Here is a 55,273-nt window from a genome sequence, read left to right as displayed (position 1 = left end):
CGCCACGACTACGAGCAGGCTGAGTCACCCCTGGGAGTGATGCCCAAGGACTATCCAGACGGCTTCGTCGTGGGTTGGCACGCCCATGTCCGAGGGCAGCTCATCCACGCGGTTTCCGGCTTGATGAAGGTGCGTACCGAACAGGGCTTCTGGCTCGTGCCGCCATTGCATGCGCTGTGGATGCCCCCGGGCCTGTTGCATGACATGCAGGCCTGCGGACCCGTTGCCTTGCGCACGCTCTACATCCACCCGGAGGTGCTGTCCCAACTGCCGGAGGTTCCCAAGGCGCTGGGGATCTCTCCACTGCTACGCGAGTTGCTCGTACGAGCCTCTGCCACCTTTGCGCCGCAGACCAGCTTCAGCCGACACGACGAGGCGTTCGATGCCGATGGTGTTCAACTGAGGGGCTGGCTCTACTTGCCCACCGGCAGCGGGCCGGCACGACGCACGCCGGCCGTGGTGATGGCTGGTGGTTACGGCACGACGAAGGAGATGTTCACCGACCGCTACGCTGAAGCCTTCGCGACGGCAGGGCTGGCCGTGCTGCTCTACGACCACCGCGGCTTCGGAGCCAGCGGCGGCGAGCCGCGGCAGGAGATCGATCCCTGGCGCCAGGTGGAAGACCTGCGGCACGCCATCACCTATGCCAGCAGTCTGCCGGCCGTGGATCCGGCGCGCATCGGCGTCTGGGGCAGCAGTTACAGCGGCGGTCATGCGCTGGTGGTCGCCGCCACGGACCGGCGTGTGCGCTGCGTGGCCGTGCAAGTGCCCACCACGCATGGCAGCCAGACAGCCCAGCGTCGGGCGTCAGGTGAGGCTGAGGCCGCGCTGCTATTGCGCTTTGCCGAAGAACGCTTGCGCCGCGCCCGTGGCGAAGCCCCGGCCCGGTTGCGCCTGATGGGCGATGCGAACTCCAATGCGATCTACCGCAGCCAGGAGGCCGTGGACTGGTACACCGCCGCCTATGCACGAGCCCCCGGCGCCGTGCCGGAGGTCACGTTGCGGTCGGTTGAAGCGGCACGTGGCTACAACCCGGTGGATTTCATCGACCGAGTCAGCCCGACGGCGCTGTTGATGCAGGTGGCCGAACACGACCGCGTTACGCCCACGGATCTGGCACTGAGCGCTTATGCTCGCGCCCTGGAACCCAAGGCTTTGCGTATCGTGCCGGGAGCCGGGCACTTCGACGTCTACGAACGAGACTTCGACAGCACATCCCAGGCGGCGATCAACTGGTTCCAGCGTTACCTCGGCGTACGCCGATCGGCATACACCGCCATGTGATGCCAATTCCTGACGGGCCTCTAGGCCACGTCGACTACGTTACGACCTGTCTACTTGTTTTTCCAGCACCAGTACCCGCAGGTTTTGTTTCACAGGGAAGCCCACATGCGCATTCACCGGATAGGGCTCGGAGCGTCCGGTCAACGCATAACCCCGCCGCTGGTAATAGGCCAACAATTCCGGGCGCTCTGAAAGCACGAACATGGTCAGTACCTTCGCGCCATACCTCTGCCGCGCCAGATGCTCTGCGGCAGCCAGCAGGTGCTTGCCGACGCCCAGCGACTGTCGCTGCGGATCGGTGGCGAGCATGCCGATCGTGCAACTGGGGCCCGTGCACACGACGTGGACACAGGCCACCACATGGGTGTCCTGACGCACGACCAGCACGGAGGAATCGTCGCCGAACAATGCGGCCACTTGCGCTGCCGTGATCCGGGCGCCAGAGACCAACTCCGCCTCATGTGTCCATCCTTGAGGGCCGTCACCCGGGCGGTAGGCACAATTGACGAGCTGGGCGATCTGCGCCACGTCATCGGGCTGCGCGTGTTCGGCAGCAGGTATTCCAGCGGCAAAGATCATGGCGCCGACTCCAACAAGGCCTGCTCGATGTGGCCTATGGCCCGCGTGACGTATTCGTCCTTCTCTCCGACCGGCGCGACGTAGTGGATCGCCTGCGCCGCGGCATCCAGACCCACCAGCCGAGCGATCACCCATGCAGCCAGGTAATGCGAAGCCAGGCAGCCGCCGGCGGTGGCCACGTTGCCCTTGAAGAACAAGGGCTGGTTCAGCACACGTACACCGGCGGCTTCCACCCAAGGCTTGGTGGTCAGGTCGGTACAGGCCGGAACACCATCGAGCAGTCCCAATCTGGCCAGCACCAAGGTCCCTGAGCACTGCGCGCCCAACAATTGCCGTGCTGGCGCGAGGTTCAGTTGCGCCATCAGCGCAGCGTCCTGCACCACCTCCCGCGTGCGTATGCCGCTCCCCACCAGCACGGCATCGGCCTTGCAGGCGTCTGCCAGCGAGGCCTGGGCGTCCAGGGTCACCCCGTTCATCGAAGACACCCGCGCGGATGGGCAGGCCAGAGAGACGCGCCAGCCTGGACGCTTCACCCGGTTCAAAACGCCGAGTGCGATCAAGGAGTCCAGTTCGTTGAAGCCGTCGAAAGTCAGTATTGCGATGTGCATGGTGTGTCCTTGTCCCGAACGAGCGCGTCCGGCTGTGCAGCACATCGTATGGATGCCAATAAATACAATCAAGAAATTGTCATGGATACATTCGGGAGTGCTGCATGGGGCAGGTTCGTTACAAGCAGGTTGTCGATGCGCTGGCGACAGAAATCCGTGCCGGGCGGCTGCGACCGTCGGACCGCCTGCCCACGCACCGCCAACTGGCCCGCACACGCGGCCTGGCACTGTCCACGGCCAGTCGCGTCTATGCCGAACTTGAAGCCATGGGCTTGGTGGTGGGTGAAACCGGTCGGGGCACCTTTGTGCGTGATACGTCCTATGCGCGCGGCGCGGGCATTGACCAGATCGCGCCGCATGCGAACGCCGTCGATCTGACCTTCAACGCGCCCAGCGTCCCGGGGCAGGTGGGCCTGCTGCGCGACGCGTTGCGCAGTCTGGCACTGTCGGGGGATCTGGAATCGCTGCTGCACTACCAGGCGCATGGTGGCCGTCCCCACGAACGTGCCATCGTGGCGCGGCATTTGCAGACACGCCGGCTGCGCGTGACAGCGGACCAGGTGCTGATCGTGAACGGCGCACAGCACGGCTTGGCTGTCACGGCACTGGGTCTGCTGAACCCGGGCGATGTGGTGGCGGTTGATGCACTGACCTATCCCGGCTTCCGCGTGCTGGCCGAGAAACTGCGCCTGGACCTCGCGCCGGTTCCAGTCGGGCCTGCGGGTACGGATCTCGAGGCACTTGAGCGTTTGTGCAAGACCAGGCCGGTGCGCGCCATCTACAGCATGCCGACCGTGCACAACCCCTTGGGCTGCGTGATGCATGCGCAGGCGCGCCAGCGACTGGTGTCGATCGCCCGCAAGCATGAGCTGCTGGTGATCGAGGACGCAGCCTATGCCTATCTCGTGCCCGCCGCGCCGGCCCCCCTTGCCGTGCTGGCGCCGGAGCGCACGGTCTATGTGTCGAGTCTGTCCAAAAGCGTGGCGACCGGTCTGCGCTTCGGCTTCGTCGCCGCGGCACCTTCACTGGTGCCCGCACTCGAGCGGGCGGTAAGGGCAACCTCGTGGAACACGGCAGGTGTGATCACTTCAATCGCCTGCTCCTGGATCGAGGACGGCACCGTCGCGCGGCTTGAAGCCCTGAAGCGCAAAGATGCCACGCGACGGCAGGCCATCGCCGGCAAGACCTTCGCGGGGATGCCCCTCGTCGCCCACCCCAACGCCTATTTCCTGTGGTGCCCGCTGGGTGAGGATCAACGCGCAGACCGCATCGCTGCCGCGTTGGCGCAGCGTGGGGTGGCCGTGTCCACGGCGGAAGCCTTTGCAACCACCCCGCATGTTCCGCATGCCATCCGGGTCGCGCTGGGCTCGGTCCCGGAGGACGAACTCCGGCGCGCCTTGGTCTTGGTTCGAGAGGCCGTGATGCAGGATTCATCGTGAGGCCCGCCCTCCTCGCCGGCTTCCAGTCGAGGTACCAAAGGGTATTCGAAAGGCCCGTCATCCGCCCAGCCTCTCGCTCAGGTGATCGACGAACACCCGCACCTTGGGCGATAGATGCCGGCTCGACGGCCAAATGGCATTGAACTGACCGTCGGCACCCTGGCGTTCGCCGAGCACGCTGACGAGTTCGCCACTGGCCAACGCCCGGTCGACCAGGAAATCCGGCATGCATCCGATGCCCAGGCCGCGCAGGGTTGCGCCCAGCACCGCCTCCATGTTGTTGCAGACCAGCGCAGTCCCCACCCGCAGTTCGGCGTCAGCCTCCGCAGGCGGCAGCGGCCATTCCTGCAGCTTGCCCGAGTTCGGGAACCGGAAGCGCACACCCGCATGCCGCGCCAGATCACGGACCGTGCGAGGCGTGCCATGCCGGGCAAGGTAGACGGGAGACGCACAAAGCAACAGCCGGAAAGCCTGCAGGGGCCGCGAGACCAGGCGGGAGTCGGGCAGCGAGCCGCTGCGGATGGCGATATCGATGCCTTCGTCGATCAGATCGACGATCCGGTCGTTGAAGTCGATGTCAAGCTGCACCTCGGGATGGCGTGCGCGGAAGTCCGGGATCAGCGGTAGCAGGAAGTGGTAGCTGACAATGGGTGCGCTGACCCGAAGACGCCCGCGCGGGCGTTCCGTCGTCTGCATCAACATGGCCTGCGCGTCCTCGAGGTCATCGAGGATCTGCCGACAGCGCTCCAGAAAGAGCAGCCCCTCTTCGGTGGGTTGAACGCGCCGGGTGCTGCGCTGGAGCAGGCGCACGCCGAGTTGCCGCTCCAGTCGCACCACCGCCTTGCCAACCGCCGAGGCCGAAATCTCCAGCACGCGGCTGGCTGCCACAAAGCTGCCCAGCTCTGCGGTTTTCACGAAGGCGCTGATGCCGCTGAGTTTGTCCATTGCCGGTTCGGCCCTTTTATTAAAGAGATTTATTCCGCTAACAACGGAATTTTGACTCGTTTATTTTCCATTCAATCCTCCTTAGCCTCTGTGCCATGCACAAGACCTCACTTCCTTCTCGTTTGTCTGCCTGGCGTGTCCTGGCCGGCGTGTGTCTGGCCTCGGCGGCCATGCCCATGACGTTCACCGGGCCGGCCATCGCACTGCGCGACATTGCCCAGAGCCTGGGCGGATCCCCCGTGGCCCTGGCCTGGGTCACGAATGGCTTCATGCTGGGCTTCGGCAGCTTCCTGATGCTGGCCGGGGCGCTGGCAGACCGCCACGGCCGACGCAGGGTGTTTGCCCTGGGCATTGCCGGCTTCGTGTTGGCTTCGCTGGCCTTGATGGGTGCTCCTGGCCTGTTCGTGTTCAATCTATTGCGCGCGGCGCAAGGGGTGGCCAGCGCCGCCGTGTTCGCTGGTGGAGCCGCGGCACTGGCCCAGGCGTTCGAGGGGCCGTCGCGGCTGCGTGCTTTCAGCCTGTTGGGTACGAGCTTTGGGGTGGGCTTGACGCTCGGTCCGGTGGCCGCCGGTTGGCTCACTGCCGTGCTCGGATGGCGCGCGATCTTCGTGCTGGTGGCCGCGTGCGCAGCCATGGCCTGGATGGTGGCCGCGCCCGTTTTGCGCGAATCGCGCGACCCGAAGGCGACGCGGCTGGATGGGCCCGGGGCCATCACGTTCACGCTGGCGCTGGCGCTTTTTACCTTTGGCCTGCTCAAGGCGCCCGAATCCGGCTGGGGCGGCCTTTCAACCATTGCGGCTCTGTTTGGTGCGGCGCTGTTGCTGGCCTGCTTCGTCCGCATTGAACGGCACGCCGAGCGGCCGATGCTCGACCTGAGCCTGTTCCGTTACCCGCGCTTCGTGGGGGTGCAGCTTCTGGCGGCCGCGCCAGCCTATGGCTACGTTGTGCTGCTGGTGTTGCTGCCGGTGCGCTTCGTGGGGATCGAAGGGGTGTCCACCGCGCAAGCGGGGTTGTGGATGGTGGCCTTGTCGGCACCGCTGCTCTTGCTCCCCACGGCCGCTGCGCTGTTGGCACGCCGCTTCTCGGCCGCCTCCCTGTGCGGTGCTGGTTTGCTGCTGAGTGCGGCGGGGCTGGCCTGGCTCAGCGTGGCGGGAACCGGGCAGGCCGCGCTGGGGCCGATGTTGGTGATTGGCGTGGGCATGGGTCTGCCGTGGGGCCTGATGGACGGGCTGGCCGTCAGCGTCGTGCCCAAGGAGCGGGCGGGCATGGCGACCGGCATCTTCAGCACCACCAGGGTCGCGGGTGAAGGCCTGGCGCTGGCGATCGTGGCGGCGGCGCTGTCGGCACTGGTTGCCAACCAGTTGGTGCAGCGCAGTGCTGTTCCTGCGGAAGTGGCCGCTGCTGTCGCTCAGCGGCTCGTCGCGGGAGATTTGAGCGGCGCGGTCCAGCTGTGGCACCCGATCTCGCCCGCGGCGATGGCCAGCGTCTACCAGACCGCCTATCAGAGCGCGTTCGCGACCTTGGCGAGGGTGCTGGCCAGCGTGACGGCCGCGACCGCTGTCATGGTTTTCGCCTTCCTAGGGCGCGGTTCAACTCAAGCCGTGGACCCTGCGCCACAGAGCCCCGGTCGCGACCCGCACCACACCGCGTGACCGCCGTCATGCCGGCAACTGTGTTGCCAACGCGGTACCCAAACATGGGACAGGGTCAAATGAAAGAACCACAGTTTGAGGTTGCATCTGACGACATATCGAGTCCGACCTCAAACGGAGTTCGCCATGGAAAAACTTGGAGCAGCGCACGTGGAGAGGCCTTCGAACCTGGGCCTCAATCTCCCAGGCAGTCGTACTGCGAAAAGACCGACTGCCAAAAGTCGCGCAAACGCTTGTGGCAAAAGACCAAGCGCAAGACTGACCACGACCACCATGAGAATCATGGCTCAAGCACAGTTGAACTGTGCGCAAGGATCATGCTGACTGCTGGCGTGGATACCGGGAAAGCCGCCGGGCAAGTCGTAGGCTGCTCTTGCCTTCGTCCGCATGGGTTTTCACGAGCTCAATGCCACGTGTTGCGCGTACTCTCGAATACGGGCGATCTGCTTGTGTGTCGAGTACTGCAGATGCTCGGTTGACATCCGGACGTACTCCGCGGCTCGGAACATCGGTTGACCGGTTTGTGGCGATTTCTACACAGCCCAGGGGATCCTTCGGGCACGCTCCCGTCGGATTTCTGATGAAGAGCTGATTGATCGACTGCGGCATCTCCATCAGCACAGCCAGGCGTTATCGGGGCTGATCATCAACTCGACGGAGGGCATGCCTTCCTCTTCTGCTGCGTCGTGGATGCACAGCGGAGCACGGTTCTGCGAGGCCGTTCTTGCCCTTGAGTTCTCGGGGCCTGGCCAAACTGGAACGCGTTGTCGTTCACTGGCCTCAGCTATTCCGTGGGCTTCCCGATCCGAGTGCCGCCTAGCGAAACGCCCACTTGCCAGTGCGACTCTGGCACCAAGAGTTCAAAACTCACGAGGACTCGACACGCACACCGTCGCAATCAGGCACTTCTATATTTTTCAATGTGGAATTTTCCAGACGAACTCTATTTGCGCCCGACAGACTTCGTTTGTTGGAGTCACAGCGATGCCCGCTCGCGCCAGATCAGGCCCTGGTATTCACATCCGTGATTCGATCTATGCATTTGACTGCATGGACTTATATCACTCCGCTGCGCAGAATGGCCGTCAACAAGAGACAAGCCTGCCCACCCACAGGCCAACAACCATGAGCCAACCCCACAGCGCCGCGGCGCCCGCCTGGCCGGGCCCCGATACCAGCCGCATCCCCTTCTGGGCCTACACCCGGCCCGACCTCTATCAGCGTGAGCTGGAGCGCCTGTTCTACCAAGGCCACTGGTGCTATGTGGGGCTGGAGGCCGAGATCCCGCAGCCGGGCGACTTCAGGCGTTCGGTGATCGGCGAGCGCTCGGTGATCATGGTGCGCGACGCGGACGGCGGCATCAACGTGGTCGAGAACGTGTGCGCCCACCGTGGCATGCGCTTTTGCCGCGAGCGCCACGGCCAGGCGAAGGATTTTCTGTGCCCCTACCACCAGTGGAACTACAGCCTCAAGGGCGAGCTGCAAGGGGTGCCGTTTCGCCGCGGCGTGAAGCAGGACGGCCAGGTGCAGGGCGGCATGCCCAAAGACTTCAAGCCCGAGGAACACGGCCTGACGCGGCTCAAGGTGGCGTGCCGCGGCGGGGTGGTGTTTGCCTCGTTCGATCACGCGGTGGAGTCGCTGGAGGACTACCTGGGCCCCAACATCCTGCCCTGGTTCGACCGCGTGTTCAGCGGCCGGCCGCTGAAGATCCTGGGCTACCGGCGCCAGCGCATTCCGGGCAACTGGAAGCTCATGCAAGAGAACATCAAGGACCCCTACCACCCTGGGCTGCTGCACACCTGGTTCTCCACCTTCGGGCTCTGGCGGGCGGACAACAAGTCGGCACTGAAGATGGACGCCCACCACCGGCATGCCGCCATGATCTCGACCCGGGGTCAGGGCGGGCAGCCTGCAGCAGCAGCGGCCGAGGTGGTGGCTGGCGTGGACAGCTTCAAGGCCAGCATGCAGCTGAACGACCCGCGCCTGCTCGACATCGTGCCCGAGCCCTGGTGGGGCGGGCCGACCGCGGTGATGACCACGGTGTTCCCCAGCCTGATCATCCAGCAGCAGGTCAACAGCGTGTCGATGCGGCACATCCAGCCGCATGGCACGGGCTCGTTTGATTTTGTGTGGACGCATTTCGGCTTCGAGGACGACAGCCCCGAGATGACGCAGCGCCGCCTCACCCAGGCCAATCTGTTCGGCCCGGCAGGCTTTGTGTCGGCCGACGACGGCGAGGTGATCGAGTGGTCGCAGCAAGGCTTCGAACAAAAACCCGAGCACCGCACCCTGGTGGAGATGGGTGGGCGCGACATTGCCGACAGCGAGCACATGGTGACCGAAACCCTGATCCGCGGCATGTACGCCTACTGGCGCCAGGTGATGGAAGAGTGACGAAGGAATGAGCCCCATGCAAGCCCTTGATTTCGACACCTTCCAGCAGCTGCTGGCCCTGCACACCGACTACGCCCTGGCCTGTGACTCGGCCGACTGGGAGCGCTGGCCCGACTTCTTCACCGAAGACGGCAGCTACCGCCTGCAGCCGCGCGAAAACCACGAGCAGGGCCTGCCCCTGTGCCTGCTGGCCCTGGAGAGCCAGGCCATGATGCGCGACCGGGTGTATGGCGTGAAAGAGACCCTCTACCACGACCCCTACTACCAGCGCCACATCGTGGGCCTGCCCCGGGTGCTGCGCACCGAGACCGGGCCGGATGGCCGCGTGAGCGCGCTGCACACCCAGGCCAACTACGCCGTGTTCCGCACCAAGCTCGACGGCGAATCGACCGTGTTCAACGTGGGCGTGTACCACGACCACATCGTGAGCACCCCCGCGGGCCTGAAGCTACACGCGCGCCTGTGCGTGTACGACAGCGAAATGATCGCCAACTCACTCATCTACCCCATCTGAGAAGCCCCATGACAAGCGCTATGACAGGCCCCTGGACCGATGCCCTGGCCCGAGACGATGTGTTCGAAGGCGAAGTGCTGGGCGTGCGCATCGCCGGGCGCGACATTGCCGTCTACGAGTGCGAGGGCGAGGTGTATGCCAGCGACAACCTGTGCACCCACGGTGCCGCCCGCCTCAGCGACGGCTTTCTGGAAGGGCGTGAGATCGAATGCCCCCTGCACCAGGGCCGCTTCGACATCTGCACCGGCCAGGCCCTGTGCGCACCCCTGACGCAAAACCTGCGCACCTACCCGGTGCGCATCGAGGGCGATCGGGTGTGGGTGATGCTGGGTTGAACTGGGGCCAATGCCGATCAGGGCGTTGGCTTACTTGGGCTGCGCCCCGCGCTGCGCCGGGGCGACCATGTCGGGCAGGCTGAGCGTGGCTTCGGCCACGTCGAGCAGGCGGCGGTTGTGGTCCATGGAGGCTTTTTGCAGGGCGCGGAAAGCGGCCTCTTCGGTGAGGCCCAGGCGGGCCATCAGGGCGCCCTTGGCGCGCTCGATGATCTTGCGCTCGTGCAGGGCTCGGCGCGCCGCGTCCAGTTCGACCTCCATGCGCGCCAGCCGCTCGGACTGGGCCTGCAGCAGGCCGGCCAAGGAGGCAGCCGAGCCGGGGTCGGCGGCACCAGGGCTGGCCACCGGGGCCGCTGCCTGGGCCAGGCCACTGGGCTGAAAGAAGCGATCGGCCTCGTGGGCACGCGGCGGCGGGTTGTCGCGCAGCTGGCGCAGCAGGCCGGCCGAATCCTGCAAGTCGCTCTGGGCACGCTGGATCTGGCTTTCGCAGGCCTGGTGCAGGCAGTCGAGCAGGGCCTGCTGCAGCTGCCAGAGCTGGCCAATGCGCTCGCTGGCCACCTCGAACCAGGTCTCGCTGAGGGGGGGCTCCAGGGCGGCGCCGTCGCGCGCCATGCACAGGCTGCGGCGCAGGCGCTCCAGCATGGCCGTGTTGGGGCTGAGCTGCAGCTGTTGCCAGCGCTGGCGCAACTCGGGCTCGGCAAACTCTTCGAACAGGCGCAGGCTGCGCTCCTGCGCATCGATCAGGTGCACCAGGCGTTGTTGCTGCTCGTCGCGGCACAGGCCCGAGGCAAACAGCTGCGCGCCCACGGCGCGCTCCTGGCCGGCCGTCTCCTTGCCCTGCACCAGGTGCACAAAGGCCACCAGCAGGCGCGACACCTCGGGGTAGGGGGCCGCATCGGCCATGTAGAACACCAGCTCCAGCAGGCCGGCAATCAGGCGGCTGTAGGCGCCCACGGCATCGCTGGCGCTGAAGGCCCGGCGCTCGATCTGGTAGCGCAGCGCGGCCAGTGCCTCCAGGTCGAGCAAGGCCCAGGCCATCAGCGACAGCAGGCGTGCCGAGGCGCCCTGCTCGGGCGCCATCTGGGCTTCGACCTGGGCGCGCAGCAAGGCCTCCAGGGGTTGGCTGACGGCGCAGGCGGCCTCGCGTTCGGCGCCGAAGCGCGCTCCCTCCGAGGCCAGGTAGACGCTGCTGGCCCCGCGCTCGCGCTGCAGGGCGTCGATCAGTTGGCCGACGATGCCCGCCAGCTGGACGCGGGCCTCCAGGTGGCGCAGGGCCTCGATCTCGAGTTGCTTGGCTCGCAGGACGAGCTGAGAAACGGACTGGTGCATGGAGCCATATTGTGTTGCCAAAACAGCGGGCTCGGCAGGGTGCATCTCGGCTTTGTGCGGCATGGAGCAGCCCTCGCGCTCAGGCTGCGGCCAGCAGAACCCGGTCCAGCTCCAGGCGCACCGCATAGGCACGCACCGACAGGGCCGGGTCTTCCAGGCATTCGCCACTGCGCAGGTCGAAGTGCTGCTTGTACAGCGGCGAGGCCACCACGGTGCGCTCGCCCAGGCTGCCCACCAGGCCGCGCGACATCACGCTGGCGTGCGACACCGGGTCGATGTTGTCGATCGCATACAGCTCGTTGTGGCCCACGCGAAAGATGGCCACATGGTGGCGCCCCAGACGGGCACACACGCCGGTGTTGGGCAGGATGTCGTCCACCGCGCAGACGGCGGTCCAGTTCAGGGTGTCGGTGTTCATGGCTGAAGGTCTCCGGTTCAATGCGTTTGCGGGGCGTGGGCTCAGGCCGGCAGGCCGGTGCGTTCTTCGGGGCGTGCCGGCCGGATCTGGCCGCGCTCCTCGACAAACACGATGTGCTCGTCGGGCTGATCGCTGTTCACGAAAGAGCGGAAGCGCTGGCGCGTGGCCGGGTCGCTCACGGCGGCCTTCCATTCGCAGGCATAGGTGTCGACCACCTGCTGCATCTGGGCTTCGAGTTCGGCGCCCAGGCCCAGGCTGTCTTGCAGCAGCACGTCTTTCAGGTAGTCCAGGCCGCCCTCCAGGCTTTCGCGCCAGGTGCTGGTGCGCTGCAGGCGGTCGGCGGTGCGCACATAGAACATCAGAAAACGGTCGATGGTGCGGATCAGCTCGTCCTGGCTCAGGTCGGAGGCCAGCAGCTCGGCGTGGCGCGGCTTCATGCCGCCGTTGCCGCACACATACAGGTTCCAGCCCTTGTCGGTGGCGATGATGCCCACGTCCTTGCCCTGGGCCTCGGCACATTCGCGGGTGCAGCCCGACACACCGAACTTGATCTTGTGCGGCGAACGCAAGCCCTTGTAGCGGTTCTCCAGCAGCACGGCCAGGCCCACGCTGTCGCCCACGCCGTAGCGGCACCAGGTGGAGCCGACGCAGCTTTTCACGGTGCGCAGCGACTTGCCGTAGGCATGGCCCGACTCGAAGCCGGCGGCGATCAGCTCCTCCCAGATGGCGGGCAGTTGCTCGACCCGGGCACCGAACAGGTCCACCCGCTGGCCGCCGGTGATCTTGGTGTACAGGCCGTACTTCTTGGCCACCTGCCCCACCGCGATCAGCCCGTCGGGCGTGACCTCGCCGGCCGGCATGCGCGGCACCACCGAGTAAGAGCCGTCTTTCTGGATGTTGCCCAGGTAGTAGTCGTTGCTGTCTTGCAGGCTGGCCAGGTCTTTCTTGAGCACGAACTCGTTCCAGCACGAGGCCAGCATGTTGGCCGCCGCGGGCTTGCAGATGTCGCAACCCAGGCCCTTGCCGTGGGCCGCCAGCAGATCGTCAAAGCTGCGAATGTGGCCCACCCGGATCAGGTGGTAAATCTCCTGGCGCGAGTAGGCAAAGTGCTCGCACAGGTGGTTGTTCACAGCCAGGCCCTGCTTTTTCATCTCCAGCTTCATGACCTGGGTGGCCAGGGGCACGCAGCCGCCGCAGGTGGCGCCCGCCTTGGTGCAGGCCTTGAGCTCGCCGATGCTGGTCACGCCGCCGGCCACGGCCGCACAGATCTGGGCCTTGCTCACGTTGTTGCACGAGCAGATCTGGGCCGAGTCGGGCAACGCGTCCGGCCCCAGGCCGGGCTTGGCCTGACCTTCGCTGCTGGGCAGGATCAAAAACTCGGGGTTCTTGGGCAGGGCGATGCCGTTCAAGGCCATCTGCAGCAGGGTGCCGTACTCGTCGGCATTGCCCACCAGCACCGCGCCCAGCAGGCGCTTGCCGTCTTCGCTGATCACGATCTTCTTGTAGACCTGGGCGATCTCGTCGCTGAACTGGAAGCTGCGGCTGCCCGGGGTCTTGCCGTGGGCGTCGCCGATGCTGGCCACATCCACGCCCATGAGCTTGAGCTTGGTGCTCATGTCGGCACCCACAAAAGCCACGTCGTCCTGCCCGGCCAGGTGGCGGGCGGCCACGCGGGCCATGTCGTAGCCCGGGGCCACCAGGCCGAAGGTCTGGCCGTTCCAGGCGGCGCACTCGCCGATGGCGTAGATGTCCAGATCGCTGGTGCGGCACTCGCTGTCGATCTCCACGCCTCCACGCGGGCCCAGCGTGAGGCCGCTGGCGCGGGCCAGCTCATCCCGCGGGCGGATGCCGGCCGAAAACACGATCATGTCGGCCTCGAGGTGGCTGCCATCGGCAAACACCATGCGGTGGCGCGCCGCCTCGCCGTCGATGATCTGCAGCGTGTTCTTCTGGGTGTGCACCTGCAGGCCCAGGGCCTCGATCTTGTGGCGCAGCACGCGGCCGCCCCCCTCGTCGACCTGCACCGCCATCAGGCGCGGGGCAAACTCAACCACATGGGTCTGCAGGCCCAGGTCGCGCAGGGCCTTGGCGCACTCCAGGCCCAGCAGGCCGCCGCCCACCACCACGCCGCTTCGGGCCCGGGCGCCGCAATCGGTCATGGCTTCCAGGTCTTCGATGGTGCGGTAGACAAAGCAGTCGACCCGGTCATGGCCTGGCACCGGGGGCACAAAGGGGCTGGAGCCGGTGGCCAGCACCAGCTTGTCATAGGCCAGCACCTGGCCATCGACCAGGGTCACGGTGCGGGCGTTGCGGTCGATGGTGGCGGCACGGGCCGCCAGGCGCAGGCTGAAGCCGGTGCGCTCGAAAAAGCCGGGCTCGACCAGCGAGAGATCCTGCGCCGATTTGCCGGCAAAAAACTCCGACAGATGCACCCGGTCGTAAGCGGGGCGCGGCTCTTCGCACAGCACCGTGACCTGCGCACTGTGCAGGCCGGCTTCGGCCAGGCTTTCGAGAAATTTGTGGCCCACCATGCCATGTCCGACGACGATGATTTTCATGTTGCGTGCTCCTGAATGAAGTGCGCGGCGCGGCGCACCGGCGGGCGGGGCGGAGGGCGCCGAGCCTGCCATGGATGGAAAAATCAAAGGGGGTGTTGCCGTGTCGGTGCAGGCAGCCCGGGCCTCAAGCCCCAGGCCGCAACCGACACGTGTCCGCCGTCGTTAGCGGTGCAGAAAGGGCCGGCGGAGCGTCGATGCTGCCGGCCACGTGAGGGCATAAGCAGCTTCCGTGCCTGCAGAAAATGGCCCATCTAGTCGCTTGAGAGCTCTCGGGCAGGCCGGGTTGCACCAGATCAGGCCAGGTCAGCACCGATGCGGTGCACACCGAACCTCAAACGTCGATGGCCGAAGGCGCAGCCTGCCGGATCAGCTCGATGAAACGGCTCAGCCGCGCCGGGTACAGCCGGCTGTAGGGGTAGACCAGGAACACCGGCAGGGGCGGAGCCTCCCACCCAGGCAACAGGCGCACCAGCCGACCTGCAGCGATGTCTTCATCCACCAGCCAGTGCGAGAAGATGCCCAGGCCCAGCCCGCGCAAGGCGGCGTTGCGCAGGGCGTACAGGCTGTCGGTGCTGAAGCGCGGGTGGATGGCAAAGCTGAACGATTCGCCCGTGGTGCGCTGGCTCAGCAGCACCTCGTTCTGGTAGAAGGTGCGCACCGCCATCCAGGGCAGGTCGGCCAGCTCGCGCGGATGGCTGGGCGGCGCGGCGGCATCCACCCATTGGGGGGCGGCCACCACCACGCGCCGCACCTCACCCAGCTTGAGCGCCACCAGGTTGGGGTCTTCGACCGTGCCCACGTGGATGGCGCAGTCAACGCCCTCGGCGATGAAGTCGGGCAGCCGGTCGTGCAGCAGCCATTCCAGCGACACCCCGGGGTAACGCGCCAGGTAGTCGGCCACCGGGCCGATCAGTTGCTGCTGGCCGAAGGCGTGCGGCGCCAGCACGCGCAAAGTGCCCTGGGGCTGGGCAGCCTGGCCACGCAGGCCCTCGTCCATGGCCTGCCAGGTCTCCAGCAGGCCCCGCGCCAGCGTCAGGCAGCGCTCGCCGTCTTCGGTCAGCTTCATGGCGTGGGTGCTGCGCTGCAGCAGCTTGAGGCCCAGTTGCTGCTCCAGCGCCGTGAGACGGCGGCTGATGGTGGGCTGGGTGCTGCCCAGCTGGCTGGCTGCCGCCGACAGGCTGCCCGCCTCGACGATGCGCACAAAGGTGTCGAACAGCTCGATGCGGTCGACCTGACGGCTGGCAGGCAGGGTGTTTTTCATGCGCCAAGCGTATATCAATTGTTCAAATTGGGGCACTACCAAGGCGGCAAGGGCTTCCCTACAGTTCAGCACATCGATCCTGACCGGAGAAACCCATGACTTCCATACCCACTGTGCATGAAACCGAACGCCAGACACCCGCCGCGCCGGCGCTGAGCCAGAAACACCTGGCCTTGCTGGCCGCAGGCGCGGGCTTCAGCGTGGCCTCGCTTTACTACAGCCAGCCGATTCTGGGCGTGCTGGGCGCCGACCTGCAGGCCAGCGCCAGCCGCATCGGCCTGGTGCCCACGCTGACGCAGCTGGGCTATGCCCTGGGCATCTTGCTGCTGGCGCCGCTGGGCGACCGGCTGAACCGGCGCCGCCTGATCCTGACCAAGGCGCTGGCCCTGACCGCCGCCTTGCTGCTGAGCGCCTTCGCCCCCTCGGTGCCCTGGCTGCTGCTGGCCAGCCTGTTGATCGGCCTGTCGGCCACGGTGGCGCAGGACATCGTGCCGGCCGCCGCCATCCTGGCGCCCGAAGCCAGCCGGGGCAAGGCGGTGGGCACGGTGATGACCGGGCTGCTGCTGGGCATTCTGCTGTCGCGGGTGGTGAGCGGCCTGCTGGCCGAGCAACTGGGCTGGCGCGCCGTGTACGGGGCGGCTGCGGCCTCGGTGGCGGTGCTGGCCGTGGCACTGTGGCGCGGCCTGCCCGACTTTGCCCCCACCACCCGGGTCTCGTACACCGCCCTGATCGGCTCGATGGGCCAGCTGTGGCAGCGCTACCCGGGGCTGCGCCACGCCGCGCTGGCCCAGGGCCTGCTGGCGGTGGGCTTCAGTGCCTTCTGGTCGACCCTGGCGGTGATGCTGCATGCCGAGCCCTTCCACCTGGGCAGCGGGGCGGCCGGTGCCTTTGGCCTGGCGGGCGTGGCCGGTGCTCTGGCCGCACCGCTGGCCGGCCGCATCTCGGACCGGCGCGGCCCGGAGTTGGTGACCCGCCTGGGTGCCGGCCTGAGCGCCCTCGCCTTCGCCAGCATGGCGGGCGCCGCCCTGCTGCCGCCGCAAGGCCAGCTGGTGCTGATCGTGCTGAGTGCCGTGGCCTTCGACTTCGGCGTGCAGGCCACCCTGGTCGCCCACCAGACCCTGGTGTATGGCCTGGAGCCTGCAGCGCGCAGCCGGCTCAACGCCTTGCTGTTCGTGGGCATGTTCGTCGGCATGGCCACCGGTGCCTGGCTGGGCAGCCTGGCCCTGGCCCAATGGGGCTGGCTGGGGGTGGTGGGCCTGGCCACGGTGGCGGCCCTGGGCGCCCTGGCCGTGCGCCTGGCCGTCAGCACCCGGCCGGTGGGTGTGGCCAAGGCAGGTCTGGCCCAGGGTTGACGCTGAAGCCGGCGGGGCTGGCAGCAGCCCCGCTGTGGTTCAGGGCACAGGGCCCACCTCATCCCTCCGTTGCGGGTTGGGACGGCGCTGTGGGATGGGGATGAAAGAAAAGGCGGGTGATTGCAAGTGATGACTGGCAACGTGGCCATTGACATCCTGCTTTGTTAGCCATGACTAGCATTGGCGTGAAAACCAAGTCATGCTGCAAGTTATAAAAGACAAAATAGTCTTTTTTGCCTACTATGCCAGTTATGACTAGCAAAATTAGACTACCCGACGAGCTAGGTGAACAGCTGCGTGAACGCAGGGAAGCCCTGGGCATGAGCAAATCGGCACTGGCCGACAAGGCCGGCAAGGTTCGTGAGGTCATCTACCGCCTGGAGGCAGGTGACGACTCCACGGTGTCTTCATTGCTGGCGGTGGCCAGCGCACTGGGTTTGGCGCTTCGACTTGAAAGTGCAGGCATGCCCTCAGCCAGCGAGGTGGCCGCCCGCTTCCAAGACGAGGACGACGATGCTGCCTGAGAAGATCCGGCTGTTGAACGTCTCCATCGGCGATGGTTTTCAGGCCGGGCAGCTCATTCGCGCTTCAACTTACGAATTCCGCTACCTGCAGCCGGACCCAGAGCAGCCTGCGGTCGCGCTGCTCATGCCGCCCCGGGAGCGCTTGACCTGGCAGGACGGCGACCTGTTTCCTCCGATGGACCAAAACCTTCCGGAGGGCGACTTGTTCATGAAGATCCGGGAGTTGTTTCCCAAACAACCGATGACCCCCATGCACATGCTGGCACTGGTCGGACGCAACGGGATTGGCCGGCTCGGGTTCAGCCTGCCCGACCGAACCGGACCCGCCCGGCCGCGCACCTTGAGCAAGGAGGAACTGCTCAAGACGGCGTACACACCCGAAGTCTTCAACGAACTGGTGGCCGCCTACCTGAGCACCGGCGCTGGCATCGCGGGCATGCAGCCCAAAATCATGGTGCCGGATCGGCCGACCGTGCCCATTCCTTCACTCATTGTGAAGGCCGCCAGTCCAGCCTACCCAGGCTTGGCCGCTAACGAATTTCTCTGCCTCACGGCCGCCCGCCATGCCGGCATCGATGTGCCAACATTCGCGCTCTCTGATGACGGGCAGATGCTGGTGCTCGACCGGTTTGACCTCGTCATCCATGACGACGGCCATGTGGAGCGCCTGGGTTTCGAAGACATCGCGGCCCTGGCTGGGCTGCGTGTGCGTGACATCCTGTCGGACCGCAAGTACCAGGGCAGCTATCAACGCGTGGCCGAACTGCTGCGGCAACTCCAACTCCACAGCGACAACCTGCACCGGTTCTTCGAGCAGGTGGCGTTCTCGGTGATGGTGCGCAATGGCGACGCCCACCTGAAAAACTTCGGCCTGCTCTACCGTACCGCCTCAGACGTTTGGCTGGCGCCCATGTTTGATGTGGTGACAACGAGCATCTACAAGTACACCCAATACCCAGGCGGCCCGGAGCTGGAGGACCACACGCTGGCGCTCAAACTGTGGGCCGGCAAGCACCAGACGAAGACCTATCCAACGACCGAGGAGTTGCTGGAATTCGGCCGTCGCATTTGTGGCGTGCCAAGGCCTGCGGCCGTTCTGGAGCGGATCGCCGAGGGCATGCGCAAGACATTGGACGACGCCAAAAGCGACGCGCGGGTGAAGCCGGCCTTGTGGCGTCAGATGGCACAGGCCTGGGAGCTCGGGCTGCAGACGCTCAGAACAAGGTGATGTCGAGGTGAGGTGTCCGAGCTTCAGCGCTAAGCCACCCGCCGGACGTTGTCGTCGATCCGCCCCTGGATCAGGCGCAGGGTGCCGGGGCTGATCTGCCCGGCGCACTCGCTGTGGGCCGTGGCAGTGAAAGCGCTGGCCACGCTGCACACGCGCTCCAGGATGCCGACCACCGCCTGGGCAGGCAGCTCGGCCTCTTTCCGGCCCTGCTGCATCAGGTGGCTGCGGCCCACCTCCAGGGCCTCGCCCATCACATCCATCTGGTGGTAGCCACCCGGGCCTCCGCAAAAAGTGACGTCGTAGGCCGGTGCCAGCTGCCATTGGCCCGTGGGCTGCATGAGGTAGGCGAAGTTCTTGGGGTGGTCGTCGCGGTTGTTGAACACCACGTTGAAGACCACCCGCTCGAAAGCCCTGCCCTTCTCGCGCATGCCGTTGGTGCACAGCTGGGTGGCCCGCAAAAAGTGGACGCTGTCGAGCGCGCCGGGGGGGCGGAAGTCGGCTCCGGTGAAGGCGGCCAGGCTTTGCTGGTGAATGCGCTGGCCAACCTGCCGATCGAAGCGGCGCGATGCAAGCCCCAGCCGTTGTAGAACACATCGATCTGCTCAGGCACGGCTCGCCTTTCGTTTGACCCGGTGGCGTTGGGTGCTGGCCTCGTAACGCAACATGTCGTCCAGGCTGTCCAGCCGGGGCTGGAACAGGGCAGCCAGCTCTGCCGACCGCCCCAGCGCCATGGCGACGCGGACCACACTCTCAAAGCTGGTATTGCGGCCCGATTCGAGGTTGGACAAGGTGTTCACGCCCACACCGGCACGCGCCGCCACCTCGGCTTGCGTCATCTGTTGGGCCAGGCGCTCTTGCCGCAAACGGGTGCAGAGCTGCGCCACGATCTCGTCAGGGCGCTGGTAAATTAAATCCATTTTTTTGGGTGTTAAGCTAAATTTTTCGACTTAACACCCAACATCTTAGATTTATGAATCGATGCCGTCATAGCCTATGGCCGGCGGCGGCACCTCATTGAACCCGGCTTGGAGCATCCCCAACGGATACCCCCCGCCTCACTCGGTCTTCAACGCCGCCTCCAGCATTTCGATGAAAGCCCGGGTCTTGCTGGGCATCAGGCGCCGGCCCAGAAACACGGCCCAGGCGGGCTCGGGGGGCAGGCACCAGGCGTTCAGCACACGGCGCAGTTCACCGCTGCGCACACGGGCCTGGGCCATGGTGTCGGGCACGGCCACGATGCCGCAGGCGCCCACCGCCATCTCCAGCAGCAGGCCAGGGGCGTTGGCCACAAAGCTGCACGGGGGGGGCGCCCTCCCAGCGGGTGTCGCCATGCAGCAGCGTCCAGCGGGCGGGCTCGAGGTTGCGCTTGAGCAGCAGCACGCTCTTGTGGTGGGCCAGGTCCTCAGGCGTCTGGGGGTCGCCATGCTCGGCCAGGTAGGCCGGTGCGGCATACAGGCCGATCGACAGCGTGGCCAGGCGGCGCGCGGTGAGTGAGCCGTCGTCCTGCAGCTCGCCAAAGCGCAGGGCCAGGTCAAAGCCCTCGCCCACCAGGTCGACCCGGCGGGGCGACAGGTCCAGCTCCAGCGTCACCGCGGGGTGCAGGGCCACAAAAGCGGCCAGCATGTCGCGCAGCAACAGGGTGGCCACCTCGGGGGGCATGGAAACGCGCAGCCGCCCTGTGGGCTGCAGCTGGCGGTGTTCACTCAAGGCGGTGACGGCGTCGACCTCGGCCGCCACCTGGCGGGCATGCTCAAGCAGTTGCAGGCCGAAATCGGTGAAGGTGGAGCGTCGGGTGGAGCGCGACATCAGGCGCTCACCCAATTGCTCTTCCAGGTGGGCCACGCGGCGCGACACCGAGGACTTGGGCAGGCCCAGGCGCTCGGCCGCCTTGCTGAAGCTGCCCGCCTCGGCCACCCGGGCGTAGATCAGCAGATCGTTGGGGTTGAGGGATTCCATCGGTGACGCGCGGGGTCAGGCCTCAGCCCGCCGTGGCAACGAGCGCCGACTGGATGTGGATCTCCCCACTCAGCAGGCGGTGGATGGGGCATTTGTCGGCGATCTCGAGCAGGCGCTGGCGATCGGCATCCGTCAGCGTGCCTTCGATGGCGATGCGCCGCTGCAGCTGATAACGCACGCGGCCATCGGCGGCCTTGTCTTCCACATGATCCACCGTGACCCGCAGGGCGGTCACCGCCAGCTGCCGGCGCCGGATGTACAGCTCCAGCGTCAGCGTGGTGCACGCGGCCAGGGCCGAGTCGAGCAGATCATGCGGATCGGGCGCCCGGTCTTGCGAGCCCAGGGTCTTGTCGATGTCCGAGTTCCACACGTGGCGGCCGTTGCTGAGGGTGGTGAGCGCGCCGTTGGCACGCTGCAGGGTGGCTTCGATGGTCATGGCGGGTCTCCGTTCGGTTCAGAAAATAGGCGGCTGTGGTGCGGCTTCAGGCGGCTTCAGGCGGCTTCAGGCCGCTTCTTCACCCAGGCGGCCATCGCGGAAATCGTTCAGGGCCTGGTAGATCTCTTCCTTGCTGTTCATCACAAAGGGGCCGTACTGCACGATGGGCTCCTTCAGAGGCTGGCCGGCAATCAGCAGCACGCGGGCATCGGCCGTGGCCTCGATGACCACGCCATCGGCCTGGGCCTCGTTGCGCAGAATGGCCATGCGCTGCAGCGGCACGGCCTGGCCGGCCACCGACACCTCGCCCCGGTACACATACACAAAGGCATTGTGCTGCGGCGGCAGGGCCTGCTCAAAGCGCGCGCCCTGCGGCAGGTGCAGGTCGAGGTACAGCGGCTGGGTGATGGGGCGCTGCACGGCGCCTTGCACACCATGGCTGCTGCCCGCAATCACGGTCACCGCCACGCCTTCGGGGGTGACGAAGTGCGGCAGGTCGGCGGCCTGGAAATCGCGGTACCAGGGGGTGTTCATCTTTTCGCTGCTGTGCAGGTTGAGCCAGAGCTGAAAGCCCTCCATCACGCCCTCTTCCTGCTGCGGGATCTCGGAGTGGATCACACCCTTGCCGGCGGTCATCCACTGCACGCCGCCGTTTTGCAGCAGGCCTTCATGGCCGGCGCTGTCGCGGTGCAGCATGCGGCCGGCGATCATGTAGGTGACGGTTTCAAAGCCGCGGTGCGGGTGGTCGGGGAAGCCGGCGATGTAGTCGTTGGGGTTGTCGCTGCCAAAGGCATCGAGCATCAGGAAGGGGTCGAGCCGGTGCTGCAGCGGCTGGGTCAGCACCCGGCTGAGCTTGACGCCCGCCCCATCCGAGGTGGCCTGGCCGCGCACCAGTTGCTCGACGCTGCGCGATTGAGTGACCGGGGTGATCTGAACAGTGCTGGAGGACATGGTGGGCCTTTCGGTGGTGAAGGGTTGAATCGAAGACCTGACTTTATTGTTGCTCCATATTTTAGGGAATAGCGTATTGAGCGCCTCTTTGTTGCTCATACGGAACAATGGCGCCGCCACTGACCCAGGCAGACCGGGCACCGGATTCTTTTCAGGCGCGATCAGTGGGGAACAGCGGATGACGGCTCAAGCAATCGGTGCAGCGCGGCGGTCACCTCCTGAGCCTGCGCCTGCAGGCAGTGCACCAGGGCCTGCGTTTCTGACATGGCCGGCCGGTACAAGGGGCGCAACAGGGTGATGCTGAAGGGGATGGAGAACGCCAGCCTGCGCAACACAAGCCCCGACCCCGCCATGGCCAGGGCGGTGAAGGGGTTGACGATGGCCAGCCCCAGACCTTGCTGCACCATGGCGCACACAGCCACTGCACTGTGGGTTTGCAGGTGCAAATGGCGCACCACGCCTTCCTCGGCAAAAAGCTGGTCTATTTGACGGCCGTAAGGGTCATCGGCAGCCAGACTGATGAACTGCTGGCCTGCAAAGTCCTGCAAACGCAGTACCGCTTGCGCAGCCAGCGGATGCCCGGCTGGCAACACAGCCACTTCATCCAGCGTCAGCAGCGGAAGGGCCTGCACACCCACCGGCGTACCGGGCTGCTCGCTCAGGCCCAGGTCAAAGCGCTGGGCGCTCATCCATTCCTCCAGCAACGGAGACTCTTGCGGGGTGATGGACACACGCAGATGGGGCTGCGCCTGAAGCAGCCGGGCCATGGCGCCAGGTAACAAAGCATGGGCGAGGGCCGGCAGGCACAGCACCGAAAGTTGTGCCTCCTGCGATTGCCCCAGGGCCACGGCCCGCTCCACGACGCGCTCCAGGCCCCGCCATGAGATTTGCACTTCGTCCCACAGCGCCAGAGCGCGGGCATTGGGGCGCAGGCGGCCCTGCGAGCGTTCAAACAGTGGGTAGGCCAGCAGGTGCTCAAGTCGTGCCAATTCGCGGCTGACTGTGGGCTGAGAGCTGCTGAGCAAAGCGGCAGCATGGGTCACGCTGCCAGCGGTCATCACCGCACGAAAGACTTCGATGTGTCGGTGGGTGATGAGGGCGCTGCGGGTGCGGTGCAGGTCGTTGCTGGAGGGCTGGATCATGCCAAGAGCATATCGAAAGTGAATACCTTGTGGACAAATATCCATTGGACCGAATAGTCCCGCTTCGACAGAATTTCAGCGGTGTCTCGCCTTGACAGCAGGCCATGGCGTCCTTTTTCTGTTTCTCATTCTTTTTGAAGCCCCACATGTCCGCTCTCTTTACCCCCGCCCAGTTGTGGTCACTGGCCGAGCAGTTCGGTACACCGCTTTGGGTGTATGACGCCGCCACCATCGGCCAGCGCATTGCCCAGCTTTCCAACTTCGACACGGTGCGGTATGCACAAAAGGCCTGCTCCAACATCCACATCCTGAAGCTGATGCGCGAGCAAGGCGTGAAGGTCGACGCGGTTTCACGCGGCGAAATTCTGCGGGCCCTGGCTGCGGGGTTCAAGGCAGGCGGTGAGCGCTCAGAGATCGTGTTCACTGCCGACTTGTTCGATGCCGCCACGCTCGACTGCGTGGTAGAGCACGGCATCCCCGTCAACGCGGGCTCCATCGATATGCTGCACCAGTTGGGCCGTCGGTCCAAAGGGCACACGGTGTGGCTGCGCATCAACCCCGGCTTTGGCCATGGTCACAGCAACAAGACCAACACAGGCGGCGAGCACAGCAAGCACGGCATTTGGCACACCGATGTGACATTGGCACTGCAAACCATTCGTGAGCAGGGTCTGACGCTGGCGGGTCTGCACATGCACATTGGCTCGGGCGTGGACTACAGCCACCTGTCCAAGGTGTGTGACGTCATGGTGGACTTGGTGCGACAGGTGCACTCCCAAGGGCATGACCTGCGTGCGATCTCGGCCGGCGGTGGGCTGTCCGTCCCCTATCGCGAAGGCGATACCGTGATCGACACGCAGCATTACTACGGCATATGGGACAGGGCGCGTCAGCACGCCGAGACCCTCGTCGGCCATGCGCTGGGGCTGGAAATTGAGCCCGGCCGCTTCCTGGTGGCCGAATCAGGCGTGCTGCTGGGTGAAGTGTGTGCCACCAAAAAGGCGGGCAACAATCACTTTGTGCTGGTGGATATGGGGCTCAACGAACTGATGCGCCCCTCCATGTATGGCAGTTTCCATGCCATCAGCGTGCTGCGCCGGGATGGCAGCCATGGCCCCAGCCAACCCACGGTGGTGGCTGGCCCGCTGTGCGAGTCGGGCGACGTGTTCACCCAGGGCGATGGCGGCGTCGTATTGCCTCGCGACCTGCCGGCGGCGGAGGTGGGTGACCTGCTGGTGATACACGACACCGGGGCCTACGGCGCATCCATGTCATCCAACTACAACACACGCCCGCTGGTTGCCGAAGTGCTTGTCAACGGCGCTGAGCCCCGCCTGATCAGGCGTCGCCAGACAGTGGATGAGTTGTTGGCGCTGGAATTGGGGCTGTAAAGCCAGCAGCCTGAGCGCCCAAACGCCCCCCTGGTGACACGCTGGCCATCGGCTCGACCAAGCCCTCAATAGCAGCAGCCCCCACTGGCTGATGCGCCAGCAGCGAGCGCACCCGGCCCACCAGGGCCGCCCGGTTGGCGACGCGCAGTTTCTTGAAGGCATTGCCCAGATGGAAGCGGACGGTCGGATACTCCAGCCCGAGCCGGTGCTGGATCTCCTTGTCTGCGCACCCGCAACTGACGAGCCAGGCCACCTGGGCTTCACGCCGGCTCAAGCGCCCCTCGCGCTGCAGCGTGACCTCGGCGCATTCGCCGTCGTCCGGCGCCAAGGACTGGTCCTTGAGGCCCAGGCGACTCAGGGCCGCGGTGATGGCGGGCTCCACCATCCGAAGAATGCCCAACTCGCTGGTGTCGAAGTTGCCGCGCTCCCGGTTGCGCCAGATGCGCACGTCACCGACGCATTGGTCCTGATCGTAAAAGTAGGCATTGACCCCCCAATACATCCGGTCGCGCAGCAAAAAATCATTGAAGAACTCGGTGCGAGACAGGTCGGTCTGGCACATGACCTGGGTGGCGACGGTCGGCTTGCGGCGCTGCATCATGGGGAAGGTCAACGGGTCCACGAACCGGAAGTGCTCATCCCACGAGCGCAGGTTGTCCTCGGACATATTGAGTGCCGTCACGCGCTCGAAGCGCTGGCGCCCGCCGTCCCAGACCATCGACACATAGGTGTCGGCCCCCAGCAGATCCAGCATGGGCAGCGCCATGCGCTCACGAAGCTCATCGGCATCGGTCGCATCGGCGATCAGCTTCATGAGGTCGGCGAGCGCCCGGGTCTGGACAGTGGAGAGGTGCATGCGGAAATCCAAGCAAGGTTCATGCGCGAGTGCCAGATGCTACGGACGGCCCTGCAGTTTCCCCGTCCGGTCAGACCCTAGCTTTACCGACACACCGGAGGGTGCCACCTAACGATTCCTATAGGTGATGGCCAGACCGCCGCTTCGTAAATTGGGCCCCATCACCACGGATGGATGACCCCATGCACGCATTTGACCTTCCCCTCCACGAGCAACGACGACAGCTGGATGCCCAAAGGGTGAGCAGCCAGGACCTCGCCGACATCTGCATTGCCAGGGCCGCTGCCAGCCAGGACATCAACGCCTGGGCGAGCTTCAACCCCCAAGCCCTGCGCGATGCGGCCCGCGAAGCCGACCGGCGCATTGCCGCTGGAGAACGGCTGCCACTGCTCGGCATCCCCATCGCCCTGAAGGACAACATCGAGGCGATCAACCTCCCATGTGGCGCCGGCACAACCGCACTGGCGGGCCAGATGCCCCAGGCCGATTCCGAGGTCGTGACCCGGCTGAAAGCCGCTGGTGCGCTCATCGCGGGCAAACTCGGCATGCACGAGCTGGCCATGGGCATCAGCAGCCACAACGCTGTCACGGGTACAGTCCGCAATCCCTGGGACCGCCGCCGCATCCCGGGAGGCAGCAGCGGGGGGTCGGGGGCCGCCGTAGCGGCCCACCTGGTGCCGGCGGCGCTGGGGACCGACACCGGCGGGTCGATCCGGATTCCCGCCGCGTTGTGCGGAGTCACCGGATTCCGCCCCACGGTGGGGCGGGTCTCGAATGTCGGCATTGCCCCGATCTCGGGCACCAGGGACACGGCCGGCCCGTTGGCCCCGACCGCGGCGGATTGCGCCCTGCTCGACGCCGTTCTGACCGGGGCACCGATCATGCCAACACGCATCGATCTGAAAGGTGTGCGCATCGGCATACCGCGCGCGGCGTTCTGGAACGACCTGGAACCCGGGGTGCAGAAGGCCTGCGAAGACGCGCTGGGGGCTCTGAGCAAGGCAGGCGTCGAGTGGGTGGAGGTCGAGTTGCCACGCCTGACCGACCTGTGCGCAGCCGCGAGCTTCCCCATCGTCCTGCACGAATTCGTCCGCGACATGGGCATCTATCTGCGGGAGCGCAAGCGCGGCGTGACGCTCGACGCGCTGATCGCCGATGTCGCCAGTCCCGATGTCCGCCATATCGTCGGCCCGCTGCTGGGTGATGGTGCGATTGCGCCGGCTGTCTATCGGTCTGCGCTCACGGCTCGTGCCGAACTGCAGGCGGTCTATGCCAGGGCTTTCGAAACAAGCCAAGTGCAGGCCTTGGCGTTCCCGACGACACCGCGCACGGCCGCATTCGTTGGCGAAGACGAGACGGTCGAACTCAACGGCGTCCAGGTCCCGACGTTCAGCGCCTTCATCCGCCACACGGACCCGGGCAGCACGGCCTCACTGCCCGGCATCTCGCTGCCGGCCGGACTGTCCAACGGGCTGCCCGTGGGCTTGGCCCTCGACGGGCCCATCGGGTCCGACCGGCAGCTGCTCGCCATCGCCGAGGCCGTGCAGGCAGCCCTGCCAGCCGCTCCTGCAACCCCCATCCCCACCTGAACCAGAGGAAACGCCATGAACCGTCGTTCATTCCTGCACAACACCTTGGCCGCCACCGCCGCCGGGATCACCACCTCGGCCTTCGCGGCCAGCCCACTGAAGGTCGCCGTCATGATTCCGCAAAGCGGGCCGGCCGGGCTGTTTGGCCCCTCGGCCAAAGCCTGCGCCAACATGGCGGCCGCGGCGCTGAATGCCCGAGGGGGCATTCTGGGGCGACAGGTTGATCTGCTCTTCGGAGACGCCGGCCTGGCACCGGCCGAATCTGCGCAAACCGCCTTGAAGCTGTGGAAAGGCCAGCGGGCCGAAGCCTTCATCGGCATGCACGACAGTGCGGTGCGCGGTGCGCTGGTCGGCCTGTTCAAAGGACAGGTGCCCTATTTCTACACGCCGGTGTACGAAGGCGGCGAATGCGCCCGTGGCACCTATGTCAAAGGGGAGACACCCCAGCAGCAGCTCGAGCGTGTCATCCCCTGGCTGGTCACCGAGCGCAAGCCCACCAAGTGGTACCTGATCGGCAACGACTATGTCTGGGGCCGCAACACCAACGCGGCGGCCAAAGGGTACATCGAGAAGACGGGCGCCAAGGTGGTGGGCGATGAGTACCTGCCCTTCACCGTGGACAACTTCGACGCCAGTGTGGCCCGCATCCGTGACAGCGGTGCGGATGCGGTGCTGGTCTCGCTCGTCGGGGGCTCGTCGGTCACCTTCAACAAGGCCTTCGCCAGCTTTGGCCTGGCCGACAAGGCCTTGCGCCTGGGCACCCTGATTGAAGAGAACACCCTGGCGGGCATCGGTCTGAGCAACGCCCGCAACCTGTACGCCAGCTCGGGCTACTTCGCCAACCTCGACACGCCGGCTGCCAAAGCCTTCGCCGCAGACTATGCCAAGCACCAAGGCGCCAATGCGCCCACACTGAACGGGTTGGCCGAGTCCACCTACGAAGGCCTCCTGATGCTGGAAGCCCTGGCCAAAAAGGCAGGTAGCCTGGAGGTGGCCAAGATGGACGCAGTGTCCGAGGGCACCAGCTACAGCGGCCCCCGTGGAACGGTGACGATCCAGAACCGCCATGTCGAACAGGACATCCATGTGGCCGAGGTCACCGACAAGGGCTTTCGGGTCGTCAAGACCTTTGCCAAGATCGGCGCAGGCCAGAGCTGCAAGGTGTGAAACATGGATGGCGGCACTGTTCTGCATGCTCTGAACCTGGCGTACGAGCTGGCCACGCTTGCGCTCACCACGCTGGGCCTGGCCATCGTCTTCGGCTTGCTGGGGGTCATGAACATGGCCCACGGCGAATTCGTGATGATCGGCGCCTACTCCGCGGTCACCGTACAAGAGTGGGGTCTGCCGCTCGTCACCGCAGTGCCCCTGGCCATGGGGGTTTGCGGGCTACTTGGCTACGCGGTCGAACGGTGGCTGATCCGGCCACTCTATGCCCGGCCCTTCGATACGCTGCTGGCCACCTGGGCGCTGGCCATGCTGCTGCGCAAGCTGGTCGAGGCACTCTTCGGCCGCGGGTACCGCAACGTCGAATCGACGCTGACGCAGCCAGTCATGGTCCTGGGCTCGCCGTACCCGGTGTACCGCCTGGCCCTGATCGTCCTCACACTCATGGTGATGGCGGCTCTGTTCGTCTGGTATCGGCAAAGCGCCGCCGGATTGCGCGTGCGTGCGATGACGTCGAACCCGGTCCTTGCCCAGGCGCTCGGGATACCGATCCGACGGCTCGCATCGCAAGCTTTCGTGATCGGCGTGATGCTGGCCGGCCTGTCAGGGGTGCTGCTGGCCCCCCTGATCCGGATCGAGCCAGGGATCGGGGTGGACTATCTGCTGGATGCTTTCTTCGTGCTGGTGGTGGGCGGCCTGGGCACCCTGGGAGGCCTGTTCGGCGGTGTCGGCATCATCGGTGGCGCCCAAGCCATCACCAGCAGCATTGCGGGCCAGACCAGCGGATACGCGGTCGTGCTCATGCTTTCCATTGTCTTTTTGTGGTTGAAACCCGATGGCCTTTTTTCGCGACGCTAAACCAGCGGCTGCACTCGCAGTCGTGCTGACGGGCCTGCCTCTGGCCAGCAACGATTTCACGGCCTACCAGATCGCCTTGTTCCTGGTCTACGGCATGGCCGCCCAAGGGGTTGCGCTTTGCTGGGGCCGGCTCGGCTTTCTGTCGCTGGGGCATGCGCTGTTCTTCGGCTTGGGGGCCTACCTGTGCGGCGGGGTGCTGCGGGCGGCGAACAGCGAGGCCTTGTGGTGCCTGATGCTGCCGTTGGCCATCATCACCCCTGCGCTGCTGGCCTACCTGATCGCCCGCGTGGTGTTCGCGCGCAGCACACGAAGCGGACCCTACTTCTCGCTCATCACCCTGGCCCTCACCATGCTGGGCTTTCTGGCGGCTCAGCAATGGAGTGGCCTGACTGGCGGCTTCAACGGCCTGGCCGACATCCCGGAACTTCCGGGCACCTCGCGCTACGAGACGCTTTACTGGGTGATTGCTGCATGCGCAGTCGCGTCGACACTGGCACTGTCCCTGCTGGTGGCGCGCCCCATCGGGGTCATCTGGGAAGCCATTGCCCAGAACGAGGAAAGGCTGCAGTTGCTGGGCTACGCCACCGACCGGATCAAGGCCCGGGCCTTCGCGGGCTCGGCCCTGCTGACAGCGCTGGCCGGCGCCCTGTTTGCGGCTCACCAGGGCATCGTGACGCCTCAGTCCATGAGCTTCGTGCTGTCGACGGAACTGGTCATCTGGGCTGCGGTCGGGGGCAAGGCCAGCGCCCTCGGGCCGCTGCTGGGCGCCACCATCATCGGCTATGCATCAGCAGAACTGCGGGAGCAGTTCCCTTACTGGGAGGCCGCCATCGCGATGCTGTTCATCGCGGTCGTGCTCTTTCTTCCCAACGGGGTGGCCGGTCTGATGCGCCGTGGCCAAGTGCCACGGCGCGCGTTGGCCCGGAATGCACCAGACCTGCGCCGACCGCCTCCGCCATCGGTCTCACTCACCCTGGCCGGGGTCAGGACAGCGCAATCGGGAGTGTCCATCCTGGACGGGTTGTCACTTGCACTGCAGGGCCCAGGCATACGCAGCATCATCGGTCCGAATGGAGCAGGCAAGACATCGACATTCAATCTCATCACGGGACGGCTGCCGCTTCTGGGTGGCAGCGTCAGACTGAACGACGAAGAAATAGGCAACCAGCCGGCCTGGCGAGTGGCGCGCCACGGGATCGGGCGGAAGATGCAGGTCCCCTCCGTCTTCCCGGCACTGAGCGTGCGGGAAAACCTCGGGCTGGCGGTGTGGGCCGGTCGTGCCCAGGCAACGGACCTGCTGCGCCTGGTCACTCTAGGCTGGGAGACCGGCTTGCTGACGGACATCCTGCATCAATTCCAAGCACTGAGAGAGCAACTGGACAGTCCGGCCGGCACCCTGGCGCAAGGGCACCGACAAGCCCTGGAACTGGCCATGACGCTGCTGCCAGAACCTCGCCTTGTCTTGCTCGACGAGCCCTGTGCCGGGCTTTCGCCGGCGGAGACCCACCACATGATCAAAGCCATCAAAGCACTGGTGGAACGCATCGGGGCGGCGGCCCTTCTGATTGAACACGACATCTCGGCGGTGGAGGCCATGGGGGGCGAGGTCTATGTGCTGCACCAGGGCCGCCTGCTGGAGCAGGGGCCGTTGTCGCAAATACAGGCCAGCCCGGCCGTTCGAGCCATCTACGCCGGAGGCCGGAAATGAACCTGACCTTTACAAACATCGTTTGCGGCTATGGCGACACGCTGGTCGTGCGAGGCGTGGCCGGCCAGGTGCAGGGCGGCCGGGCGCTTGCCATCGTGGGTCGCAACGGGGTCGGCAAGAGCACCCTGTTGAAAGCCCTGGCCGGCCTGTTGCCACTGGCCCAGGGCCAATTGATCTGGGATGGGCGCAACATCACAGGCAGTGCACTTCACACCCGGGTTGCACAAGGCATGGCCTACACGCCGCAGGACAACGTGGTGTTCGCCGATCTGAACGTGGCTGAAAATCTCTGGCTGCACCTCGACGATCGCGACGCCGACCGCTACACGGATCTGTTCGAGCAATTTCCCTTGCTGGCCCGACGGCTGAGCCAACGCGCGGGCTCACTGAGCGGCGGAGAGCGCAAGCTGCTGGCGTTCAGCCGCACCCTGGGCCTGCGCCCGAAGCTGGCCCTGCTTGACGAACCCAGCGAGGGGGTTCAGCCCGAAAACATCGACCGCATGGCCCGATTGATCCAGCACCGCAAATCCACAGGTGCGAGCTTCATCATCGTCGAGCAGAACCTGGAATTCGTATCGGCCTTCGCCGACGATGTCATCGTGCTGGACCATGGCGAACAGGTACTTCAAGGGGCTTTTGCCGAGCTGGGCCGCGAACGCATCGAGCGGCACCTGGTGGTCTAGCCTGACAGCCCACCCGCATCCCGGCCCGTGTTTCGGCGCCTGCCGTCGGATCCCCCCGGGGCGGGTCGCCTCTATGCCGTCCGCGGCCCTCCCCGCACTGGCCCCCTGTCGAACCGAATGAGCTGGGCACCGAACGTCTTCAAGTTGTCATACAAGTTCGGAAGAATCGCCAGCCTTCTGTCACTCCACCTCCATGGCGACCATGAGCCTGAAACCGACCTGGGCATTGCGCCCCCTGATCCTTGCCCTGTCCACCACCACCTTGCTGATCGCTTGCGGCGGCGGTGGCTCCGAGCTGAGCCTGCCCCTGCCGGCCGAACCGGTCGGGGTCGGTGCCGCGGACACAGCCCCGATGCCTGCGGCCACGGCCTATGTCGACGCGGGTGCCACCAACAGCCGCAGCAACCCCTGCAACGTGACGCTGGCCACCAACGCCGGTGCCCGGGTGCTGCAAGGCTTTCTGGACCTGTGGACGCCCAGCACCCTGCTCGTCGACGCCGGAGTGACCCTGGCGGCGACCAATGGCTGCCCCGCCGTCACCGCGTCGACCTGGACCGGCATCCCGGGCGACAGCACGGACGGCACGGTCAAGAACAGCACGGTGCATGCCGGCAACATCGATTACGTCAAGACAGCCACCCAGAACCGCAGCACGGCACAGGCCCTGGCCGCCTACCTGGATGACCGCCGCAACAAGGGCTACAGCGTGAGCGATGGCCTGGGCCCGCTGACCAGCCTGTGGCGCCAAGGGGCCCAGCAGACCAGCACCATCGCCAGCGTCGATCCGACGCAGGCCGTGAGCCCGGCGGTGAACGACAACGGCAACAACCTCGGCGTGGGCTCCAGCGCCAATGCCGACCTGGGCCTGGCGGTGGACTTCATCGGCGGCCTGGCCGATGGCTCCACCGAGCCGCCGAAGCGCTTCTACAAATACGCCCGCCCCTGGCGCTGGAGCAGTGACGTGAAGGTGGTGCCGGCCCTGGAATCGGCCAAGAGCAGCACGCCGGCCACCGATGGCGGCTTTCCCAGCGGCCACACCGCAGAGGCCTGGCGTGACACCCTGGCCATGGCCTACCTGGTGCCGCAGCGCTACCAGGAGCTGATCAGCCGCGCCATGGAAATGGGCGAGAACCGCATCCTGGCCGGCATGCATTCCCCGCTGGACGTGATGGGCGGCCGGGTGCACGCCACCGCGGTGGTGGCCTACAACCTGTCCAACGTGGCCTACTACACCAGCGCCGTGAAGAGCGCCGCCTACAACCAGGCCCAGGCCTACCTGCGGAGCAAGACCGGCAGCGCCGACTTCAACGCACTCAACACCTACGCCCACACCGCCAAGACCACCGACAGCAGCAGCGCCGACTACGACCGTTTTGCCAGCTACAGCAGCAACCGCGCCAGCTACTTCCAACGCCTGACCTATGGCTTCAGCCAGATCAATGCGGCCGGCCAGACCAGCACCGTGCCCAAGGGCGCCGAAGTGCTGCTGGAAACCCGCCTGCCCTATCTGTCGGCCGACCAGCGTCGCGTGGTGCTGAAAAGCACGGCCCTCGATTCGGGCTACCCGCTGGGCAATGACGGCGAAGGCTGGGGCCGCCTGAACCTGTTTGCTGCGGCTGATGGCTACGGCAACTTCAATGGCGATGTGGCCGTGACGATGGAGGCCAGCCTGGGCGGCTTCAACGCGCTGGACAGCTGGCGCAACAACATCGCCGGCAAGGGCAAGCTCAGCAAACTGGGCAGCGGCAGCCTGCGCCTGACCGGCGCCAACAGCTACAGCGGTGGCACGGTGCTGAGCGCCGGCACGCTGGGCGCTGATTCGACCGCCGCGCTGGGTACTGGCGACGTGTTTGTGAAGGGCGGCACGCTGGAGTGCACGGCCGCCGGTTCGCTGGCCATCGGCGGTGCCTACAGCCAGTCGGCGGGCACGCTGAGCCTGGTGATGAAGTCGGCCTCGCAAGGGGTGCTGAACATCCAGGGCAATGCGGTGATCAAGGGCGGCGACCTGAAGATCAGCTTCTCGGGCTACACCCCCGCCGTCGGCACCACGCTGACCGTGCTCACGGCCGGCGCCCGCTCGGGCCAGTTCAGCAGCGTGAGCGTGGCCGGCTTCAGCAAGGTCACGCCGCTGTACCAGGGCAACAGCGTGCAGATCCGCCTGGACGGCGTTTGAGCCACGGCGGCGCTGAGCGCAACTGAAACGCGTCTGGGCCGGGCCCGCGAGCGCTGGCCCCGGCCCGTGATCCGCCCCTGACCTGCCTCTGATCCGCCCCGCTTCGGCGGATCTGATCCGGCACAGGCCGGGGCGGGGTTTCCATACTCGGCGGCATGCAAACGACGACGACCTTCCTCACCGATCACCCGACTCTGGGCGGCCAGCAGGCCGTGGCCGCCCCCAGCCCCTCGCCCCAAAGCGACCTGGATCACCTGCTGCGGCTGAACCTGTTCAGGTGTGCCGTGCCCGCCCGTTACGGCGGCCTGGGTGGGGAGGCCCATGAGTTGGCCGAGCGGATGAGCGAGCTGTGCCAGCACTCGATGTCGGCGGCCCTGCTGTTCTGGGGGCAGCGCATGGCCATCGAGTTTCTGCTGCAGTCGGCCAATGGCGCGCTGCGCGAGTACCTGTTGCCCGACCTGCTGAGCGGCGAGCGTGCCGCCACCGTGCCCCTGCCCATGGGCCTGCACCGGCTGCAGGCGCAGGACACGGGCCGGGGCTGGCAGTTGAGCGGCCAGGGCCTGCAGGCCGTGAACGCGCCGCCCCAGGGCTTCTCCTTCGTGGCCCCGGTTCAGATGGGCCCAACCGCAGGTTGGTGCCTGCTGCGCAGCGAGGAAGACGGCTTTGACGTGCACACCTCCTCGGCCTCGCCATCGCCATCGCGGGCCTGGACGGCCCGCATCGACGTGCGCCAGGTCTTTTTCCGTGAAGACGAATGGCTGGGTGACAGCACCCTGGAGAGGGCCGTGCACCCCGTGCGCATGGCCCTGGGCCGCGTGGCCGAGCACCTGCAGCAGCATGTGGAGTTGATCTGAAGCCAAGGGCGAGGTGCCTCCAACGCCCTGCCCTGGCGTCCGCGATCAGGCAGCCAACGCCTCGTGCTCACGGCCCTGCGCTGCCGTATCGGCCCCTGCCTCGCGCCCGGCAATCACATCGGCCAGGTACTGCGCGTCTTCGGCAATGCCCAGGAAGCGGCCCGAGCCCCAGGTGTTGAGCCAGGGCAGCCCCAGGAAGTACAGGCCCGGCACGGGCGACACGCCGCGCTCGTATTTCGGGTGGCCGCGGCCATCGAAGGCGGGCAGCTCGATCCAGCGGTAATCGGGGCGAAAGCCGATGGCCCAGATGATGGTGGTGATGCCGGCGGCCTCGGCGTCCAGCGCCAGCACCTCTTGCTCGGGGCGCCAAGCCTTGACGAAATCGGGCTCGACCGGGGCGTCGATGCCCTGGGCCGCAATGTAGCGATCGATGTCCCTGCGGATGCCCACGTAGACCTCATCGGCGTCGTCCAGGTTCTTTTCCAGATCGGGCAGGAAGCGCAGCGTGCTGCCTTCGATGTCGGCCATGCTGCCGTACAGCTTGACGCCTTCCAGGGCGAACTTGCGCAGGTCGATTTCATGGCCGCCGTCGCGCCCGGTCATGTAGTGGTTGGTGCGCTCGCGGGCCTTCTCGCCCAGGGGGTGGCGATCCACCGTCAGCTCGTACACGCCCATGTCCATCAGCCAAGCGGTGGACTCGCGCCCACGGTAGACCCGTGGCGAGCGGGGCGCCGGGCCCACGCACAGGTGCACCTTGCGGCCCGCCAGGTGCAGGTCTTCCATCAGTTGCACACCCGACTGGCCCGTGCCCACCACCAGCACCTCGCCCTCGGGCAACTGTTCGGGGTTGCGGTAGTCCACCGAATGGATCTGCTTGATGTGCTTGGGCAGGCGCTCGGCGTAGGCCGGGATGATGGGCAGGTCATACCCACCGGTAGCGACGATGACGTGGCGGGTGTGGAAATCGCCCGCGCTGGTCGCCACCAGCAGGTCACCACTCTTTTGTCGGCTGACGTGGTTCACGCTGACCCCCTCCACCACCGGCGGGCGGGTCTTCAGCGCAAAGGCCTGCACGTACTCGACGATCTGATCCTTGAGCATGAAGCCTTCGGGGTCGTCGCCCGCATAGGGGAAGTCGGGCAGGCGGCACTGCCAGTTGGGGGTGACCAGGCAGAAGGTGTCCCAACGGTCCTTGGCCCAGGCGTGGGCGACGAACTTCTTCTCGAGCACGATGTGTTCGATGCCTTGCTGCTGAAGGTAGTAGCTGACCGACAGGCCGGCCTGACCGCCACCGACCACCACCACGGGGTAGTCTTTTTGATTCAGCAGGTGTTCCTGGTTCTTGAAGAGGGTGGACATGGGTTTGTACTCCTTGGAAAAATCAACGGGATCCGGGGGTGAAGGCCAGCACCTGCACGCGGGGCGCAGCGTCTGACTCGAAGGCCTGGGCACGGTGTTTGATCTGGCCCAGCTGGTCGACGGCACTGGAGCAGAAGTAGCCGTACTTCTGCTGCACGCGCTCAGAAGCCTCGCTCAAGGCGGCATCGCAGCGGGCCACGAAATCGCCCAGCGCGTAGTCCGCGCCCACGGCCAGGTGGTCGGTGATGACCAGCGAGGGGGAGTAGCAGCGCTCCTGGGCGCCATCGGGCCATTTCACGGTGAAATACATTTCAGGCATGGGAATCTCCTCAGCAAAAAGACGGTTGGGAAAGCAGTCGGCAAGGCTGTGCCAGGGCCGCATACAGGGCGATATGGGCCCGGGCGGCGGCGGCCCAATCAAAGCGGCGCGCCAGCGGCAGGCCGCGCTCACGCAGCGCCTGGGCCGTGCCCTGGAACAGCACCTGCAGCAGGGCCTCGGTCATGGAGGGCGGTGAGTACGGGTCGACCCACAAGGCGTCGTCAGGCCCCAGAAAATCGGTGAAGGGCTCCTGCTGGGAGACGATGACGGGCACCCCGCTGGCCATGGCCTCGACGATGGCCAGACCAAAGCCTTCCAGCAGCGATGGAAACAACAGCGCCGTGGCCAGCCGGTACAGGGCGGGCATGTCGGCATCGGCCAGCACGCCGCTCAGCACCACGGGCTGGCCGGGCCCGGCCTGCAGGCCGGCCTGGGCCAGAACCCGCTCAAAGCGTTGCCGGTAGAGGCCGTGGTCCAGCAGGCTGGCGCCGCCGGCTATCAGCAACTGGGCCTGCGGCACGCGGGCTCGCAGCTGCACAAAGGCCTGCAGGGCGCCCACGGTGTTCTTGCGCGCCTCGATGCCGCCCACCATCAGGTAGACCGGGCCGGTGCCCAGGCCCAGGCGCCGGGCCAGATTGAGATCCCTGTCGGCATCGGAGGCCCGCGGCACGGGGCTGAAGCGGCGCAGATCCACCCCGTTGTGGATGACCTGGGCCTCGCGCTGAAAGCGCTCGCGCAACTTGGGTGCCCACGATTCGCTGACGCAGACCAGGCGGTCGGCCTGGCGGATGCTCTGCTCCTCCCAGGCATCCACCACCGGGTCACCAAAGCCGGCATCCACATGGTGCACGGTGCGCACATAGGCCCCGACCTGCCCCTGGCGGCGCAAGGCCAGCAAGGCGTTGGCGCCAATGCCATCGTGGGCATGGAACACATCGAAGTCAGGCCGCCCGGCTTCCGAGAGGCCCTGCACAAAGCTGTGGATGCGGGCCTGAACCACCTCGCGCAGGCCGGGGCCCGAGGCCGGCACGGGCAGGATGCGCACAGCGGCCCGGCTGCTCCGAAACAGGGGCTGGCCGGGCACACCGGGGGCATGCACCGTCACCGCATGGCCCTGGGCGCAGAGCGCGTCGGCCAGCTCCAGACAATGAACCACCCCGCCACGCGGGTTGGTGGAATGGGTGAGCAGGGCAATGCGCAGCGGATTTGCTCTCATGCCAGGCTCCCGAGCTCAAGACCCCGTGCCGGTGTGCCCTGAATGAAAGGCTGCTCGGCCAGGTTCCACAACAAGGCCCATTCAGGGCCCTGCTGCACGATCAGCTGCCGCGCGGCCTTGACCTCGCCCACCGCGGCGCAGGCCAGACCCCGCGCCTCGAAGCGCTGCTGCACGGCCGCCACATGCTCAGGCCGCACACTGAGGATGAAGCCATAGCTCGGGAACGCGGTCAGCCAGCGCAGCAGGGGCACGCCCGCGGGCCGGGGGATCGCGTCCAGATCGACGATGGCCCCCACGCCCGAGCACTCCAGCAGCATCAGGGCCGTGCCCAGGGTGCCGGCCATGCTGATGTCCTTGGCGGCCTCGCACAGGCCCGCCTCGGCGATCTCGGGCAGCAGCTCCAGGTCGGCACGCAGGCGCTCGGCGGGCGCCTCGGTGGAGGCGTTCCAGTACGGAAACGGCTCCTGCCACTGGCCGCGCAGGTCCACCGCCATCAGCAGTTGATCGCCCGGGCGGGCCCGGAAGCTGCTGAGCAACTTCCTGGCGTGGCCGAGGATGGAGACCGCCAGCTGAGGCCGTTCGGAGCGCAGGTTGCTGTGCCCGCCCACGATGGGCACGCCATAGCGTTGCGAGGCGGCCGCCATGCCGGCCAGCATCTTCTGGGTCTCGGCGCCCGCCCCCTGCCCCCACAGCGCGTTGACCACCGCCGTGGGCCGGCCGCCCATGGCGTAGATGTCGCTGATGTTGACCATCACGCTGCTGTAGCCGGCAAACCAGGGCATGCGGGTGATGAAGTCTTCCACCAGCCCCTCAATGGCCAGCAGTTGGTAGCCGCCCTGGCCATCGGGCAGTGCGGCACAGTCGTCACCCAGGGGCACGGCCTGGTCCATCTGGCCCACACCCTGCACCAAGAGATCGTCAAAGCAGTTCACCACGGCGCTGATATCGCGCTTGTGGGCAAAACCGCGGCTGTCGCGCAGCGCGGCCACGAGCTCGGGCAAGGCACTCATGATTGACCTCCGGCTTCGACAAAAAAGCCCATCAGGGGGTCGTGGCAAGGTGGGTAGTGCGCCAGGTCGGCCTGCATCAGGTGGTGCTCGCGGCCATGGGCCAGGGAGGTGTCCAGCGAGCGCCAGTGCAGCTTCTCGAACAGGGGCACGTTCTGCACCTGCACGTGGGCCAGAAAGGTTTCGCAGCCCAGGCCATGGGCGGTGCAGACCGCCAGGCGGATCAGCTGGGCGCCCAGCCTGGCCTGACGGCGCATGGCGCGTTGCACCGCCAGCCGTGAGCCCCACCAGAGGCCCGGTGAGGCTTCGTGGATGCGCACGGTGCCTAGCACGCTGCTGTGGGCCTGCTGCACGTCATAGGCGGCAGCAATCAACAGGCGGGCCTGCAGGTCGATGTCATCACGGTCGCTGCCCGCGAAGATGCCCTGCTCGTCGCAGAACACGGCGCGGCGCAGGGCCATGGCCTGCGCGATCTCTTCGTCGAGCACGGCCTGGCGCACATGGAAGGCCGGCCAGGCGGGAGCCGGGGCCCGTGCCCCGGCGGGGTGGGTGAATGGGGGGGTGATCAGGCTGCTCATGGGGCCTCCGCAGGTGCTCTGCTTTGTTCCGGTTCAGGACTCGGTTCAGGACTCGTAGACCGACATCGACGAGCAGGCGCCGCATTTGCCGCAGCCCGCCTTGATGTCGCTGGAGCGCAGCCCGGCCTCGCGCACGATGTGGCCCAGGGGCTCGAGCACCGAGCGCATGAAATCGGGGCTGGGCGCGGGGTGGCTCTCCAGCGGGGTGCCGCTGATGGGCACAAAGGGCACCACGAAGGGGTAGACCCCCAGCGCGGCCAGACGGGCGCTCATGTCCAGAATGGCCTCGCGGCTGTCGCCCAGGCCGGCCAGGATGTAGCTGCTGACCTGGCCCCGCCCGAAAACCTGCACCGCGGCCTCGAAGGCGCTCAGGTAACGCGCAATCGGCACCGAGGCCTTGCCCGGCATGATGCGTTCGCGCACGGCGGGCGTGACCGCCTCCAGGTGCATGCCCAGGGTGTCGATGCCGGCCGCCTTCATGCGGGCGAACCAGGCGTCGTCATCGGGCGGCTCGCACTGCCCCTGGATGGGCAGGTCGACCGCGGCCTTGATGGCCCGGGCACTGTCGCACAGGATGGCCGCACCCCGGTCGGTGGCGTTCGGCGTGCCCGTGGTCAGCACCATGTGCTTCACACCGTCGAGCAGCACCGCCATGCGGGCCACCTCGGCCAGTTGCTGGGGCGTCTTGTGCGCGATGGTGCGGCCTGCCGCCAGCGACTGGCCGATGGAGCAGAACTGGCAGGTCTTCTTGCGGCTTTCATAGCGGATGCAGGTCTGCAGCACGGTGGTGGCCAACACGTCGGCGCTGTGCAGGGTGGCGATGTGCGAGTAGGGCACGCCGTCCAGGGTCTGCAGCCCATAGAAGCGTGGCTGCCTCGGGAAGCTGACGCTGGCAATCGGGATCGCATCGCGGGTGATCACGCTGCGGCCCTGGGCATCGGGGGCCTGGGCCACAAAGGGCGAAGACCAGGCCGTGGAGGTGTGCACGGGCACCATGATGGTGTGGCCATCCACCGTCACGGCCTTGTGGTCGGACGGGCCGGCACCGCCGCGCCGGCTGGCCACGCCAGCCGTGGTGTCGACCAGGCGCAGGCCCAGCGACTGCAGCTCACTCATCAGGTGCCGGGTGTCCGGCGCGGGCATCAAGGCGGCTTGAGGGCTCATGGTGGATCACTCCTGAACAAGGGTGGAAACGGGCGCGGGATCGGCGACTGGCTCAGCGGCGGTCGCCGAAGAGGCGGGCTGGACACCCGGCATCTCGAAATGGGTCTGGGCCGGGCGCCGGTTGATGGCCAGGCTCAGCAGTTCGGGGCGGGCGTAGTGCCCCACCGAGTCCATCATTCGCTTGCGCTTGGTGACCAGGGCGAGGTCCAGATCGGCAATCACCATGCCCTCGCCCTCGGTCAGGGGCTCGGCCAGGTACTTGCCTTCGGGCGAGACGATGGCGGTGTGGCAGCCGCCGCGCAGCGCGCGTTGCAGGCTCACATCCGGGGTCACGGACTCGATCTGGGCATCGGTCAGCCAGCCGGTGGCGTTGACCACGAAGCAGCCCGACTCGAGCGCGTGGTGGCGGATGGTCACGCCCATCTGATCGGCAAAGATGGGGCCCACCAGCGAGCCCGGGAACTGGGCGCAGTGGATCTCTTCGTGCTCGGTCATCAGCGCGTAGCGGGCCAGCGGGTTGTAGTGCTCCCAGCAGGCCAGGGCACCGACGCGGCCCACGGCCGTGTCGACCACGCGCAGGCCCTGCGCATCGCCCTGACCCCAGACCATGCGCTCGTGGTAGGTGGGGGTGATCTTGCGGCGCTTGAGCTTCAGGGCACCATCGGCATCGAAGATCAGCTGCGTGTTGTACAGGCTGCCATGGTCGCGTTCATTCACCCCCAGCACCACCACCACGCTGCGGGCCCGGGCCCGCTCGGCCACGGCCTGGGTCACCGGGCCGGGCACCACCACGGCACGCTCGTAGAGCTGCAGATGGGGCGCGCCCTGCTGGCAAGGCGGCAGGACGAACGAAAAATAGGGGTAGTACGGAACAAAGGTTTCGGGGAACACCACCAGCTCGGCGCCCTTGCGGGCGGCCTCATCGATGGCATTGCAGACCCGGTCCAGCGTTCCGGTGGGGGTCTCCAGATCGGGTGCGATCTGGACAGCGGCGGCACGGACGATTCGAGCTTGGGTCATGGTGATGTTCCCCACTCGACTCAGACGGTCCAGGTGTCGATGATCAAGGCACCCTCTTTGCGGTGCAGCAGCTTGATGTCGAGCACATCCAGCGGGCTGATGGGGCGGATGCCCGGGATCAGCGAGCCTTCGCCATGGCCGTACAAAGCCTGCAGCGCGAATCGGCAGGCATAGACCTTGCCACCTTCGGCCATGAACTTGATCAGCTGGTTGTTCTGGTTTTGATGACCGGGGAAGGCCTCGTCGCCCAGGGTGGGAAAGCCGCGTTGCAGGCCCAGGGTGACGCCGGGGCCATACAGCAGCACCGAGGTCTCGAAGCCCTTGCGCAACAGGCGGGTGGCCTGCAGCAGGTTGACGAAGCCGATCGAGCCTTCGAAGGCGATGGTGTGAAAGGTGACCAGGGCTTTCTCGCCCGGGGCGGCCTTCACATCTTCAAAGACTTTCTCTTCGTAGTCGACAAGGAAATCGCCTTTTTGGTGGGCGGGTTGGGTGACTTTAGGCATGTGGCTGCTCCATGAAGGGTTGGTGGGTAGACACCGGGCTGAATGCCCCGTGTCTGCCTTCTTCATTGCAGGCCACATGCCCGTTTGGGCCTGGCCGATGCGATCAATCTGCGATCAAGCGCCCGTGCATTGCCCCCGGGCAGCAGAAAAAAAGTACAGCCGCCCTCCGAGCCAAGAGACGCTGCCTGAAGACCCCGAAACAGCCTTGATTTGCCGTGCGATCAATGCACTCCATCATTGGCCGGCTCGGCACCAAAGGCGATCAGCCGGCCTGCCCGGACAGCCGCTTTGGTGCGGCCTTGGCGCGCGATGGCCCGGCCCGCGTGGCATGCTTGATGCAATCAATCCGGCAGCCCACCCCACCCACCCGAAAGCCCCCCATGCCCATCAACGCCACCCGCTGGCGCAAGCGCCTGAGCCAGGACAGCCGACCGGCCTACCTGATGATGGCCGAGTTGATTGCCGAAGACATCCAGCGCGGCGATCTCAGCACCCGCGAGCGCATGCCCACCCTGCGTGAGCTGGCCCAGTTGCTGAAGCTGAACTACACCACCGTGGCCCGCGGCTATGCCGAGGCCAAGCGGCGTGGCCTGATCGATTCGCACGTGGGCATCGGCACGGTGGTGCGGGGCCGCATCCCTGGCCTGCCCCTGCGCTCGGGCAGCAGCGCCGAGATGACCATGAACCTGCCGCCCGAGCCCCAGGCCCATGCCCTGGTGCAACAGATGCAGCAGCAGGCCGGCGAGGCCCTGGCCAATGGCGGCCCCCATGGCTACTACGAGCTGATGCGCTACCAGGACTTTGGCGGCAGCAACGAGGCCCGCGATGCGGGCGCCCTGTGGTTGCGCAGCCATGTGCCGCAATGCAGCGCCAGCCAGGTGCTGGTGGGGCCGGGCATCCACGGCGTGCTGCTGGCCCTGATCACCCTGCTGTGCCGGCCCGGCGAGGTGCTCTGCGTCGAAGCCCTGGCCTACCCCGGCATGAAGGTGATTGCCGCCCAACTGGGCGTGAAGCTGCAGGCCTTGGCCATGGACGACGAGGGCGTGAGTGCCGAGGACTTCGAGCACGCCTGCAAGACCATGCAGCCCCGCGCCCTGGTCTGCAACCCCAACATCCACAACCCCACCACCGTGAGCATGAGCCTGCAGCGGCGCCGCGAGATCGCCGACATCGCCACCCGCTACAGCGTGCCGCTGATCGAGGACGACGCCTACGGCAAGCTGCAGTCCAAACCCCTGCCCACCCTGCTGAGCCTGGCCCCCGATCTGACCTACTACATCGCGGGCCTGTCCAAGAGCCTGGGCGCGGGGCTGCGCATGTCTTATGTGTGCACCCCCAACCCGCGCCTGCTGCAGCGCACGGCGGGCGCCCTGCGTGCCACCACGGTCATGAGCTCACCCTTCACCGCAGCCCTGGTCACACGCTGGATCCAGACCGGTGCGGCGCCGGCCATGCTGGCCGCCATCCGGGAGGAATCCACCGCGCGCCAGCACCTGGCCCAGCGCTACCTGGCCGAGCACGGTGCGCAGGCCGACCCGCAGGGCTTTCATGTCTGGCTGCCGCTGCGCGAAGACTGGAACCCGATCGAGGTGGCCACCAGCCTGCGGGCCCAGGGCATCGCCTGCGTGGCCAGCGCGGCCTTCTCGACCGATGCCGACCCACCACCCGCGCTGCGCCTGTGCCTGGGTGGCTCGATCGGGCGCGAGGACCTGCAGCACGCGCTGCGGCTGCTGTCGTCCGTGCTGGACCAGGCACTGCCGCCACCCTCGGCGTGAAGCGAGGCGGCGTTGCACGATTCGATGCGCTCAGAGGTTGAATGTCGTTTTGGACGCTGCTTCAATGTCGATTTGGACAGTCGAACGATGCTGAATTGGACGCCCTGCCCAACCCGGCATCGATACGCTGTGCGCACCATACGCCGGGGTGGCCAACTGATCCTGAAAAGTTTCCGATTTCTGATGCGGCTGCCTCAGGGCAGTTGTTGCCAAACTTCGGTGCATGCCCACACAACGATACGCAGACATCCAAGCCGAGCCAGCAAGCCAGGCGCCGAACCCCCAGGTTCTTCTGGTCAGCCAGCAGAACCAGATGTGGATCGACGACCCCTGGCTGTTGATCCAGCAGCCCGACGACTTGATCTCGACACCCGCCGACAAGCGCCTGATCCTGCCTTTGCCCATGTGGCGCGAACTGCTCGGCGGAACCTCCTTGGATCTGTCACAGATCGGCGTCTGGGTCGATAGCCAGCAACAGTTTGAGGCCCATGCTCAGGCCCTGGCGGCGCAGCCCCTGGTGGCCCTGCGGATCAGCGGCCCGGATTCAGACTGGTGCTATGGCGCGGCCAACCACCTGAGGGCCTCACTGAAGTTTGGCGGTGAGTTGCGCGCCTTCGGGCCCATCACCGGGGCGCAGTTGTTCTACCTGCATCGCTGCGGCTTCAACAGCTTTTCCATGCCTGCAGGGCAAGCCCCCTCCGGCACCCTCAGTGGCTTGAACAGCCGCCCGACACAGCCCCCGGCGACCCCAGCCATGCCCGCCCCCAGCCAGGAGCACTGAACGGCAGGCCGCCCTGCTGCGCGGCCGAAACGCCCCCGGCTCAGGCCGGCGCGTACAGGCCATTGGCCACGTCCATCAGATGGGTCTTCAAGCACTGCAGCGCCGGGTCGCGCAGGCTGCTGCTGCGCCAGGCCAGTTCGATGGAATAGCGGGGCAGCTCGATCGGGCAAGGCAGGCACACCAGGGTGCCCAAGGCCGCCAGGGCCCGTGCGGCGTGCTCGGGCAGAGTGGCCAGGGCCGTGCTGCCGCGCAGCAGGTGGGGCAAGGCGGCAAAGTGGCTGGTCGAGGCCTCGATGCGCCGGCTCAAGCCCTGGGCTGCCAGGGCTTCGTCCACCACCCCCACAAAGCCGCCTGATGAGATCAGCAGGTGCGGGCGGCGCAGGTAGTCCTCCAGCCCCAGGGGCCCGGCCGGGGCCTGTGCGAGGTCCATCACGCAAGCGTAGTGGCCGGTGCCCAGCACCTGGCGCGCCAGGGTGCGTGAGCTGCCCGTGCCGGCGCCCAGGCTGAGGTCGATGCGCCGGTCCATCAGCATGTCGGCGGCCAGGCCGCTGTGGGTCTGGCGCAGCACCAGGCGCAGGCCGGGTGCTGCCTGCTGAAGGCGGTCGATGAGCCGGCGCCCCAGGGCCATCTCGTGGTCGTCCGACAGGCCCAGCACCACGGTGCGCCCGGCCAGGCTGGCGCCCCCGGGCTGGGCCAGGGCCAGGCTCTGCCGCAGCTTTTGCAAGGCCTCGGCAATCAGGGGGCGCAGTTCCTCGGCCTTGGGGGTGGGGCGCAGGCCGCGGCCGGTGCGCTCGAACAGGGGGTCGCCATACAGGGCGCGCAGCCGCCCCAGCGCTGCGCTGACGGCCGATTGCGTGACCCCCAGCCGGATCGCAGCCCGGCCGGCCGTGCCCTCCTCGTGCAAGGCCTGCAGCACCTTGAGCAGGTTCAGGTCGACGCTGTCGATATTCATGTCGTTCATATCAGCTTGTCTGATCAATCGGTTGATTGATGATCGCCAAAGGCCGAGGATGACGCAATCACCTTGTTGTTTCGAAAGCGAGTTCACATGACCCGATCCACTGTTGCCGCGCTGCAAATCGGCGCCCACCCCGAGGGCAAGGCCGCCACCCTGGCGCAGATCCTGTCGCATGAGGATGCCATCCGCGCCGCCGGCGCCAGCCTGGTGGTGATGCCCGAGGCCTTGCTGGGCGGCTACCCCAAGGGCGAGGGCTTCGGCACCTACCTGGGCTACCGCCTGCCCGAGGGGCGGGAGGCCTTCGAGCGCTACTACAACAACGCCATCGATGTGCCCGGCCCCGAGACCGAGGCGCTGGCCGGCCTGGCCGAGCGCTGCCAGGCCCACATCGTGATCGGTGTGATCGAACGCGCAGGCAACACCTTGTACTGCACCGCCCTGTTCTTCGCCCCTGAAGGGGGCCTGGTGGCCAAGCACCGCAAGCTCATGCCCACGGGCACCGAGCGGCTGATCTGGGGCCAGGGCGATGGCTCCACCCTGCCGGTGCTCGACACGCCCGCCGGCCGCGTCGGCGCCGTGATCTGCTGGGAGAACCACATGCCCCTGCTGCGCACCGCCATGTACGCCAAGGGCGTGCAGATCTGGTGCGCCCCCACCGTGGACGCGCGCGACATCTGGCAGTCGTCGATGCGCCACATCGCCCACGAGGGGCGTTGCTTTGTGATCAGCGCCTGCCAGGTACAGCCCTCACCCCAGGCCCTGGGCGTGAACGCCCCGCACTGGGACCCCGAACTGCCCCTGATCGGCGGCAACAGCATGATCGTGGGCCCCCTGGGCGATGTGCTGGCCGGCCCGCTCAAGCACGAAACCGGCTTGCTGGTGGCCCAGATCGACACCGCCGAGCTGACCCGTGCCCGCTACGACTTCGATGTGGTGGGCCACTATGCACGGCCGGACGTGTTCTCGCTGACGGTGGACGAGCGCCCGCGGCAGAGTGTGGTGTTCAAGGCTTGAGCGAGCGGGTCATGGCCTGCCGGCCGCAGAGCACTGGCAGCCGGGCGGCCGCCCCTCTCAACGGCGCGCCGAAAACACCTTCTTGGCAAAGTCGGCAATCGCGTCTGCCATGGCCTGGGGCTGCTCAGGTGCCAAGGCATGGCTGGCGTTCTTGATCACGACGATGGTCACCCGCTCGCCCAGCATGGACTTCAGGACGTTCGAAAACCGGCGCGGGGCCACGGGGTCGTACTCGGCCTGCAGATCCAGGATGGGGGCGGTGCCGGCAGCAAAGTAGTCGTCCACCGGGGTGACGTTGCGGGCATGCGATTGCGCCTCATGGGTGGCCTCATGCCAGCCGCCCAGCCACACCCGGGGGTCGTTGCCAGGGGCGAAAAACGCGATCTTCAGGTATTCCAGACGCTGCTCTTCAGACAAGGCCGGGTTGCTGGGGCCGTCGATCGCCTTGCGCATCTCAGGGCCGATGGGCAGCTCTTTTGAGCCCGGCGGCACCTTGCCGGCGGAAGCTGCGGCCACCACCACGCCGGCCACCAGGTCAGGGCGGTCTGTGGCAAGCATGCGGGCCGCGAAGTTGCCCCATGCATGCCCGACCACCACCACCGGGGCCTTGACCTCGGCATCGATCACCATGGCAACGTCGGCGGCAAAGTCATGCACGGTCAAGCCGTGCATGGGGCCCTGGCTTTGGCCGACGCCACGGGGCTCAGGCCGCAGCACGCGAAAGCCTTCGGAGGCCAGCCGTTCGGCTACCTTGTCATAGTCACGACCCGAGCGGCCCAGCGAGGGCAGCATCACGATGGCAGGGCCTTGCCCTTGTTCAGTGACTTCGATGCGAACAGGGCCCTTCTCGATCACCTTGTGCTGCAAGGCAGTGGCCACCGCATCGGCGGCCATGCTGCAGGAGGACCAGGCGATCAAGCCGGAGAGAAGAATGAGCTTGGCAATTTTCATGGCGTGCTTTCAAGGGCCCGGGCCTCTTGAGGTGGGGTCCGGGCAGGGATAGGAACGGAAACAGGGCAGTAAGAGGTGGAAACGCGCTCAGCGACTGGCGTTCAACTGGCGTGCGAAGCGGGCCACGGCCTCGGAGACCTGCGCGGGACGCTCGGGGAACATGGCGTGCCCTGCCCCTTTGACCACGTCGACCTGCACCCGCTCACCCAAATAGGCCTTCATCACATCCTTGACCACCACCGCATCGAATTCGCCCTGCAGATCCAGGATGGGGGCGGTGCTGCCGCCCGAAAAATAGCTGTCGATGGGCGTGACATTGCGGGCGTGGGCCTCGGCATGGTGGTTCGCCTCGTACCAGCCCTCCAGCCATTCGCTCGGATCATGGCCGGGAGCAAAAAAGGCCTGCTTCAGGTATTGCAGACGCTGGGCCTGCGGCAGCGCCGGGTTGCCCGAGCCGTCAATGGCATCGCGCAGACGCCCATAGGGCTTCTCGGTGGAGCCCGGCGGAAGCTTGCCGGCCGAAGCTGCGGCCATGATCAGGCCTTTGACCAGGTCTGGCCGGTCAACCGCCAGCATGCGCGCCGGTTGGCTGCCCCAGGCATGCCCCAAAATGACGGCCGGACCGGTCTTCTCGGCATCGCACACCGCTGCTACATCGGCGGCGAAGTCGTGCAGGGTCAAGCCCTCCAGAGGCCCCTGGCTGGCACCAATGCCACGAGGCTCAGGCCGGATCACACGAAAACCCTGCGAGGCCAATCGTGCGGCCACCAGGTCGAAGTCGCGAACGGAACGCCCCAGCGAAGGCAGCATCACGATCGCGGGCCCCTGCCCCTGGCTCAGCACCTCGATCTGCACCTGGCCGCTACGGACCAGGCGGCGTTCGACCACGGTGGCAGGCACGTCAGGCAGGTCCAGGCCGCTGCGCTGGAAGGCCGCCACAGCTGCCGGCGAACCCAGGTAACGCAGAAAATCCAGGGCCTCGGCAGAGTGGGTGCTCTTGCCCGAGACGGCCGCGGTCAACACGGAGATCTTTTGAACCTCCTCCGGCAACGGGCCGACGTAGTGCACCCCTGGCACCACCCGCAACTCGCTGATCTGCTGCAGACCCAGTGCCGCGCCGCCCTCGGCCAGCACCTCACCGACCAACTGCTTGCCCGGCACCAGGTGGCGCTTGGCGGCCACCTCATGCTCGACGCCCAGTCGCTTGAGCAGCACGTTCTGGATGTAGGTGCCGCTGGCCCCTTCCGAATAGGCCACCGAAGGTGCGGCAAGCAAGGCCTGGCGCAGCTTGGCGACATCCGAGATGTCGGGCACCGGACTGCCCGCCTTGACTCCGACACCCACCCCCGACTGGGCCACGTCGAGACGGGCCGACGCCGTGAACCGCTGCTCACGGATCAGGCGGTCCAGCTCGGTGGACACCATGATCAGCACGTCGGGCGCCTGACCGCTCCTGATTCGAACCGGAATCGCCTCATGCGACTGACCCAGCGAAGGGCCCCAGGACATCTTCAGGCGATGGCCCGACTGCTTTTCATAGTCGGCCACCACGGTCTTGAAGGCTCCGGAAACGGCACCCGTTGCCAGCACCTCCAGTTCAGCCGCCTGGGCCGGATGGCCCATCGCTGCCAGGGCCAGCAAAGCGGGCCACACCATGGACTTGAGTCTGTTGTCGTACCTTTTCATTCATGTCTCCTTTTTGTTAACCGAGTCACCGCGCCTGGCCCCGTGGCCTGGCTGCGGTGGAGCGAATCAATCGGCGCGCCTGGCCGACGCCTTGGGGCCCAGCCAGCTGCGGCGCGCCACGCTGCCCGTGAGGGCGCGGTATTTATCGGCATCGAACGAGCCTTCCCAGCGCGCAATGGCGAACACGGCGACGGTGTTGCCAACGATGTTGGTGAGGGCGGTGGCCGTGGCCATCAATCGATCGATGCCGAACAACAGGCCCAGGCCGCTGATGGGCAGACTCTTGACCGATTGCAGCGTGGCTGCCAGCTTCACAAAGGCCCCGCCAGCCACCGTGGTGCCCCCCTTGGAGGTCAGGCTCAACACCCCCAGCAAGGCCAGTTGCTGAAGCCAGGAGAACGGCGTGTCGGTGGCCTGGGCAATGAAGCCCACGGCGATCGCCATGTAGATCGAGGTGCCGTCGAGGTTGAAGCTGTAGCCCGCCGGCAGAACAAAGCCCACCACGGCTTCATCGCAGCCCGCCTGCTCCAGCTTGGCGATCAGCAGGGGAAAGGCCACTTCGCCGGAGGCGGTGCCGAAGACCAGCAGGATCTCGTCACGGATCAGGCGCACCACCGGCCACAGCGACAGGCCGATGAACCAGCAGATGCTGCCCAGCCCCACCACGACAAACAGCAGGGAAGCGCCGTAATAAACCAGCACCAGCTTGAGCAGGTAGAGCAAGGTGGCACTGCCGTAGCTGCCGATGGCCGCCGCCATCGCGCCGAAGGCGCCCAAGGGGCGCCAGCTTCATGATGAAGGAAAGCATCTTGAACAACACCCGCTGCGCCTCGTCGATGCCCTTGAGGATCACCGAATCGCTGCCCACCGACATGTTCAGGGCAAAGCCCGCCAGCAGCGACACGATCAGCACCTGCATGATGTCGCCCTTGGCAAAGGCATCCACCAGCGTGTGGGGAACCAGGCTGAGCAGGTAGGACGTGGCCGAGATCGAGCCCGACTGGCTGGCCACCTTCATGGCGGCACTGGAGGGTTCCATCCCGGCGGCATGCAGCCCGGCGCCGGGCTCGCACAGGTTGACCATCACAAAGCCCACCAGCATGGCCACCGTGCTGACCACCTCGAAGTACAGCAGAGACTTGGCGCCCAAGCGCCCCAGCTTGCCCAGGTCACGCACATGGGCCAGGCCATGAATGAGCGTGCAAAAGACAATGGGGGCCAACATCATCTTCAGCAAGGCGATGAACAAATCACCCAGCGGCTTCATGGCTGCCGCGGTCTCCGGTGCGGTCAGGCCCAGCACAACGGCCGCCAGGAGGCCGATCAAAACCTGGATGTGTAGCTGCTTGAGGTGTCTCATGAGAGCTGGGCAACGGCCTGGGGCAGGCGAAGCCTTTTGTGTTTGTCGGAATCAAGTTGCGTGGGGGCAACGCTCAAACGCCAGGCCACAAGCCCAACGTCCTCGGCAGTGTCAGAGCAGAGAAGCCATCGAACAAGGGCATGACTTCAATAGCAGATATACTTAAAAAACATGGATCTGAAACAACTTGAGTACCTGGTGTGTGTCGTGGAAAGCGGCAGTTTCAGCCGGGCTGCCGTGGCACTGAATCTGGCCCAGCCCAGCGTCAGCCGGCAAATTGCGCTGCTGGAAGAAGAGCTGGGGCAACGCCTGCTCACCCGCACCGGGCGCGGCGTCACCGCCACCGAAGCGGGGGAGGCGCTGCTGGTCCATGCGCGCACCATGCTGGCGTCGTCACGCGCCGCACGCGACGAGTTGCGTGACATGGGTGACAGCCCAAGCGGGCGCATCGTGATCGGCATGCCACCCAGGGTCGCCCTGGGGATCAGCGTGCCCTTGGTGCGCCGCTTCCGGGAGCGGTTTCCACGTGCCGTGATCACCATCCTGGAAGGGCTGAGCATCCCCCTGCGTGAGTCCCTGATGGCCGGCCGGTTGGATCTGGCGCTCTTGTTCGACCCGCCGGCCACACCCCAGCTGAGCTACACCCAACTCTCACGCGAGCGCCTGTTGCTGATTGCCCCGCCGGGGCACCGCCTGCCCAAGAGCGTGAGCCTGAGCAGCCTGGCCGACTACCCCCTGATCCTGCCCAGCGCACCCAACGCCATCCGCAACCTGGTGGACGCGGCACTGCGCCCGCAAGGCGTGCAGCTCAAGGTGCATGCCGAGGTCGGCGCCGTCAACACCGTTCTGGCGCTGGTGGCCCACGGCCAGGGTTGCACCATCCTGCCGGAGAGCGCTGTCGCGCTGGGCCTGCAAGGCCCGCCGCTGCCGCGCACGCCCATCGGGCCGCCCGAAATCTGGAACACCTTGATGCTGGCCGTGCCCAAGGCCAAACCGGCCAATCGCTTGATCCGTGAGACCAGCAAATTGCTCACCGAACTGGACTTCCGCGGCTGATCCAGCCATACGAGAACTGACGTTCTCCGCACGCAAGCCATAGGAAAGACGCATAGTTGATATGCCTCTCGACGGCTTACCCGGGGGGCCGGCCTTCAAGACACTGAGGGCATGCACACACCCCTACCCCCTTTGGCGTGCAATGCGCACTGCCACGTGTTCGGCCCGCGGGACACCTTCCCCTACGCGGCCAACGCCAGTTTCATCCCGGCCGCCGACGCGCCCAAAGAGGCGCTGTACGCCCTGAACGACAAACTGGGCCTGCAACGCTGCGTGGTCGTGCAGTCGGCCTGCCACGGCTTTGACAACAGTGCCGCAGAAGATGCCATCCGCCATCGCCCACAGACGTACCGAGGCATTGCCCTGGTCCCCACCGACGTGGCACAAGCCGAGCTGAATCGGCTCAACAGCGCGGGCTTTCGAGGCGTGCGCTTCAATTTCATGGGGCACCTGGGTCACCGCACCCCCATCGAAGAGGTTCTGGCCCTCGCAGCGCGCTTCGAGCCCCTGGGCTGGCACCTGCAGATCCACGGCGACCCCAGCCTGCTGACGGACATGGCGCCCGCGCTCCTGCGCTCGCCCACGCCGGTGGTGATCGACCACATCGGGCGCCTGGACGCCTCACTCGGCCTGGACCAACCGGCCTTCAAGGCCTTGCGCCGCCTGATGGCGGACCGCCGCTTCTGGGTCAAGGTCAGCGGCATGGACCGCATCACCCGGCTGGGGCCCCCTTATGCAGACGCCCAGCCCTTTGCCAAAGCCTTGGTGGACGAGTTCGGAGACCGGGTTCTGTGGGGCAACGACTGGCCCCACCCCAACCATGCCGGCCCGGTGCCCGACGAACAACAACTGGTGGACCTGATCCACGAGATCGCCCCCAGCGAAGCCGCCCGCCACGCCCTGATGGTGAGCAACCCTGAACGCCTTTATCAATTTGGAGACCTGACATGAGCCGTCGATTTGAAAACAAAGTAGCCATCGTGACCGGCGCCGGCTGCGTGGGCGCGGGCTGGGGCAATGGCCGTGCCATCGCGGTCCGCCTGGCCGAAGAAGGCGCGAAAGTGCTGGCCGTGGACCGTGACCGCGCCCGCCTGGACGAGACCCTGGAGCTGGCGGGCGATGCCCGCGCCTCCATCACCCCCTGGGTGTGCGACGTGACCAGCAGCGACAGCGTGGCGGCCATGGCCAAGGCCTGCATCGACACCTACGGCACCATCGACATCCTGGTCAACAACGTGGGCGGATCGGCTGCCGGCGGACCGGTTGAATTGGCAGAGGAAACCTGGGACCTGCAAGTCGACATCAACCTCAAAAGCGTCTTCCTCACCTGCAAGCATGTGCTGCCGACCCTGATCGCCAAGAAGAGTGGCTCGATCGTCAACATCGCTTCGACCTCCGGCCTTCGCTTCACGGGCAGTGCCCAGGTCGCCTATGCAGCCACCAAGGCCGGGGTGATCCACCTGTCGCGAGTCGTGGCGGTTCAGCATGCCCCCGATGGTGTGCGCGTCAACTCGGTTGTGCCCGGTCAGCTGCACACGCCCATGGTCGAAACCCGGCTGGCCAAACAGCGCACCGGTGGCGACGTGGACGCTTTGCTGGCCCAGCGCCTGAAGCGCATTCCGCTGGGCTTCATGGGCGATGGTCGCGACACCGCCAGCGCTGTGCTGTTCCTGGCCAGTGACGACGCCCGCTTTGTGACCGGGACCGAACTGGTGGTCGACGGCGGCATGACGGCTCGCTGCGACTGACCCCTGCATGGCCCCCTAAAAAGAGACAAAACGATATGTTCAAGAAGATGATGACCGTCACGGCGGTGCTGCTGGCCCTGACACCCCTGTGGCCAGCCCACGCCCAGAACAAGACCACCCGAATCGTGGTGTCGTTCACGGCCGGCGGGCCGGTCGATGCCGTGGCCCGCACGATCTCCGAGCGCCTGGGCAAAGAGCTGGGTCGAACCGTGCTGGTGGACAACAAGCCCGGTGCCAATGGCGCCATCGGTGCCACCGACGTGATGAAATCACCGGCCGATGGCAGCACGCTCTGGTTCACCAGCGTGGGGGCCGCCGCCATCAACGGCGGCTTGTATGAAAAGCTGCCCTACAACATGGCGCGTGACTTCACCCCCGTGTCGCTGGTGGCCAACAACATCGAGCTGATGGTGACCTACGCGAACAACCCGGCCAAGGACGCCGCCGAATTCATCGCCAACAGCAAGCGTCAATCCAGCCCCACGCCATTCGCCTCGACCGGGACCGGCAGCATCCCGCACCTGGCCATCGAGCAGTTGGTGGATGCCACCGGCGCCAAGCTGCTTCACGTGCCTTACAAAGGGGCCGCGCCCGCCATCACCGACCTGATGGGCGCCCAGGTCAGCGGCCTGTTTGGCGACGTGGCGGGACTGCTGCCGGCCATCAAGGGCGGCCGCCTCAAGGCCCTGGGGCTGGCGTCCAGCAAGCGGCACCCGGCCCTTCCCGATGTCAAGACATTGGAAGAGCAAGGCATCAAAGGCATCGACACCAACAATTGGTACGCCCTGTTTGCGCCAGCCAAGACCCCTCCCGAGGTGGTTGATGCGATCAACAAGGCCTTGCGAACCACCTTGGCAGACCCGGCCATCCGAGACAAGTTGCTGAAGGCCGGCACCGAACCGGCGCCCTCCACACCTCAGGAGCTGGCCGTCCTGCAGAAGAAAGACGCGGACAAATGGGCTGCGCTGATCAAGGCCAAGAACATCAAACCCGACTGACCGCAGCCAGACTGAAAGAAACTGTCTCATGACCCACATTCGAGTTCCCCTGGTCACCCCCGGCACCCGCCCCGAGCTGGCCGAAGTCGAAGGCCGCATCCTGGCCGAGCGCGGGCGCGTTTCCTTGCTGTACCAGGTCTTGCTCAACAGCGGCCCCATCGCCTCAGGGTGGGAGCGCATGTTGACCGCCGTGCGCAATCAAACCAGCCTCCCCGCCGACCTGCGCGAGCTGATCATCCTGCGCGTGGCGGTCTTGAACCAGGCCACGTTTGAATTCGATGCCCACATTCCCCACGCAGAGAAGGCCGGCGTGAGCAGCGAGAAAATCGCGGCCACCCGCAGCCCTGTTCTGTCGGAGGCGTTCACCCCCCTGGAGCACCTGGTGCTGGAACTGGCCGATGCCATGACCCGCGACATCACCGTTCCGGACCCTCTGATGGCACGCATTCAGGCCCACTTCGACGCCCAGGGCACGGTGGAGCTGGTGGCCACCGTGGCGGCCTACAACATGGTCTCGCGCTTGTTGGTGGCCCTGAACGTCGAACACTGAACCCGGCAAAGGCCCTCCCATGTCACAGCTCTGGCTTGTCAAACGCCCCCACTCCAGCGCATGGCCGTCCCAGGGGCTTGCAACGCCGATCGTGCGCGCCTGGAACGCCTTGGAACAGGATCTGAGCTACCGCTACCTGAATGAGCTGCCGCAATGGGTACAGGAGGACACGAACAACAGCGTGTTCCCGCTGCAGACCCTGCAAACACTGTCGGGCAGCGCTGCCCAGCAAGTGGCAGGCTTTCACTACGTGGTGGAAACCGATGTGCTGCCCGACATGGAGGCCGAGTTCAATGCCTGGTATGAGCAGGAGCACCTGCCCGGCCTGGCCTCGGTACCCGGCACCGTCAGGGCCGTGCGCTATCGACAGGAGCCCGGACGGCCGCGCTACTGGGCCTGCTACGACCTGGTGCACGCCGAAGTGCTGGGCAGCCCGGCCTGGTTGAAGGTACGGGCCACCCCCTGGAGCGACCGGGTCCGGCCTGCCTTCCGCAACACCCAAAGAACCCTGTTCAGGCGCGCGCCCTGAGGGCTCAGCGAAGGGGCCGCCATGCCGCGGCGGGGCCTTCGTGGCAGGCCCGTCACCACTTGCCACATCGCTTTGGCCTCGTGCCTGGGCACATCACAAAGAAGAGACATCCATGATCAACAAGATTGCGGCCTCCGTTGCCGAGGCCCTGAGTTCGGTCCAGGACGGCGCCACCGTTCTGATTGGCGGCTTTGGCACCGCCGGCATCCCCAACGAACTCATCGACGGCCTGATCGAGCACGGCGCTCGTGAGCTCACCGTGGTCAACAACAACGCCGGCAACGGCGACGCAGGCCTGGCCGCCCTGCTCAAGACCGGTCGCGTGCGCAAGATCATCTGCAGCTTTCCGCGCCAGGCCGACTCGTTTGTGTTTGACGAGCTCTACCGCAGCGGCCGCATCGAACTCGAACTGGTTCCCCAGGGCAACCTGGCCGAGCGCTTGCGCGCCGCAGGCGCTGGCGTGGGCGCCTTCTTCACCCCCACCGGCTTCGGCACCGAACTGGCCCTAAACCCCGACGGC

General features: G+C 66.3%; 54 protein-coding genes and 3 pseudogenes (1 of these 57 cut by a window edge). 28 read left to right on the top strand and 29 right to left on the bottom strand.

Annotated elements, in window-relative coordinates; all coding sequences use genetic code 11:
* Window positions 1–1,284: the 3' portion of an alpha/beta fold hydrolase gene (locus tag F624_RS0100280; RefSeq protein WP_019572239.1), read on the top strand. Its footprint begins 33 nt before the window's first position; 1,284 of the gene's 1,317 nt are visible here — the last part of the coding sequence; the start codon falls outside the window, past its left edge; its stop codon occupies window positions 1,282–1,284.
* 39 nt (window positions 1,285–1,323) lie between these two features.
* On the opposite strand, the gene F624_RS0100275 is transcribed toward F624_RS0100280, so the two are convergent.
* Together F624_RS0100275 and F624_RS0100270 are read right to left on the bottom strand one after the other, a co-directional pair.
* Complete coding sequence (locus F624_RS0100275) at window positions 1,324–1,863, bottom strand: GNAT family N-acetyltransferase (protein WP_019572238.1); 540 nt, start codon at window positions 1,861–1,863, stop codon at window positions 1,324–1,326.
* Window positions 1,860–2,471, bottom strand: coding sequence for a DJ-1/PfpI family protein (locus F624_RS0100270; RefSeq protein ID WP_031253713.1), 612 nt, complete (start codon window positions 2,469–2,471; stop codon window positions 1,860–1,862). The genes F624_RS0100275 and F624_RS0100270 overlap by 4 nt, the downstream gene beginning before the upstream one ends.
* A gap of 104 nt (window positions 2,472–2,575) precedes the next feature.
* Here F624_RS0100270 and F624_RS0100265 point away from each other — a divergent pair, with 104 nt between their 5' ends.
* Window positions 2,576–3,910 carry an aminotransferase-like domain-containing protein gene (locus F624_RS0100265; protein ID WP_019572236.1) on the top strand — a complete coding sequence of 445 codons (1,335 nt, stop codon included), beginning with the start codon at window positions 2,576–2,578 and terminating at the stop codon, window positions 3,908–3,910.
* A gap of 57 nt (window positions 3,911–3,967) precedes the next feature.
* Here F624_RS0100265 and F624_RS0100260 read toward each other — a convergent pair whose 3' ends face one another.
* Window positions 3,968–4,855: a LysR family transcriptional regulator gene (locus F624_RS0100260; protein WP_019572235.1), complete on the bottom strand. Its 888-nt coding sequence runs from the start codon at window positions 4,853–4,855 to the stop codon at window positions 3,968–3,970.
* A gap of 95 nt (window positions 4,856–4,950) precedes the next feature.
* On the opposite strand from F624_RS0100260, the gene F624_RS0100255 reads away from it, so the two are divergent.
* Window positions 4,951–6,507, top strand: a complete 1,557-nt coding sequence (locus F624_RS0100255; protein WP_051107255.1) for an MFS transporter — start codon at window positions 4,951–4,953, stop codon at window positions 6,505–6,507.
* 348 nt (window positions 6,508–6,855) lie between these two features.
* Here F624_RS0100255 and F624_RS35585 read toward each other — a convergent pair.
* Window positions 6,856–7,016, bottom strand: a pseudogene (locus tag F624_RS35585) (recombinase family protein); the annotation flags it as partial.
* Between the two features lie 22 nt (window positions 7,017–7,038).
* Between F624_RS35585 and F624_RS36425 the strand changes: the two are divergent.
* From F624_RS36425 to F624_RS0100230, 4 genes and pseudogenes are all read left to right on the top strand, one after another.
* Window positions 7,039–7,188: pseudogene (locus F624_RS36425) on the top strand (recombinase family protein); the annotation flags it as partial.
* A gap of 444 nt (window positions 7,189–7,632) precedes the next feature.
* A complete protein-coding gene (locus F624_RS0100240) occupies window positions 7,633–8,901 on the top strand; it encodes an aromatic ring-hydroxylating dioxygenase subunit alpha (protein ID WP_019572233.1) in 1,269 nt (422 codons plus the stop codon).
* A 16-nt stretch (window positions 8,902–8,917) separates the two neighbouring features.
* Window positions 8,918–9,415, top strand: coding sequence for a nuclear transport factor 2 family protein (locus F624_RS0100235; protein WP_019572232.1), 498 nt, complete (start codon window positions 8,918–8,920; stop codon window positions 9,413–9,415).
* A 20-nt stretch (window positions 9,416–9,435) separates the two neighbouring features.
* On the top strand, window positions 9,436–9,750 hold the full coding sequence (locus tag F624_RS0100230) for a non-heme iron oxygenase ferredoxin subunit (protein WP_019572231.1): 315 nt from the start codon (window positions 9,436–9,438) through the stop codon (window positions 9,748–9,750).
* Between the two features lie 30 nt (window positions 9,751–9,780).
* Here the strand turns inward: F624_RS0100230 and F624_RS0100225 are convergent, their stop codons facing one another.
* From F624_RS0100225 to F624_RS0100210, 4 genes are all read right to left on the bottom strand, one after another.
* The gene (locus tag F624_RS0100225; protein ID WP_019572230.1) at window positions 9,781–11,076 is read right to left on the bottom strand and encodes a nitrate- and nitrite sensing domain-containing protein; all 1,296 of its coding nucleotides are present in this window, start codon (window positions 11,074–11,076) and stop codon (window positions 9,781–9,783) included.
* A gap of 79 nt (window positions 11,077–11,155) precedes the next feature.
* Window positions 11,156–11,494, bottom strand: coding sequence for a nitrite reductase small subunit NirD (gene nirD, locus F624_RS0100220; protein WP_019572229.1), 339 nt, complete (start codon window positions 11,492–11,494; stop codon window positions 11,156–11,158).
* Between the two features lie 41 nt (window positions 11,495–11,535).
* On the bottom strand, window positions 11,536–14,052 hold the full coding sequence (gene nirB, locus F624_RS0100215) for a nitrite reductase large subunit NirB (protein ID WP_019572228.1): 2,517 nt from the start codon (window positions 14,050–14,052) through the stop codon (window positions 11,536–11,538).
* 331 nt (window positions 14,053–14,383) lie between these two features.
* Window positions 14,384–15,313, bottom strand: coding sequence for a LysR family transcriptional regulator (locus tag F624_RS0100210; protein WP_019572227.1), 930 nt, complete (start codon window positions 15,311–15,313; stop codon window positions 14,384–14,386).
* Window positions 15,314–15,408: 95 nt separating this feature from the next.
* On the opposite strand from F624_RS0100210, the gene F624_RS0100205 reads away from it, so the two are divergent.
* The 3 genes from F624_RS0100205 to F624_RS0100195 all read left to right on the top strand — a co-directional run bounded on the left by F624_RS0100205 (window position 15,409) and on the right by F624_RS0100195 (window position 18,417).
* Window positions 15,409–16,665 carry an MFS transporter gene (locus F624_RS0100205; RefSeq protein WP_051107254.1) on the top strand — a complete coding sequence of 419 codons (1,257 nt, stop codon included), beginning with the start codon at window positions 15,409–15,411 and terminating at the stop codon, window positions 16,663–16,665.
* Window positions 16,666–16,907: 242 nt separating this feature from the next.
* Window positions 16,908–17,189 carry a helix-turn-helix domain-containing protein gene (locus F624_RS0100200; RefSeq protein WP_031253709.1) on the top strand — a complete coding sequence of 94 codons (282 nt, stop codon included), beginning with the start codon at window positions 16,908–16,910 and terminating at the stop codon, window positions 17,187–17,189.
* Window positions 17,179–18,417 carry a type II toxin-antitoxin system HipA family toxin gene (locus tag F624_RS0100195; protein ID WP_019572224.1) on the top strand — a complete coding sequence of 413 codons (1,239 nt, stop codon included), beginning with the start codon at window positions 17,179–17,181 and terminating at the stop codon, window positions 18,415–18,417. Before F624_RS0100200 ends, F624_RS0100195 begins: the two co-directional genes overlap by 11 nt.
* A gap of 29 nt (window positions 18,418–18,446) precedes the next feature.
* Here F624_RS0100195 and F624_RS0100190 read toward each other — a convergent pair whose 3' ends face one another.
* The 7 genes from F624_RS0100190 to F624_RS0100160 all read right to left on the bottom strand — a co-directional run bounded on the left by F624_RS0100190 (window position 18,447) and on the right by F624_RS0100160 (window position 22,902).
* Window positions 18,447–18,995 (bottom strand): type II toxin-antitoxin system HipA family toxin, encoded by a 549-nt coding sequence (locus tag F624_RS0100190; RefSeq protein ID WP_084679352.1) that lies wholly within the window; start codon window positions 18,993–18,995, stop codon window positions 18,447–18,449.
* A gap of 24 nt (window positions 18,996–19,019) precedes the next feature.
* Window positions 19,020–19,334 carry a helix-turn-helix domain-containing protein gene (locus tag F624_RS0100180; protein WP_019572221.1) on the bottom strand — a complete coding sequence of 105 codons (315 nt, stop codon included), beginning with the start codon at window positions 19,332–19,334 and terminating at the stop codon, window positions 19,020–19,022.
* Window positions 19,335–19,472: 138 nt separating this feature from the next.
* Window positions 19,473–19,676 carry a LysR substrate-binding domain-containing protein gene (locus F624_RS36355; RefSeq protein WP_342663565.1) on the bottom strand — a complete coding sequence of 68 codons (204 nt, stop codon included), beginning with the start codon at window positions 19,674–19,676 and terminating at the stop codon, window positions 19,473–19,475.
* The gene (locus F624_RS31990; RefSeq protein ID WP_342663564.1) at window positions 19,606–20,373 is read right to left on the bottom strand and encodes a LysR family transcriptional regulator; all 768 of its coding nucleotides are present in this window, start codon (window positions 20,371–20,373) and stop codon (window positions 19,606–19,608) included. The genes F624_RS36355 and F624_RS31990 overlap by 71 nt, the downstream gene beginning before the upstream one ends.
* Window positions 20,374–20,395: 22 nt before the next feature.
* A complete protein-coding gene (locus F624_RS0100170) occupies window positions 20,396–20,809 on the bottom strand; it encodes an OsmC family protein (protein WP_019572220.1) in 414 nt (137 codons plus the stop codon).
* 66 nt (window positions 20,810–20,875) lie between these two features.
* Window positions 20,876–21,760 carry a pirin family protein gene (locus F624_RS0100165; RefSeq protein ID WP_019572219.1) on the bottom strand — a complete coding sequence of 295 codons (885 nt, stop codon included), beginning with the start codon at window positions 21,758–21,760 and terminating at the stop codon, window positions 20,876–20,878.
* 161 nt (window positions 21,761–21,921) lie between these two features.
* Entirely contained in the window at window positions 21,922–22,902 is a 981-nt protein-coding gene (locus F624_RS0100160; RefSeq protein ID WP_019572218.1) for a LysR family transcriptional regulator, read from the bottom strand.
* A gap of 146 nt (window positions 22,903–23,048) precedes the next feature.
* On the opposite strand from F624_RS0100160, the gene lysA reads away from it, so the two are divergent.
* On the top strand, window positions 23,049–24,293 hold the full coding sequence (lysA, locus tag F624_RS0100155) for a diaminopimelate decarboxylase (protein WP_031253704.1): 1,245 nt from the start codon (window positions 23,049–23,051) through the stop codon (window positions 24,291–24,293).
* On the opposite strand, the gene F624_RS0100150 is transcribed toward lysA, so the two are convergent.
* Complete coding sequence (locus tag F624_RS0100150) at window positions 24,241–25,149, bottom strand: helix-turn-helix transcriptional regulator (protein WP_019572216.1); 909 nt, start codon at window positions 25,147–25,149, stop codon at window positions 24,241–24,243. The two genes, lysA and F624_RS0100150, sit on opposite strands and share 53 nt — an antisense overlap.
* Window positions 25,150–25,331: 182 nt before the next feature.
* Here F624_RS0100150 and iaaH point away from each other — a divergent pair, with 182 nt between their 5' ends.
* The 7 genes from iaaH (at window position 25,332) to F624_RS33120 (ending at window position 34,181) form a co-directional block, all read left to right on the top strand.
* Complete coding sequence (gene iaaH, locus F624_RS0100145; RefSeq protein ID WP_043425226.1) at window positions 25,332–26,738, top strand: indoleacetamide hydrolase; 1,407 nt, start codon at window positions 25,332–25,334, stop codon at window positions 26,736–26,738.
* A gap of 15 nt (window positions 26,739–26,753) precedes the next feature.
* Window positions 26,754–27,905: a substrate-binding domain-containing protein gene (locus tag F624_RS0100140; protein ID WP_019572214.1), complete on the top strand. Its 1,152-nt coding sequence runs from the start codon at window positions 26,754–26,756 to the stop codon at window positions 27,903–27,905.
* Window positions 27,906–27,908: 3 nt separating this feature from the next.
* Complete coding sequence (locus F624_RS0100135) at window positions 27,909–28,763, top strand: branched-chain amino acid ABC transporter permease (RefSeq protein WP_019572213.1); 855 nt, start codon at window positions 27,909–27,911, stop codon at window positions 28,761–28,763.
* A 76-nt stretch (window positions 28,764–28,839) separates the two neighbouring features.
* Complete coding sequence (locus F624_RS0100130) at window positions 28,840–30,471, top strand: branched-chain amino acid ABC transporter ATP-binding protein/permease (RefSeq protein ID WP_245573524.1); 1,632 nt, start codon at window positions 28,840–28,842, stop codon at window positions 30,469–30,471.
* A complete protein-coding gene (locus tag F624_RS0100125) occupies window positions 30,468–31,154 on the top strand; it encodes an ABC transporter ATP-binding protein (RefSeq protein WP_019572211.1) in 687 nt (228 codons plus the stop codon). Before F624_RS0100130 ends, F624_RS0100125 begins: the two co-directional genes overlap by 4 nt.
* 193 nt (window positions 31,155–31,347) lie before the next feature.
* On the top strand, window positions 31,348–33,327 hold the full coding sequence (locus F624_RS0100120; RefSeq protein ID WP_019572210.1) for an acid phosphatase: 1,980 nt from the start codon (window positions 31,348–31,350) through the stop codon (window positions 33,325–33,327).
* Between the two features lie 155 nt (window positions 33,328–33,482).
* Window positions 33,483–34,181, top strand: a complete 699-nt coding sequence (locus tag F624_RS33120; protein ID WP_019572209.1) for an acyl-CoA dehydrogenase family protein — start codon at window positions 33,483–33,485, stop codon at window positions 34,179–34,181.
* A gap of 45 nt (window positions 34,182–34,226) precedes the next feature.
* Here F624_RS33120 and F624_RS0100110 read toward each other — a convergent pair whose 3' ends face one another.
* From F624_RS0100110 to F624_RS0100075, 8 genes are read right to left on the bottom strand one after another with little or no spacing between them, the layout of a single operon-like run.
* Window positions 34,227–35,540: an MSMEG_0569 family flavin-dependent oxidoreductase gene (locus tag F624_RS0100110; RefSeq protein ID WP_019572208.1), complete on the bottom strand. Its 1,314-nt coding sequence runs from the start codon at window positions 35,538–35,540 to the stop codon at window positions 34,227–34,229.
* Between the two features lie 22 nt (window positions 35,541–35,562).
* Window positions 35,563–35,859, bottom strand: a complete 297-nt coding sequence (locus F624_RS0100105; protein WP_031253698.1) for an MSMEG_0570 family nitrogen starvation response protein — start codon at window positions 35,857–35,859, stop codon at window positions 35,563–35,565.
* A 10-nt stretch (window positions 35,860–35,869) separates the two neighbouring features.
* On the bottom strand, window positions 35,870–37,075 hold the full coding sequence (locus tag F624_RS0100100; protein ID WP_019572206.1) for an MSMEG_0565 family glycosyltransferase: 1,206 nt from the start codon (window positions 37,073–37,075) through the stop codon (window positions 35,870–35,872).
* Window positions 37,072–38,085, bottom strand: a complete 1,014-nt coding sequence (locus tag F624_RS0100095) for a sll0787 family AIR synthase-like protein (RefSeq protein WP_019572205.1) — start codon at window positions 38,083–38,085, stop codon at window positions 37,072–37,074. The genes F624_RS0100100 and F624_RS0100095 overlap by 4 nt, the downstream gene beginning before the upstream one ends.
* Window positions 38,082–38,660, bottom strand: coding sequence for an MSMEG_0567/Sll0786 family nitrogen starvation N-acetyltransferase (locus F624_RS0100090; protein ID WP_019572204.1), 579 nt, complete (start codon window positions 38,658–38,660; stop codon window positions 38,082–38,084). The genes F624_RS0100095 and F624_RS0100090 overlap by 4 nt, the downstream gene beginning before the upstream one ends.
* 45 nt (window positions 38,661–38,705) lie before the next feature.
* A complete protein-coding gene (locus F624_RS0100085; RefSeq protein WP_031253695.1) occupies window positions 38,706–39,776 on the bottom strand; it encodes an MSMEG_0568 family radical SAM protein in 1,071 nt (356 codons plus the stop codon).
* Window positions 39,777–39,830: 54 nt separating this feature from the next.
* On the bottom strand, window positions 39,831–40,844 hold the full coding sequence (locus F624_RS0100080; RefSeq protein ID WP_031253694.1) for a Nit6803 family nitrilase: 1,014 nt from the start codon (window positions 40,842–40,844) through the stop codon (window positions 39,831–39,833).
* A 20-nt stretch (window positions 40,845–40,864) separates the two neighbouring features.
* Window positions 40,865–41,347, bottom strand: coding sequence for an MSMEG_0572/Sll0783 family nitrogen starvation response protein (locus F624_RS0100075; RefSeq protein ID WP_019572201.1), 483 nt, complete (start codon window positions 41,345–41,347; stop codon window positions 40,865–40,867).
* A gap of 380 nt (window positions 41,348–41,727) precedes the next feature.
* Between F624_RS0100075 and F624_RS0100070 the strand changes: the two genes are divergently transcribed.
* Together F624_RS0100070 and F624_RS0100065 are read left to right on the top strand one after the other, a co-directional pair.
* Window positions 41,728–43,122, top strand: a complete 1,395-nt coding sequence (locus F624_RS0100070; RefSeq protein WP_031253692.1) for an aminotransferase-like domain-containing protein — start codon at window positions 41,728–41,730, stop codon at window positions 43,120–43,122.
* A 223-nt stretch (window positions 43,123–43,345) separates the two neighbouring features.
* Window positions 43,346–43,903, top strand: coding sequence for a DUF934 domain-containing protein (locus F624_RS0100065; protein WP_019572199.1), 558 nt, complete (start codon window positions 43,346–43,348; stop codon window positions 43,901–43,903).
* 40 nt (window positions 43,904–43,943) lie between these two features.
* Here F624_RS0100065 and F624_RS0100060 read toward each other — a convergent pair whose 3' ends face one another.
* Entirely contained in the window at window positions 43,944–44,864 is a 921-nt protein-coding gene (locus F624_RS0100060; protein ID WP_019572198.1) for a LysR family transcriptional regulator, read from the bottom strand.
* A gap of 87 nt (window positions 44,865–44,951) precedes the next feature.
* On the opposite strand from F624_RS0100060, the gene F624_RS0100055 reads away from it, so the two are divergent.
* Window positions 44,952–45,875 (top strand): carbon-nitrogen hydrolase family protein, encoded by a 924-nt coding sequence (locus tag F624_RS0100055; protein WP_019572197.1) that lies wholly within the window; start codon window positions 44,952–44,954, stop codon window positions 45,873–45,875.
* A 57-nt stretch (window positions 45,876–45,932) separates the two neighbouring features.
* Here F624_RS0100055 and F624_RS0100050 read toward each other — a convergent pair whose 3' ends face one another.
* The 4 genes and pseudogenes from F624_RS0100050 to F624_RS36170 form a co-directional block, all read right to left on the bottom strand.
* On the bottom strand, window positions 45,933–46,826 hold the full coding sequence (locus tag F624_RS0100050; protein WP_031253690.1) for an alpha/beta fold hydrolase: 894 nt from the start codon (window positions 46,824–46,826) through the stop codon (window positions 45,933–45,935).
* Window positions 46,827–46,913: 87 nt separating this feature from the next.
* A complete protein-coding gene (locus F624_RS33835) occupies window positions 46,914–48,512 on the bottom strand; it encodes an alpha/beta fold hydrolase (RefSeq protein WP_157443254.1) in 1,599 nt (532 codons plus the stop codon).
* Window positions 48,513–48,578: 66 nt separating this feature from the next.
* Window positions 48,579–49,235 (bottom strand): cation:dicarboxylate symporter family transporter, encoded by a 657-nt coding sequence (locus tag F624_RS36175; protein ID WP_281170909.1) that lies wholly within the window; start codon window positions 49,233–49,235, stop codon window positions 48,579–48,581.
* 118 nt (window positions 49,236–49,353) lie between these two features.
* Window positions 49,354–49,872: pseudogene (locus tag F624_RS36170) on the bottom strand (cation:dicarboxylate symporter family transporter); the annotation flags it as partial.
* A 171-nt stretch (window positions 49,873–50,043) separates the two neighbouring features.
* Here F624_RS36170 and F624_RS0100035 point away from each other — a divergent pair.
* The 7 genes from F624_RS0100035 to F624_RS0100005 form a co-directional block, all read left to right on the top strand.
* Window positions 50,044–50,928, top strand: coding sequence for a LysR family transcriptional regulator (locus tag F624_RS0100035; protein ID WP_019572193.1), 885 nt, complete (start codon window positions 50,044–50,046; stop codon window positions 50,926–50,928).
* 111 nt (window positions 50,929–51,039) lie between these two features.
* Complete coding sequence (locus tag F624_RS0100030; RefSeq protein ID WP_031253688.1) at window positions 51,040–51,879, top strand: amidohydrolase family protein; 840 nt, start codon at window positions 51,040–51,042, stop codon at window positions 51,877–51,879.
* On the top strand, window positions 51,876–52,676 hold the full coding sequence (locus tag F624_RS0100025) for an SDR family NAD(P)-dependent oxidoreductase (protein WP_019572191.1): 801 nt from the start codon (window positions 51,876–51,878) through the stop codon (window positions 52,674–52,676). The genes F624_RS0100030 and F624_RS0100025 overlap by 4 nt, the downstream gene beginning before the upstream one ends.
* Before the next feature lie 35 nt (window positions 52,677–52,711).
* Window positions 52,712–53,674, top strand: coding sequence for a Bug family tripartite tricarboxylate transporter substrate binding protein (locus tag F624_RS0100020; RefSeq protein WP_019572190.1), 963 nt, complete (start codon window positions 52,712–52,714; stop codon window positions 53,672–53,674).
* A gap of 28 nt (window positions 53,675–53,702) precedes the next feature.
* Entirely contained in the window at window positions 53,703–54,224 is a 522-nt protein-coding gene (locus F624_RS0100015) for a carboxymuconolactone decarboxylase family protein (RefSeq protein ID WP_019572189.1), read from the top strand.
* Window positions 54,225–54,315: 91 nt separating this feature from the next.
* Window positions 54,316–54,753: a DUF4286 family protein gene (locus F624_RS0100010; protein ID WP_019572188.1), complete on the top strand. Its 438-nt coding sequence runs from the start codon at window positions 54,316–54,318 to the stop codon at window positions 54,751–54,753.
* A gap of 112 nt (window positions 54,754–54,865) precedes the next feature.
* Window positions 54,866–55,273 (top strand): 3-oxoacid CoA-transferase subunit A (locus tag F624_RS0100005; RefSeq protein WP_019572187.1); only part of this gene is annotated, 408 nt, incomplete at its 3' end.

The sequence above is a fragment of the Curvibacter lanceolatus ATCC 14669 genome (genome assembly GCF_000381265.1).
Lineage (GTDB): Bacteria > Pseudomonadota > Gammaproteobacteria > Burkholderiales > Burkholderiaceae_C > Curvibacter > Curvibacter lanceolatus.
This window is presented reverse-complemented; position numbering and strand designations above follow the sequence as displayed.

Coding starts and splice junctions, on each gene's coding strand:
- F624_RS0100235 (WP_019572232.1), top strand. CDS start 8,918: ATGCAAGCCCTTGATTTCGACACCTTCCAGCAGCTGCTGGCCCTGCAC.
- F624_RS0100090 (WP_019572204.1), bottom strand. CDS start 38,660: ATGAGCAGCCTGATCACCCCCCCATTCACCCACCCCGCCGGGGCACGG.
- F624_RS0100260 (WP_019572235.1), bottom strand. CDS start 4,855: ATGGACAAACTCAGCGGCATCAGCGCCTTCGTGAAAACCGCAGAGCTG.
- F624_RS0100200 (WP_031253709.1), top strand. CDS start 16,908: ATGCCAGTTATGACTAGCAAAATTAGACTACCCGACGAGCTAGGTGAA.
- nirB (WP_019572228.1), bottom strand. CDS start 14,052: ATGAAAATCATCGTCGTCGGACATGGCATGGTGGGCCACAAATTTCTC.
- F624_RS0100140 (WP_019572214.1), top strand. CDS start 26,754: ATGAACCGTCGTTCATTCCTGCACAACACCTTGGCCGCCACCGCCGCC.
- F624_RS0100035 (WP_019572193.1), top strand. CDS start 50,044: ATGGATCTGAAACAACTTGAGTACCTGGTGTGTGTCGTGGAAAGCGGC.
- F624_RS0100085 (WP_031253695.1), bottom strand. CDS start 39,776: ATGAGTGAGCTGCAGTCGCTGGGCCTGCGCCTGGTCGACACCACGGCT.
- iaaH (WP_043425226.1), top strand. CDS start 25,332: ATGCACGCATTTGACCTTCCCCTCCACGAGCAACGACGACAGCTGGAT.
- F624_RS0100110 (WP_019572208.1), bottom strand. CDS start 35,540: ATGTCCACCCTCTTCAAGAACCAGGAACACCTGCTGAATCAAAAAGAC.
- lysA (WP_031253704.1), top strand. CDS start 23,049: ATGTCCGCTCTCTTTACCCCCGCCCAGTTGTGGTCACTGGCCGAGCAG.
- F624_RS0100240 (WP_019572233.1), top strand. CDS start 7,633: ATGAGCCAACCCCACAGCGCCGCGGCGCCCGCCTGGCCGGGCCCCGAT.
- F624_RS0100025 (WP_019572191.1), top strand. CDS start 51,876: ATGAGCCGTCGATTTGAAAACAAAGTAGCCATCGTGACCGGCGCCGGC.
- F624_RS0100100 (WP_019572206.1), bottom strand. CDS start 37,075: ATGAGAGCAAATCCGCTGCGCATTGCCCTGCTCACCCATTCCACCAAC.
- F624_RS0100150 (WP_019572216.1), bottom strand. CDS start 25,149: ATGCACCTCTCCACTGTCCAGACCCGGGCGCTCGCCGACCTCATGAAG.
- F624_RS0100160 (WP_019572218.1), bottom strand. CDS start 22,902: ATGATCCAGCCCTCCAGCAACGACCTGCACCGCACCCGCAGCGCCCTC.
- F624_RS33120 (WP_019572209.1), top strand. CDS start 33,483: ATGCAAACGACGACGACCTTCCTCACCGATCACCCGACTCTGGGCGGC.
- F624_RS33835 (WP_157443254.1), bottom strand. CDS start 48,512: ATGAAAAGGTACGACAACAGACTCAAGTCCATGGTGTGGCCCGCTTTG.
- F624_RS0100205 (WP_051107254.1), top strand. CDS start 15,409: ATGACTTCCATACCCACTGTGCATGAAACCGAACGCCAGACACCCGCC.
- F624_RS0100265 (WP_019572236.1), top strand. CDS start 2,576: ATGGGGCAGGTTCGTTACAAGCAGGTTGTCGATGCGCTGGCGACAGAA.
- F624_RS0100135 (WP_019572213.1), top strand. CDS start 27,909: ATGGATGGCGGCACTGTTCTGCATGCTCTGAACCTGGCGTACGAGCTG.
- F624_RS0100270 (WP_031253713.1), bottom strand. CDS start 2,471: ATGCACATCGCAATACTGACTTTCGACGGCTTCAACGAACTGGACTCC.
- F624_RS0100120 (WP_019572210.1), top strand. CDS start 31,348: ATGGCGACCATGAGCCTGAAACCGACCTGGGCATTGCGCCCCCTGATC.
- F624_RS36355 (WP_342663565.1), bottom strand. CDS start 19,676: ATGGCGGTGGGCGCCTGCGGCATCGTGGCCGTGCCCGACACCATGGCC.
- F624_RS0100195 (WP_019572224.1), top strand. CDS start 17,179: ATGCTGCCTGAGAAGATCCGGCTGTTGAACGTCTCCATCGGCGATGGT.
- F624_RS0100020 (WP_019572190.1), top strand. CDS start 52,712: ATGTTCAAGAAGATGATGACCGTCACGGCGGTGCTGCTGGCCCTGACA.
- F624_RS0100055 (WP_019572197.1), top strand. CDS start 44,952: ATGACCCGATCCACTGTTGCCGCGCTGCAAATCGGCGCCCACCCCGAG.
- F624_RS0100230 (WP_019572231.1), top strand. CDS start 9,436: ATGACAGGCCCCTGGACCGATGCCCTGGCCCGAGACGATGTGTTCGAA.
- F624_RS0100015 (WP_019572189.1), top strand. CDS start 53,703: ATGACCCACATTCGAGTTCCCCTGGTCACCCCCGGCACCCGCCCCGAG.
- F624_RS0100050 (WP_031253690.1), bottom strand. CDS start 46,826: ATGAAAATTGCCAAGCTCATTCTTCTCTCCGGCTTGATCGCCTGGTCC.
- F624_RS0100255 (WP_051107255.1), top strand. CDS start 4,951: ATGCACAAGACCTCACTTCCTTCTCGTTTGTCTGCCTGGCGTGTCCTG.
- F624_RS0100125 (WP_019572211.1), top strand. CDS start 30,468: ATGAACCTGACCTTTACAAACATCGTTTGCGGCTATGGCGACACGCTG.
- F624_RS0100070 (WP_031253692.1), top strand. CDS start 41,728: ATGCCCATCAACGCCACCCGCTGGCGCAAGCGCCTGAGCCAGGACAGC.
- F624_RS0100080 (WP_031253694.1), bottom strand. CDS start 40,844: ATGACCCAAGCTCGAATCGTCCGTGCCGCCGCTGTCCAGATCGCACCC.
- F624_RS0100275 (WP_019572238.1), bottom strand. CDS start 1,863: ATGATCTTTGCCGCTGGAATACCTGCTGCCGAACACGCGCAGCCCGAT.
- F624_RS0100075 (WP_019572201.1), bottom strand. CDS start 41,347: ATGCCTAAAGTCACCCAACCCGCCCACCAAAAAGGCGATTTCCTTGTC.
- F624_RS0100225 (WP_019572230.1), bottom strand. CDS start 11,076: ATGCACCAGTCCGTTTCTCAGCTCGTCCTGCGAGCCAAGCAACTCGAG.
- F624_RS0100030 (WP_031253688.1), top strand. CDS start 51,040: ATGCACACACCCCTACCCCCTTTGGCGTGCAATGCGCACTGCCACGTG.
- F624_RS31990 (WP_342663564.1), bottom strand. CDS start 20,373: ATGGAATCCCTCAACCCCAACGATCTGCTGATCTACGCCCGGGTGGCC.
- F624_RS0100060 (WP_019572198.1), bottom strand. CDS start 44,864: ATGAACGACATGAATATCGACAGCGTCGACCTGAACCTGCTCAAGGTG.
- F624_RS0100105 (WP_031253698.1), bottom strand. CDS start 35,859: ATGCCTGAAATGTATTTCACCGTGAAATGGCCCGATGGCGCCCAGGAG.
- F624_RS0100170 (WP_019572220.1), bottom strand. CDS start 20,809: ATGACCATCGAAGCCACCCTGCAGCGTGCCAACGGCGCGCTCACCACC.
- F624_RS0100210 (WP_019572227.1), bottom strand. CDS start 15,313: ATGAAAAACACCCTGCCTGCCAGCCGTCAGGTCGACCGCATCGAGCTG.
- F624_RS0100065 (WP_019572199.1), top strand. CDS start 43,346: ATGCCCACACAACGATACGCAGACATCCAAGCCGAGCCAGCAAGCCAG.
- F624_RS0100165 (WP_019572219.1), bottom strand. CDS start 21,760: ATGTCCTCCAGCACTGTTCAGATCACCCCGGTCACTCAATCGCGCAGC.
- F624_RS0100180 (WP_019572221.1), bottom strand. CDS start 19,334: ATGGATTTAATTTACCAGCGCCCTGACGAGATCGTGGCGCAGCTCTGC.
- nirD (WP_019572229.1), bottom strand. CDS start 11,494: ATGAACACCGACACCCTGAACTGGACCGCCGTCTGCGCGGTGGACGAC.
- F624_RS0100095 (WP_019572205.1), bottom strand. CDS start 38,085: ATGAGTGCCTTGCCCGAGCTCGTGGCCGCGCTGCGCGACAGCCGCGGT.